This window comes from Chroococcidiopsis sp. CCALA 051 (assembly GCF_003015105.1).
GTDB classification, from domain to species: Bacteria; Cyanobacteriota; Cyanobacteriia; order Cyanobacteriales; family Chroococcidiopsidaceae; genus Chroococcidiopsis; species Chroococcidiopsis thermalis.
This window is the reverse complement of record NZ_PYCI01000025.1, coordinates 1-57,671: the sequence shown is the minus strand read 5'-3', so window position 1 is coordinate 57,671 and position 57,671 is coordinate 1. Positions and strand designations below refer to the sequence as shown.

The following is a 57,671-nucleotide window of genomic DNA, read 5'->3' as shown; positions in this document are numbered from 1 at the left end:
TCAAACAGTCAAGACAGTTAACCTAGAGCAATATTTAGGTTTACGATCGACTGTTGAAGCAGCTTTAGAAAATATTCAAGCATCTTGAGCGATCGCAGGCACTCTAACTTTAGCTATCCGGTTTTGCAATCTGGATAGCTTAATTTTTTGATATAAAAAACTTATCATAGGTTCAACCCCCTGAAATTGGGGATCGATCATAATAATGTTGTCACGGATCGCTGGTTGCTGAAATTGGTAATTGGTAGTTGGTAGTTGGAGAGTAGCTTGTGTATTGAGTAGATTCTTGTTTCGGTCTAGCCACCAGTCACTGATAACTGACAACTGACAACTGATTGTTCTGGGAGAATCCAAACGGAGTGGAACCGAAGGAGGACAATTTATTCGACGGCTCAGCTCGGGAAGCTCAGACAGATGTAGTCACTCAGTTGGAGTTGCTACCTAGTTGGTTGGCGATCGCTCCTGGGCAGCTACAACAACTCTCACCTATGGCTTTAGCATATTTGGGCGATGCGGTATACGAGCTGTATGTGAGGAGCCACTTTTTACTACCCCACAAGCGATCGCAGGCTTACCACAACCTTGTCGTTGCTCAGGTTAGAGCCGAGGCACAGGCTTCGCACTTACGATATCTCACTCCATATCTCAATCAAGCTGAATTAGAAATCGTGCGTCGGGGACGCAATGCTACTGTAGGACGACCGCGTCGCGCCGCACCAGAAGTTTATCAACAAGCAACGAGTTTAGAAGCTCTCGTAGGCTATCTTTATTTAAGCGATCGCCAGCGCTTGTATCAACTCTTGGAGCAGCTACCATTAGCTCCTACAGAAACATTAAACTCCCCTAGTGTAAATAAAAATGAATACTAAGGCTATTAACAATAAGAAAAATTTATGGCAGAACCACCCAAATTAAAAGCCAAATCTAACCCTTCTGGAAAACCGCAACGTGGCAAACCAGAGCGTTATACAGGCAAGCGTGCCGATCTCAAACATAATGCCACTAAACAAGATGGGGAAAAACGTCATGTGGCAGGAAAGAAAGATTTCTCTCGACCAGTCTTAGCTAGTCCTACCTACAATACAGAACGCGACAAGACAGATCGTTTCTCGTCCCAAATTCCACCTTCCACATCAGAAGAAGAGAGCGATCTGATTTACGGTCGCCATCCCGTGCTGACAGCTTTGGAAACCCAACGACAGCTCAATCGGCTTTGGGTTACTGCTCGTCTGCGTTACGATCATCGCTTTCATTCTCTGCTCCAACAGGCAAAGGAGAATGGTACGGTCATTGATGAGGTTGAACCCAAACGCCTAGACCAAATTACCCATCACGCCAATCATCAAGGGATCGCCGCTCAAGTAGCTCCCTACGATTATTTGGAATTAGGAGGGCTAATTGACAAAGCGAAATCGACTTCTCAGCAACCCGTAATTGTTGCTGCCGATGGTATTACCGATCCTCACAACTTAGGAGCAATTATCCGTACCGCTGAGGCAATCGGAGCGCAAGGCTTAGTCATCCCTCAACGCAGAGCTGTTGGGATCACGTCTACGGTGATGAAAGTCGCAGCGGGTGCTTTAGAAACATTCTCTGTCGCCAGAGTCATTAACTTTAGCCGCGCTTTAGAAGAATTAAAAGCAGCTGGTTTCTGGGTTTACGGTACGGCATTAGAAGCGGAACAATCGATACAGACAGTTAAATTTAGTGGTCCTATTGTGCTAGTAGTTGGCTCGGAAGGGGAAGGATTGAGTTTGAGCGCTCAGCGCTGCTGCGATCTGTTGGTATCGATTCCCTTGTCAGGCAATACACCGAGTTTGAACGCTTCTGTCGCAACTGGTATGGCACTTTACGAAATTTTTCGCCAACGCTGGCAAAATGTAAATTATGTCAACATGGGTACAAAAAAAGATAAATTAGAAAACTAGCGATGAAATCTTTTTTACGAAATGTGACAATAGTTTGCGATTTGTTTTGTTAGCCCGAATCCTTTACCACAAGCTGATAGGAAAAAAAGACATGAACCCAATTTGGAATCACACTAAAGAAAATCTGATTAGCTTCTTCCATAACTTCGGTTGGGCATGGTGGGTAGAAATTGATACCCAAAATCCCCGTTGTACTTACTACTTCGGTCCTTTTCTCAGCGCCAAAGAAGCGGCAGATGCCCAGCGTGGTTACATAGAAGATTTGGAGCATGAAGGAGCGCAAGGGATTGCAGTCGAGATCAAACGCTGTAAACCCTCTCGGTTAACGATCGCCGATGATATAGGAGAAAGATCGGAACCGCAAATCAAGCCAATTCTCAGCAGTCAAGTGTAATTCTGAGAAAAGGCAAAAGGTAAAATTCAAAAGGCAAAAGTCAAAAGTCAGGAATCAGGAGTTGTTTAGTCTCCCCTGCTCCTCTGCTCCTCTCCTGCTTCAAGGCTTGATTTCCAGCCTTGCTGTGGCGGTTTTGGGGTAATAGTGCGCCAGAATTTGCAGGTAGTTGTAGCCTTGTGCTGCCAGTCGATAGGCTCCTGTTTGGCTCATACCTTTGCCACCATGAGCTTTTTGAACGATCTCATCTGTCGCAGCGTAAAGCGATTCGACTACGCCGCCTTGATAGCTAATAATCTGCCCAGCAGTATCTTTGACAGCTTTTTGTGTAGTGTTGTACTCGCTGTTCATCCCTTTGTAAACTTGCCAGCGCTGGGTATTCCCGAGATTAAACCAGGAATTTGCCGGACGTACCATGTGAACCAAAGCATAGGAGCGAGCGGCGACGGCTTGAGCTTTAAGAGCTTCAGTAGGGGCGGAAGCGTGCATTTCGCTACCGACAACGCTGGCAAGATAATGCTCTAAATCGACATAGTTAACCGCGAGTAGCTTCTGTTGTCGAGCAACGAGCAGGAGTTTGCCTCTATACCAGCGATCGCCTACGTATACCACACCTCCTTTTTGGGGGTAAATCCAGACCGCATTGGGTAATTGGGCATTGCCAATTGTAATCCGATCTGAGTCGCTAGGCTGTACTGTAAAAGCCTGTCCGTTGGGCAGTTGCCGTAAGACTTTGCCGTTTGTTTCTACAACTTGGGCGGGAGTTGAGGAGCCAACAATTAGAGAATCTGCATCTTGAGCGATCGCCACGCGAATTTCTAAGCTTGGCGCAGCATATTGTGTTTTTTTGGCTACAGGCTGCCGTTTTCGTTTAATTTTTTGAGGTTGCTGTTTGTTCGTTTTATTGAGCGTTGGTGGCTGAGCTTTTGGTAGCTTGCTTTGCTCCTCCCGCCTAGCTTCTGCCTCCCATTGAGCGACACTAGAAACGTTATTCGCAACATTATTGTCAGATGGAGTCTCAGGAGATGGATCTGTTGCCATAGTAGAAGTCGGAGAGAAAGATTGACTGAACAAAGGTAAAAGCAGAGGTACAGACGCGATCGGGATCAGCAACATCCCTAAATTTCCAATAACTTTGAATCCTCTATTTTGTCGGTCGAATCTACTCATATAGCTTTGCGTTTAGCTTTACGTTCATCAGTCGCGATCGTCAACCCGCCGAACCATCTGACGGTAGCACAGCAGAACTAAGTCATTTTAGCCGAATCAGCGATCGGTGACCAGTTTTCAGGGAGCGATCGAGCAGCTATGAGTGACCAGTGACCAGTAATTACCAATTACCAATTACCAATTACCAACTACCAACTACCAACACCCCATTCCTCAGCGCACTACACATCACTCATGGTTTTCCTGTTACGCTAGAGCTATGCTAATGACTGCTGAGCTGCTGCTACAATACCAACGTTGTAATCGTCGCCCATTTCTCGATCGCCACGGAGATTTGGCACTTAAAGATGCTCCTAGCGAACTGTTGCTGAAGTTACAACAGGACAAGTTCGAGCATAGACAAAGCATGATGGCAGAACGGATTTATCAGCAACCTCAGTATTCTAAAGAGGATTGGCAAGCAGGAGCAACAGCAACTTGGCAGTTAATGCAACAGGGTGTAGAGCAGATTTATCGAGGAGTGATAATCGCCTGCACTTCAGAAGATGTAACGCTGCTCAGCCGTCCCGATTTGTTAATTAAACAACCAGGGCAATCGATTTTTGGAAATTGGATGTATATTCCAGCCCAAATTGAATTAGGTAAGCGCCCCAAACTAGAATATCAAGTTGTAGCTGCTTTTCACGGACAGGCGTTGGGCATGGTGCAGGAAACTACACCAGAGCGAGCTTGGTTGCTCTTGCGCCGCAAAGAGATGTATGAGGTTAGTTTAACCAGGGTACTGCCGCAGATGCAGCAGATTTTTGCCGAGTGCGTCCAAACACTAGCAGCACCTCAAGCGCCAGAAGTCTTTATTTCTCGCCAGCGATGCAGCTTATGCCGTTGGTATAGTTATTGCTCTGGCATTGCTAGATCTCAACAACATTTGTCTTTACTGCCTGGGGTAACACCCAACCGTTATAAAGAGTTACAGGCGATCGATCTCGTCACGCTCGAATCTTTGGCTAAGGCTAACTCATCTGACTTAGCAAGCTTACGAGGTTTTGACAAAAAAATAGCTCATCATTTAGTATTGCAAGCGCAGTCAGTCTTGGAAAATCGCCCGATTTCGCTTTTAAGGGAGCAAGGAGCAGGGAGCAGGGAGCAGGGGGACAAGGGAGACAGGGAGACAAGGGAGCAACTACCAATTACCAACTACCAATTACCCATTACCAATTACCCATTACCAAATCCCATTGAAATCTACTTTGATATTGAGGCACAGCCAGATCTAAATCTTGATTACATGTTAGGAGTGTTGGTGGTCGATCGCCTGAAGCAAACGGAAACTTTTCATTCTTTACTAGCAGAAACACAGTCAGATGAAAGCACGATTTGGCAACAATTTTTAGACATCGTTGGGCGCTATCCACAAGCGCCCATTTTTCATTTTTTCTCGTATGAAGTCGAGACAATTAGACGCTTGGCTCAACTTTATCGGACACCAGCAGAACAAGTTAGATCGATCGTCGATCGCTGTGTTGATATTTACGAGCAGATCGCCCAAACTGTGGTGCTACCAATTGAAAGTTATGCTCTCAAAGCGATCGCCCGTTGGATTGGGTTTGAATGGCGCGATCCTCAAGCGCACGGTTCGCAGTGTATTTATTGGTACGATCGCTGGTTAGCAACAGGCGATCGCTCTTTTCTCGAAGCAATTGAACGTTATAACGAAGATGATTGTCGCGCGACTCGTCTGGTAAAAGATTGGTTAGAAACTTTCATCAAGCGGGAATTAGAAACGGATTTAGATCGAGTTTCTTTAGTATCTTAGCTGGCGTTTCTATTCCCGATCTCAAGCTGCAAAACCGTTGTCCTGTAAGTCGTTAGTTTGTTGCGGTTGCAGTTGAAATTTTTGCTGTTGTCGAGCGTGGCTTGATGTCAAGTAACGATTTAAGATGCGATCGAGAGGAACGAGAATTTTTTCTAGCCAGTGGCTTTTGATCCCAAAGGTGAGGCGGTGGCTGAGGGGATGAACGATTGTCCATCGTCGCCGCCAACCTAATTGTTTGTATTTTTGGAGAAAGTAAGCATCTTCAGCCAAATTCCACTTGTCACGCAAGCGATGCAAACTCGCTAATGTCCATGCATCACTCCAACGCAGCATATAAAAGTGTAAGTCCGTCCATTCTAAGGGTGGTCCTGGTACGTATGTGACAAGGCTGCTGGGTTCAAAATAGACTTTACCTCCCGCCTCCCTGACACTCATGCAAAAGTCTAGATGTTCTTTCGTGTTCAGCATGGCTTCATCTAACAAACCAATGCGGGAAAAGATCTCTGTACGCACGAGAACGCAGTGAAATTCTGCTAATTCAGTTTCGTTACGGTGTAGGCGATCGCGGACTTCTACGACTCGTTTTCCCTGCTTGTACATCTTTTCTCGCAACCTACGTCTGGGAGTTGCTTTATTTTTGTCAACCCAAATATGAGATTCGCCACCTGCAAAGTGGACGATTTCATGTATTGGTAAATCCTGACACATCAATGGTCCAACGACTATCGCTTGTGTTTCTTCAGCACACCGCACTAAATTTTCTAGCCAACCAGGGGAAACAACCACATCATTGTCAGCGAATACAACATATGGAGTATCCACTTGACGCAAGCCTATATTTCTAGCTTGATTGGGAGAAAGATAGTAATCTGTTCTGATAATTTGAAAGTTTCTAACTCGCGCTTGTTCCTCTAAATATTGACGTACTTTTCTAGGGGAATTGCCATCAATATAAACTAATTTAAAAGGAATTTGCGTATGTTCGTATATACTTTCTAAAGACTCTTTAGTATAACTAAAACGTTCGCGAGGAGTTACTACAATTGTAACTTTGGGTAAATTCATATTTGTCATTTGTTGTTTGTCGTTTGTCATTTGTGAATAGCTAGCCGCTAGCCACTAGTCACTAGTCACTCTTCACTACTCACTTTCTGATAAATATCGACGAGTTCGTCGTTAAGGTTTTGCATATTAAAATATTTTTCTACTCGTTCGCGACCAGCTGCACCTATAATATTCCAGATTTCTGGATGTGCGATTAAATATTGTAACTTTGATGCGATCGCCTCTGCATCTCTTTCTGGAACTAGAAACCCAGAAACACAATCTTCTACAAGCTCTGGAATTCCTCCGTGATAGGTGCTAATGACTGGTAAGCCGATCGCCATTGCTTCTTTTAAGACATTAACAGGGGCATCTTGATTGCCATCGCGTGCCGTGATACTGGGAGCAATAAATATGTGAGATGCTTGCAAAACTTCAATAATTTCCTGTCGATTTTTTTTACCTAATAGATGTACGATATTATTTAACTCTAGTTCTTGGATTAGTTGTTCTAGTTCTGTTTGTAAAGAACCGCAACCAACGATTTTATACTCTAGATTAGGGCAAGATTTTACTATTTTCGCTACTGCGCGAATGCTGTATTCAATTCCTTTCTTTTCTACTAAACGCCCAATGGTAGCAATACATATTTTCTGATGAGAATGACGATAGCGGGGTGTATATTGGAAACGATCGCAATCAATTCCTGAGTAGTGAACGCAGATTTTTTTTTCGTCACAACCGAGTTTGAGGAGACGACGTTTAAAAAAGTCGCAATTTGGCAGAAAGAGATCGGCTTCTACAAAGGTACGATCGTAAATGCGATCGCCATGTTCTTGAATGAATTGGCTGATATCGTAACCGCGAAACGATACGACTAATTTGGCTTGAGGAGCATTAATTGTCCGAAATAGCATACCCCAAAAACTTAAAGTTCCAAACTGACAGTGAACGATATCATATGCTCCTTTATCTGCACCAGCGATCGCGGCATAAAATAATCGTAAAGAAGTTGCCGATTTGCCATACTTGAAACCATTAAGCGATCGCAGTAATTTTCTAGGTGCTTTCGTAAAATTTATACTCAGTAAACCAATTGCTTTGAGCGATCGCTTCAGAAAGTTTTGAGGAATCTCTGGCAGATAATAAGTACGTTTCAGTAAGCAATATTTTTCTACATCAGGATGTACCTTAGTCAAGTCGCCTGGAGTGCAAGTATATATGTCTACTTGATGTCCGCGTTCTAGGAGTCCGGTAATTTGGTTAAGAATAAAGGTTTCTGAAAGTAACGGAAAGTGATTGACAATAAATGCTACTTTTAGCATAGAGGTCGAGCGGGTATTTTAAGATAAAATTTTTGGTTCTGTCTATAGAAGATTGATGCTAATGAAGCAATCGGGAACTACGAGTTAGGGGGAGAATAAACGGATTTCTTATATCTTTTACCAAATTGCAGGAGCAATTGTATAATCTCACAAGTTACCTAAAATTCCTAGAGGAAAAAATCAAACCGAGTTCAATGCTAGTTGAATTTGGCAAACCTCGATCGGGTTATTTATACCCTTGAGAATCGGTAAGGCTTGCTACAAATTTTATCTTTTTTTCTGTTTTAAAGACAAAGTAAAGCAAGTTGATAGTTTTAAATAAGATATTGAATAAGATGTTAATGAGTTTTCTATGAAATTAATGTGAGAAAACTCTTAGATAATTTAGACGTAAAAAGTTATAGTTAAAAATTCATAATTATGTATACTAGGATGCTTGACAAAGCCTCCCTTGGAGCTAGCTGCCACTGAACGGATCTCTCGCGATCGCTGAGTGTTAAGAAATTATGTTTAAAAATAGAGTTAAAAAAGATAACAATTATTGATAAAATAATCGAGACAGGAAATACAGTCAACTCTTATTCGATCGCCACAATAATAGTGATAGATAAGATATGTTTACTGTTAGTAGATTCAATCAAATTTTAGGGAGATACTGAAACTTATGGCTTTAGCAGTTGGTACGCAAGCACCTACATTTACAGTCAAAGATACTAATGGTAATACAGTCTCCTTATCTGATTTTGCTGGTAAAACTGTAGTTTTGTACTTCTATCCCAAAGACGATACACCGGGCTGTACGAAACAAGCTTGTAGTTTCCGAGATGCCAAGCAAACTTACAATGACAAAGACGTTGTAATCTTAGGTGTAAGCGTTGATGACGAGCAGTCTCATCAACAATTCACTGAGAAATACGGGCTGAATTTTCCACTTTTAGCTGACACTCAGCAGACTCTAGTTAAAGCCTATGACGTTGACGGTGGCGGCTATGCCAAGCGCGTAACTTACGTAATTGATGGGAGCGGTAAAATCGTCCACGTCGATAGCAGCGTTAATACCACAAGCCACGCTAGTGACGTGCTAGCAGCATTAGGATTATAAACAAGTAAAAGGATGGCATTGCCATCCCTTTACTTACTTATTTTGTTTGAGGTGGATTAGCAGGATTGTTATTAGGTTGCGATGGATTTTGTTGCATCCTTTGTAGCTGCTGCTGGCGAAACTTAGCAGCGGCATCGTCCAAAGATTGATTTTGCTCGGTTGCAAAATCTCCCGCAGAACGAATATTACCCATTTGAGCGCGGTGCATAATATCCATTAAACCGCTCATAGCGTCGCCAGTATCACCACGGGAAAAGGGATCGCGATTTTGTTCCTGATTCAGATCCCGCAGAGGTTCGGCATCTGAGGTTGCTTGCGCCCAAGTGGGTTGTGGTAGTAATAAGGTAGCTAAGCTCATTCCTACTACTGCACCGAAAAAGATTTTTGTTAGAGATGAAGCTGAGATTTTCATGGAGTGATAGCTCGCATAAATAAAAATAGGAAGATAGGCTTTGTACTTATGCTAGAGTCCGCCGCAGTAAGGGTTGAATGCTCAGCACAGCTACGAAGCTAAAACCGACCAACATCAGTATAGCTCCGCCAAATGTCACTGCACCCCAAGGCGCTTGCATGACTACATTACCTAAGTTCCAGCTATTGTGTAGATAGAGATAGCGAATCGGTTCGATCGCATAGCTTAATGGGTTAATTGTTGCGACAATTTGCAACCACTTAGGCATAAAAGACAAAGGCGCGAGAGCCGTGCTAGCAAATAGCAAGGGCAGTTGAGTCACGAAAATGACGGCAATCAGTTCTATGTGTCCGGGTAAAGCAAAAGCTAAACCAAGACTTACAGCCGTCACGCCCAAAGCCAGCAGTAAGATAATGAGAGCGATCGCACCCAAACCAGCTAGATTGGGTAAACCAGCGCCCAAAAAGGCAGCCGCCGCTACAATAACTGCTGCTTGCAACAAACTCTGACTGACAATAAAAATAGTTGAAGCTAAAACAATCGAGAAGCGCGAAGCCAGAGGAGCGACTAACAAGCGGTTTAAAAAGCCAAATTCGCGATCGAACATCACTGGTAATCCTGCATTTAGCGCTCCACTAAAGGCAGTAAAAACTATCACGCCAGCACTTAAAAATTGACCGTAATTGGTGCTATCGCCAAACATTCCTTTGGGGGCATTTTGAAACAAAGCACCAAATAGAATCAACCACATCACAGGTTGAATAATGCCAGCAATTAAAGTTGAAGGGCGGCGCTGCAACTGGATGAAAAGGCGGCGAGTGAGTGCCAAAGTCTCTTGAACCAGTTCTCCTAGCCAGTTAGGAGTATCTTCTTTTTGAACTGCCGTCGATGCTAGTTGTTGCCAACTCGCATCGGATTTTGGAGGTATAAAAGTGCTGCTCATATTATTGTGTGTTGTTGGTAGTTGGTAGTTGGTAGTTGGTAGTTGGTAATTGGTAGGTGTTAATAATGAGTTGCAAATGACCAATAACTATTAACCATTACTACCTGTTACCCATTACCCATTACCTATCTCATATTTTGCTTTCTTTCTGCTTTGGGATCGCGGCTTCCGGCGGCGGCGAGTTCGGCATCCATGAGGGTACGACCTGTGGCGGCGAGGTAAACGTCGTCTAAACTAGGGCGAGATTGGGAAATGCCAAAAATGGGTAAGCCAGCAGATTTCATCGTTGCCTCAATTTGAGTTAAAGCTTCTGCTTGGGGTGTGACAACGAGATTAAGCGAGTTACCTTGAGCGCTATTAACGATCGCTTCTTGGACGAAGGGCAGCGCTGTCAGCATTTGTTTAGCTTTTTCTGCTTCTTCTGGGGGAGAAAACTCGCGGATGCGGAGGGTAATGCGATCGCCTCCTACCTTATCTTTTAATTGAGAAGGCGTACCGGAAGCAATAACTAAACCGCGATCGATAATTGCTACCCTGTCAGCCAATGCGTCAATTTCTTCTAGGTAGTGGCTGGTGATTAAGACGGTAGTTCCCAATTCGCGCAATTGACGTAAAAAATCCCACACGACAAAACGGCTTTCGATGTCGAGTCCAACGGTGGGTTCGTCCAATACCAAAACATCGGGAGCGTGTAGCAAGCCTGCTGCCAAGTCTAGACGCTTGCGTAAACCGCCGGAGTACGTACCTGTCTTTTTGTCTGCATACTCCTGCAAGCCCAGTAAATTTAATACCGTATCGATCCGCTGTTTGACTACGGCATTGGGTAAGTGATAGAGAGCTGCTTGTAGTTGCAACAACTCTCGTCCCGTCAACACTTTATCGGGAGCGACTTCCTGCGCGACATATCCCAATCTCCGTCTAGCGGCTCTAGGGTTATCTAATACCGAAATTCCAGAAACTTCTACTACTCCTGCATCTGGTGTAGAGAGGGTACACAAGATGCGCAAGGTTGTAGTTTTACCCGCACCGTTGGGACCGAGTAGACCAAAAATCTCCCCAGCTTCGATCGCAAAGGAGATATCTTTGACAGCCTCAACACTGCCATAGCGCTTTTGCAAATTTTGGATGAAAACAGCAGGAGCCATAGGAGCTTTTTCTCGCTAGCAGCGATACAAATCTAAATACTTCCTGTCTTCATCATAGAAGAGTGAGTAGTGAGTAGTGACTAGTGGCAAGAAAATAGATTGACTAGCCACTAGTCAAAGCACCACTATCTAGAAATGAGAATCGTGCTGATGATGGTGTTTAAGCTGGAAGCTAAAGCGTTTGCAACCTGGTGGGTGAAGGGTAGGCTATCGACCACCATGCCCGCACACAATAGCATCATGTAAAGGATGGAGTAGAGGAATAGCGATCGCGCTTGGGTTTTACAGGTAGGATTTTGCCATAACAGCCAAGCTTTACGCACGAAGATGCTACCAAGAATCAAGGCGATCGCGCCGTAGAGAAGACCGCACGATTGTAGGGGATAAATCAGTAAAAACGTGGCGGGGATCAGAATTAGGGTGTAGAACCAAATCTGCTGCGCCGTAGTCTCGTCGCCCGCTACGACAGGTAACATCGGTACGCCTACTTTGGCGTAGTCTTCGCGGATCATCAATGCTAGCGCCCAGAAATGAGGTGGTGTCCACAGAAAGACAATGGCGAAGATCGTCCAAGCCGTCCAGCTTAAACTTCCCGTCACCGCTGCCCAACCAACTAAAGCGGGAATTGCCCCTGCTGCACCACCAATGACGATATTTTGAGGGGTATGACGTTTGAGAAAATGGGTATATATGGCAACGTAGAAGACAATGCCAGACATTGCTAACAGAGCAGCTAGCAAGTTGGCAAAGACTGCTAAGAGAGAGAAAGAAATTGCTGCTAGGGCGATCGCAAAAATTAGGGCGTGGTGCGACTGTACTCGTCCTGAAGGAATTGGACGGTGGCGGGTTCGTTCCATCGCATAATCGATATCGCGATCGTAAATACAGTTGACGGTTTGGGCAGCAGCAGCAGCAAAAGTTCCCCCAACTAGGGTGACAACGAGCAATTTTGGATCGACTCGTCCTTCGGCTGCAATCCACATACTGCCAGCAGTTGTAATCAGAAGTAGAGGTATAATCCTCGGCTTAGTTAGCTGATAGTAGCTATGAACGACTTGAAGAAAGTTTTGATGGTGTCTAGAGACATCTGCCCCGATCATAAAATTCACACCAAATTCCGTTTATTTTGAAACCAACACATTATCAGAAGGCAGGAGGGTAGAAGCAAAAGCTATAAGTGCTTTCGCCCACCACGCACCACTTTTTACCGATCGCTAATCACCAGTCACGAGTCAAAATTCACTAGGCACTGATAACTATGTACAGACGTTACATGTAACGTCTCTACTGGTCTCTGATAACTGGTCGCTGTGACCGTGATGGTCGCTGCACCTTTGCGTTTACGCAGCGGGGCGATTTAGCCCAGCACGATCGCTGCGCGAACCGCCGTAAACATCGCGAATTGCCAGTACGGTGTAGCCAACCAAAACACCTAGTAAGGCTGCACCAACAAACTGGTGCGATACGGTCAGTGGTTCTACTTGTAAATGCAAGCGGAAGGTGGCAAGTCCTAAAAGAATTTGCAGTAGGATTAGTCCGCCAGCCATGTTTGCCAGTCGGCGTAATGCGGGATGCAAAGCCGGAGTTCGCCAAGATAGTAACACTAAAACCAAGGTGGCTAGCGTTGGGGGAACCACACCCCCGATGTGACTGTACATGACGCTACACAATTGCTGTCCGGTTAAGCATTGGTGTAGCGCCCAGCGCGAACCTACTAATGCGCCAAGCAAACTTTGCACGTAGACTAACACAGCAGCAGCCAATCCCAACCAAGCCAATTTACCTGCGTTACCAGTTCCTTGATAAGGCGTGAGTGCCGTGCCAATAACCAGTAATGCACTGAAGAATAAGAGCGCCGTTCCCAAGTGCGCGGTGACAATATCGAATCGCAGTAATTCCGTAACTGTCAGTCCGCCCAAGACCCCTTGAAAGACAATCAGGCTAAGGGCAAAGATCGCCGCCCAAGGTAGCCAGCGGGGGAGAAAGTTACGGTTCCACCAACTCACGACTGTTAGCGCGATCGCCCCTAGCCCGATTAAAGCTGCATCTAGGCGATGAAACCACTCTAAAAATACTTGAAAATTCATCTGTTGAGTCGGTACGAGCGTACCGTAACACAGGGGCCAGTCTGGGCAAGCTAACCCAGCATTCATTACCCGCGTAGCACTACCAATCGCCATCAAAATCAAAGTTGCTACGCATAATTTCCACACCAATCGCCGAATTCTTTCCCGTGGCTGGGACTGCTCGATTGTGTCTGTGTTTTGTCTTTGCAGGACGAACTCAGTCATGGACTGTACCTTAATTGCCTGTCTTCAAAGAGTTGCCAGTATCTAACCAAGTATTTACAAATATGTAAGTGCTAGCTCACCTTCCACCCTAGCGCATCGTCGCGAGGTGATTTGGTTAGCCATATACCTAATGTGCCGGATTGCCGTAGCTTAGCCCCTAAGCTTTAGAGATTTTTAAATTGTTCTACTCCGTTACATTTGTTCATGGTTTATAGATAACCAACTCAAACTTGAGCTAGATTCGCTTAGGTAGTCAGTTGTCAGTTATCAGTTATCAGTTGCCAGTTATCGGTAAGAGCGAGAAGAAAGGGTGTAGGGTGTGGGGTGAGTGTTGTTTTTCTCCCTCAGCTCCCCCAGCTACCTCAGCTCTCTTACTCTGCTCCCTGCTCCCTCCAAAACATCAGAAAAAATTAACTTGGGGATCGGCAGGTTTTGGGCTGGCTGCACTACCTTGGTAAGTGAGTGTGGCTAATTGTTAAGAAGCTAAAAATTATCAAATCCTTAACCGTGAACATTCCTAGTTCTATTTGGACGCTATTAATTGGCATCGTCTTGACTCTGACAAGTCTGTGGTACGGTCAGAATCACGGGTTACTACCCACGGCAGCCTCAGATGAAGCCACCTTGGTTGATGGGCTGTTCGACACAATGATGACGATTGGCACGGGTCTGTTTGTGCTGGTACAAGGCATATTGATCTATGCTGCCTTTAAGTTTCGCCGTCGCCAGGGCGATAACACTGACGCGCCTCCCGTGTTCGGTAATATTCCTCTAGAAATTCTGTGGACGGCGATCCCGGCAATTATTGTCATCGGCTTATCGATCTACAGCTTTGATGTCTACAACGAAATTGGTGGTTTCGATCCCCACAGCGCTCACGAAGCCCCTATTGCTGGGCAAGCAATGAAAATGCCAGGGGCAGCGATTGCGGCAACATTGAACGATACACCGCCTAGCACCGAACCCAACGCGAATCAAATCAAGTCGGATGAGGCAATGTCAGATCCAGCTACAGCCTCCGTTCGTAACTCCGACCAAATTCCTCAAAAACGCGATGCTCCTGGTATGGGTATAGTCTCTCCTGGCATCGGTGCCAGCCCAGGTAACGAAGGAAAAGTCCCAGGGCTAGCAGTCAACGTCACTGGCTTGCAATATGCTTGGATTTTCACCTATCCAGATACGGGCGTGGTGGCTAGTGAATTGCACGTTCCTGCGGGTAAAGAAGTGAAACTAGACATGACAGCAAACGATGTCATTCACGCTTTTTGGGTTCCAGAGTTGCGTTTAAAACAAGATGTGATTCCTGGTAGACAAAGTGAAATTCGCTTCACCCCAAAAATTGTAGGGGAATATAAAGTGATCTGTGCTGAACTTTGCGGTCCTTATCACGGGGCGATGAATACCAAGTTTATTGTGGAAACACCAGAAAACTTTGACAAGTGGATGCAGGAACAACAAGTCGCAACTAAGGGCAATCTAGAACAGGCGATCGCCCTAAATGCCGCAGATCGTTCCCCCGCTGAATTTCTCTCCCCCTACACCGCGCAAATGGGAATTCAGCCCGAAACCCTTCATCAACTTCACCATCACTAAAATTGGTAATGGGTAATGGGTAATGGGTAACGGGAAAGCAGTTAGCTTTTAGCAATCGAACATGAGCTAACAGTTAGTAATTACAAACAACTAATAACTAACAATCACCAATTACCAACTACCAATTACCAACTACCAATTACCCTTATTGCTATGACTCAAGCACAAATCCAACATTCGGCTAACTTATCTATCTTGGAAGCAGAACCAGGAGAAAGAAAGTGGCGCGATTACTTTACTTTTAATACTGACCATAAGGTAATCGCCATTCAATACCTGGTGACAACGTTTGTTTTCTACTGTATCGGCGGCGTAATGGCTGACATGGTGCGGACGGAACTGAGAACGCCCGAAGTCGATTTTGTCAGCCGTGAAGTGTATAACAGCTTGTTTACACTCCATGCCACGATCATGATTTTTCTGTGGATCGTGCCAGCAGGGGCGGGTTTTGCCAACTTCCTGATTCCCTTGATGATTGGGGCGAAGGATATGGCATTTCCGCGCTTAAACGCGGTTGCGTTTTGGATGATCCCACCTGGGGGGATCTTACTCATCAGCAGTTTGATCCTGGGCGACGCTGCTGACGCTGGCTGGACTTCTTATCCTCCCCTTAGTTTAGTCACGGGACAATTAGGCGAGGGAATTTGGATTATCAGCGTTTTGCTGTTGGGAACTTCTTCAATTTTGGGGGCAATTAATTTCCTCGTCACCTTGTTGAAGATGCGGACACCAGGTATGAGTACGACGCAAATGCCCCTATTCTGTTGGGCAATGCTGGCGACTTCTGCCTTGACGCTCGTTTCTACACCAGTGTTAGCAGGTGCTTTGATTCTGCTGTCTTTCGATCTGTTTGCTGGCACGGCATTTTTTAATCCCACAGGTGGTGGCGATCCGGTAGTTTACCAACATATGTTTTGGTTCTACTCGCACCCTGCGGTGTACATCATGATTCTGCCCTTTTTCGGGATCATTTCCGAGGTGATCCCCGTTCACTCCCGCAAGCCAATTTTCGGTTATAAAGCGATCGCCTATTCGAGTTTAGCAATCAGCTTTTTGGGATTGATCGTTTGGGCGCACCACATGTTTACCAGCGGTATTCCTGGTTGGTTGCGGATGTTCTTCATGATCACGACGATGATCATTGCCGTACCTACGGGGATCAAAGTTTTTAGTTGGTTGGGGACGATGTGGGGTGGTAAAATTCGGCTCAACAGTGCGATGCTGTTTGCGATCGGTTTTGTCAGCCTGTTCGTCATCGGCGGGATCAGTGGCGTAATGCTGGCTGCCGTACCATTCGACATCCACGTTCACGATACCTATTTTGTCGTCGCTCACCTGCACTACGTTCTATTTGGTGGCTCGGTCTTCGGGATCTATGCTGGAATTTACCACTGGTATCCCAAAATGACGGGACGGATGATGAATGAATTCTGGGGTAAGGTTCATTTCGCTTTGATGTATGTTGGGATGAACTTGTGTTTCTTACCGATGCACAAACTCGGACTGATGGGTATGAATCGCCGGATTGCCGAGTATGATGCCAAGTTCGCTACGCTGAACTTTGTCTGTACGATGGGGGCTTACTTACTAGCTATCTCCACCGTACCGTTCATCATCAATGCAATTTGGAGTTGGATGTACGGTCCCAAAGCTGGTAACAATCCTTGGGAAGCACTAACCTTAGAATGGATGACAAGCTCGCCACCGGCGATCGAAAATTTTCATGGATTTCCCGTACTAGCAACTGGTCCTTACGATTACGGTATGGACAGACCTAAATCTGAGGTCGATGTTCCCTTGGCTGATGAAAGAGAACCGGCTTTAGCTGCTGGACCCAAATCGGCTTTACGTGCCGATCCCGACCCAAATGTAGCTGCCAATCCTGAAGATCGTAAGTAGAACTCCCACTCCCTACTCCCTAAATTATGCAAAGTCCAACCATAGACCCAGCAAAAACGGAACTTAATTACCACCACAAAGCAGAAGCCGCTCATCATGAAGAACATCCTGATTTTCGGATGTTTGGATTAGTCATGTTCTTAATCGCAGAGGGCATGATTTTTATGGGTATGTTTGGCGCGTATTTGGCTTATCGCTCCACTTTACCCAGTTGGCCTCCCGAAGGAACGCCAGAATTAGAACTTCTACTACCAGGAGTCAACACGATTATCCTGATTTCTAGTAGTTTCGTGATGCATAATGCCGATACCGCAATTAAGAAGAATGATGTCACGGGTATGCGTACCTGGATGGCAATTACAGCAGCGATGGGGATTATTTTCCTATCAGGACAGATCTACGAATACAGCCATCTAGAGTTTGGTTTGAAAACGAACTTATTTGCCAGTGCATTTTATGTTCTGACTGGTTTCCACGGACTTCACGTGACTGTTGGCGTATTGGCAATCTTAGCGGTTTTGTGGCGATCGCGTCGCGCCAACCACTACAGTCAAGAGCATCACTTTGGTGTAGAAGCCGCCGAACTTTATTGGCACTTTGTCGATGTTGTTTGGATTGTTCTGTTTGGTTTGTTGTATTTGCTTTAATAGTTAACAGTTATTAGTGTCGTCTGCTGTTAACCGATCTAAACTGAAGATATCTTACATTTTGCACTTGGTTGAAATTAGCCCCTACATAGGGGTTTTTTCTTATTGCTACACCCTGCACCCTATCTTGGCAAGCAGATTTTGCAGCCAATTTTTTTGACCTAGTGGAGTAGAAAGATACTCGCTAGCAGTTTGAGCTAAAATTTCTCCCCAACTGGGATAAACGGAAACGAGAGCGGCAATTGAGTCAATTTTTAATTTTTGGGCGATCGCTAAAGCAATAACATTAATTAACTCTCCTGCTTGAGAGCCAATAATTGCCGCACCTAAAATCGTCCCATTCCGCCGCAGGACTAATTGACAAATACCTGTCATTTCATCTCGAATTTGGGCTAATGCTAAAGTTTTAAAATCATGCTGCAAAATCAAGACATCATTGCCATATTTCTGTTTGGCTTGAGCTGCGGTAAAACCCACTCTTGCTAAGGGTGGATCGGTACAGACTAACCAAGGAATATTACGATAATCAACTCGATATTGAGCAGAAAACAAAGCATTTTGTAAAGCATTTTGCAGGGCAATTTTAGCTTCATAATTGGCAATATGAGCGAATTGATAACCGCCGATCGCATCCCCACAAGCATAAATGCGTGAATTTGTCGTTTGCAATTTTTGATTCAAACGCAGGCGATCGCGTTGCGTTTTCACTCCCACTGCTGCTAGATTGAGCTGTTCGAGTTCTGGCTGTTGTCCGGCACAAAGTACAATTTCATCAAATTCCATAGCTTCGCGATCGGCTTGAACCCATTTTTTGCCCTCAATGCCTTTGACTTGAGTAACGGTAGTATGGGTGAGAACGCGCACCCCTTCAGCTTCGAGGATAGCTTGCAATAACTGAGCAATTTCTAAATCTTCTCTGGGTAAGATTTGGGGACGCTTGACAATTAAAGTGATATCAAAACCCAATCGTGTTAGTGTTTGTGCCAACTGACATCCATTTGGATCGCCACCGAGTATTGCCCAGCGTTTTGGTGGGTTCAAGGAAGTCAATGACAATAAAACTTCGGCAGCAGTTAAGTATCCTGTAACCGCTAGCCCTTCAATATCGGGAACTATCGGACGCGGGTTAGTTGCAATCAGATATTTCCGCCCTGTTAAGCAACGATTGTTAACTACAAAGCCTAGATTTGGCTGAGCGACAAACTTACCCTGCCCTAAAATAAAGTCAACTCCCAAAGCAGCTAAAATAGCAGGCGAGTTCTCCTCGGCTAAATTTGACTCGACGTTTTGCGCCCACTGCATTACCCGTTCCCACTGGACGGAAATTTGACAGTCATCGATCGCCTTTTCATGACTCGAACGCAAGCCAAAATTTCCCATCTTTTCCCATTGTCGAGCTAATTGCCCTATGTATGAAAGGGAGTCGGGAGTCGGTAGGGGCGGATTTAGAAACCCGCCCGTACGGGAGTCAGAAAATTTTGAATTTTGAATTTTGAATTTTGAATTTTGAATTGCTCCCTGCTCTCTTTCTACTAAAGCTACAGTAGCATTCTGTTTTGCGGCGATCGCGGCGGCGTAGCGTCCGGCTGGGCTACCGCCAATAATAACTATGTCGTAATCTGCCATAGTGCTTTGATGAGGCGCTCGTTTTCAGTTGTAGAGCGCACGGCAACCCGAAAATAGCGATCGCCCAGTTCGGGAAAACTAAGACAATCTCGGATTAAAATTCGCTCGTGTTTTAATAGCTGCTGTTGGAGTTTTGAACTCGGTCGCTCAGACTCTACCAATAAAAAGTTAGCAGCACCAGGCAGAGGTTGCAATCCTGGAATCTGAGATAATCCATGCTCTAATCGCGATCGCGTAGGTGGTAGCCATGCCCAAGTTTGCTGCTGAAACTGGCTATCTTGAAGTACCGCGATCGCCGCAGCAACGGCAAGAGTATTGACTGCCCAAGGATCGCGTCGCGCCAGCCAACAATTAAGACGTTCGGGATGGGCGATCGCGTATCCCAATCGCAGCCCTGGCAAGCTGTAAAATTTAGTCAGCGATCGCAAAATGACTAAATTAGGATATTTCTGCACCAATGGGATCAGACTTTCTTCCGCTGCTGGTGGTAGAAAATCCATAAAAGCTTCATCCACCACTACCAAAGCAAATTGTTCTAAATAGGGCAGAATTTCTTCTCTACGCCACAACCACCCCGTAGGATTGTGGGGATTATTCAGGAGTAAACCGCATTTTGCAGAGGCTAGGGGGAATTCGGAATTCGGAATTCGGAATTCGGAATTAATTGTGAATCGTGAATTGCGAATTGCAATTTGTGAATTGTCCCCCTTGTCTACCGACTCTAGTACGGGCGGGTTTAACCCTAAAATCATTTGTTCTAGTGCAGGTATTCTCAAAAAACCCGCCCCTACAACTCTCGCCTCTTGCCTCTCGCCTCTTGCCTCTAAATCCAGCGGACACTCAACCACCTTTGCACCAAAAGCTTTCAGCGCCCGCCAGTAGTCGCCAAAAGCTGGAGTCACGAGATAAGTTGCAGCTAATTCAGATAAATCCCAACCCGCCCATGTAAGTAAATCTGCCGAGCCATTCCCCGGCAGAATCCATTCTGGTGGTAACTGATGCACCTGCGCTAGAGCTGTTCTCAGTTCGCTGTAATTTGGATCGGGATAGGAACTGAGTTGGCTTATGGCAGATTGAATCGCCGCGATCGCGCTTTGGGGTGGTCCCAAAGGGTTGATACTAGCCGAAAAATCGAGAATCGCTTCGGAGTCACAACCCGCGATCGCTGCTGCCCAAGCTAAATTTCCTCCATGTACAGGTTGCATCCAGTTCGGGTTTCCTGCAAGAACTTTATTCTCAGTCTTCGGGAGGAGCGACTTTTTCTTTAAATAGCTTCCCTGCTGAGAACGCCGGAACCTTAGTTGCCGGAATTTCCATTTTATCGCCAGTTTTAGGGTTGCGACCTTCGCGAGCTTTGCGCTCCCGCGACTCAAAAGAGCCAAAGCCTACTAATGTCACTTTATCTCCTGTGGAGACTGCATCGATAATGGTTTCCAAAGCAGCAGTCAGAACGGCATCTGCTTGCTTTTTCGTCACGCTTGCCTTTTCAGCAATTGAATCGACTAATTCACCCTTGTTCATTTCATTCTCCTGTGAGTTAACAAACTACCTCAAAACAAGTGATTCTGAACTCTCGCAACCCGAGCTTCAGCTTTTGGCTGTGGCTATTTTGCCCACTAAAATCGCTGAAACTCTCATTGGTTGGATATTTCATTGACCTATTCTAAGGTCTGCTTGCCAAATATAGATCGTTAAAACCTTTAAGTTATATGGATTTCAGGATTTTTTAGACAATTGCTCGATTTTTTCTGCACAATTTTTGACGAAATTTCGCCAATTTATTTTTTGATGCAAACAAAAAATAAATATCCAATATAATTTCTAGGCTATTTTTGATTGTTTTGAGAATTAGTTTGCGGCTCTGGTGATTTTTTTGGCGGTGCTGAAGCCTGTTTCCACTCTGCGAGGGGTCGGTTGACAGCATTTTCAAAATTAGTAGAGACCAATAGTACGCTAGTTTGAGCGGGTTGTGGAGTCGGTGGATCGGCTTGAGCGTACAAAAAACTACGGTTAAAATCTGGCTGACCCAAGACCAATCGATGAGTTTTCCCATCCTGTAACTTAACTTCTACCGTCGCTTGAGGTTGCTGCAAGCCATAGTCAGAGAGCTGTGCGGCGGGTACGGTCAAAACGCGATCGCTCTTACTACTGACCAACAAATCTAACAAATAGGCGATCGCCCCCTCGCTGGCTGAAGCTTTATCGGGAACCTGCATTCGCCACCCCGTCTTACTATCCTTAGCGCGCTCGAACTGTAAAGTTTGGTTGCGAGTCTTAACATTTAGAGACTGAACTTGGTCTTCTTTAAACGTAAATATTTGTTGCTGCTTTTCTCGTACTTCCTGGCGTTGAGGCGTGCCTTGAATTTCATAAAAGTACACAAACCCCCCCATTCCCAGCGCGAGGAGGAGCAAAATTAAGGTTGTGCGTTGGAGTTTCATCAGAAGTGGGTAATGGGTAGTTGGTAGTTGGTAGTTGGTCGCGGTTCCCCGTTCTCTATTCCCTGCTCCCTGATAACTGATAACTGACAACTGATTTATCTCCGCAGCCACCACAGTAATACAGCGCAGGCAAAACCAATGACTGGCAAAATGACTAGAGAGATCCAACCTAGAAGGTTAATTTGTAGGGGCGTAAGATTCAAGCGGCGCTGTTTTGGTTCTTTGGGGCGCACGGATAAAGTTTGTTTGTTATCTTGACTGCTCAACCAGCTAATGGAATTTAAGAATACGTCTCCATTCAATTGCTGCTCGAATAATCCATCGATCGCAAATTGAGCGTTACCAATGACGACCATCCTAGCTTGAGTCGTCTTGGGTGCAGCATTAGCTTGTGGCTGAGCTGAGACGATGCGACTGAGGGCATAACCTATAGTTAAAGGTCCTTTGCGATCGCTTTGAGGATTAAATTGCAGTGGTTGGCTTTGGATGTTGCTTTCCGCCCAACTTTCAGCACTCGTTTGTAGAATTGGCGTTGCTTCTACCCCTGTGACTGGTTTGCTGTCAATTGCTCTCGCGCCACCGAAAATCGATAGATTATTCCCAAAATCTTGTGTAATTGGATGTTGTCCGTAGTTATCAACCACAGCAAAAGCAGGTCCAAAACCGATTGCTTGTCCAGCGGGATCGATAATCACTCGGTTATCTAGGGTAAGACCCCAGTTTTGTAGCAGACTATCTAAATTGGGATTTGTCTGAGGGTCGAGGAGTAGCATCAAACTTCCACCCCGCTCTAAATAGGCGCTTAAGGCTTTGACTTCTTGCGGAAATAATCCTCGTTTGGGACTGGCGACGATAACAACCGTAGCATCTTGAGGAATCTTCGCTTGCTGGACTAAATTCAGCGGTTCGGCAGCAAAGTTTCTATCTTTAAGTGTATTCAGGGCTGAGGATAGTTTACTCTGTTCTCCGATCCCAACTTCGCCGTGACCTTGAAGGAAATAGACTTTTCCAGCGCGATCGCTTGTCACTTGCTGAATTTTAGTTGTCAGTTGCACTTCTGACAATCGCCCTTGTCCAACCGATTGTACGAACTGTCGCCGATTGCCTGCTTCTACATAAACATCACCAAACGATCTCACTCCAAACTTTTGAGCTATCCCTGGTCGTGTTTGTGGATCGACATACTCAAAACTAAACTGCGACCCTTGACGGCGATAATTTTCTAATAATGCTCGATCTTGAGGGTTTTGGTTGCGATCGAACACCCATACTTTGACAGGTTGAGACAAATTTTGGACAATTTCCCGCGATTGGGGAGCCAAAGTATATAGTCCCGTTTCGGTGAAATCGATCCGCGTTTGATAGCGCGTGGCTAAGAAATTAATGAGTCCGAGAATGACCAAAACTGCTAACGTAGCTGCGATCGCATTTGTTCCCGCCTGAGTTGAACGTCGCTTCCACCACTTAGTTTTATAAGCTTGCCATAGCAAACCTAAAAGACTCAAAACAGCGCCAGCAGCAATTAATCCTAACGGGACAATTCCCCAGCTACCTGCAACAGTCCCCGCTGTTAAGCCCATGAGGATGAGAAAGGGACCGAGCAAAAATAGATATTGCCAGTAGTTTTTTTTCGTTTTAGTGGCAGTTTTCATAATAATTTTTTGTGTGACTACGGCAGAAGAGATCCCCCCAACCCCCCTTAAAAAGGGGGGCTATAGGCGATCGGGTGAGATCGTAGTAAAACTCATTTGTAGGATGGGCATTGCCCACCTGAGTAGCAAGCATCTGTTGTTTGTAAGTAGTTTAAGATTGCTATAAAATTGGAAATTTTGATTTCAAGACTTCTGTGCCAAAAGTTTCAATATGGAAACGAATAGCTGATTTCAGATCTGACATAGCTTCTTCGTAACTGTTACCTTCACCAATTACAACTCCTTCAATTCCGATTGGACAAGCAACGTAACCATCAGAGTGTTTTTCTACAATGAACTTAATATTTTGCATTTTAATCTTTCCTCCAATTATCAAATTTGATTAATCATTTCATGTCATACTTGAGTATCAGCAAAAGATCTTGAACGTAAAGGTATAACTTCTCAGATTTCAGTTATAAGAATTGGTTAGACTGACAATTTAAGCGCATTGACTTCTAACCTCACCATGCGAATGTGTGCTAATCCATTGCGATCGAGTGGAAATCTTTCTAAATATGTCTCTACAAAGTCACTAATAAAATTGTCTCTTTTACCCTCAGATACACAGTGGGTAAAAGGCATCCAAGTTGTACGTATCCAACTTGCTAATCCCTCTTTGCCTACATGCGCCATATCTTTTGGAACTAATTCAAGTCGCTCAACTTTGAAACCAGTTTCATTCAACCACGGTGCATACTCTCGATCGCTGTAGAAAAAGTAAGGATTGTGAAAACCATCAAAGTAATTGCTCCAATGCTTTCTAGCGATAACTTCAGAAAAAACTTGCAAAACATCCGCAGCACCTCCCTTACCTCCGCAAGAAATGACTAATCTACCACCACTGCGTAAAGCTCGATTTGCACCCCTTAAAAACGCTTGATGATTATCAACCCAGTGAAGCGCAGCATTGGAAAAGCATAAATCGAACTCGCGCTCAAAATTGAGAGAGCGGGCATCAACACAAGCAAAGGTAAGATTCGGATATTGTGCTGTCGTATAAGTGCGCGTAGCATAAGCAATCATTTCAGCCGAACTATCTACACCAATTGCTCTACTTTGAGGTAAAGTCTTGGCAAAATCAGCCGTGATTTTCCCGTCACCACAGCCGACATCCAAAATAGATTCATTGCCTTGCAAATCGAGAGTTTCTCTTAACTCTTGCGCCCATTTCAATTGAGCATCTGAATTTTTGGCGTAGTCTTCTGGATTCCACATCATACAGATTGCTTAGCATAGAATGGCTCATTTTTAAAGCACGATTGCGCAACTACGATCGCTGAAATCGTAAAGCGTCGATCGCCTGTGCGGTGAGAAAAATTCCTAACAGAATGTAACTGAGAAAAACGACTAAACTACTAGAATCAAAAATTCCTTGAATCCAATTGGTATAGTGTTTGAGTAAGGAAAGATGACTCAAAATTGCACCTGCTGGCGTACCGCTGAGATTTTGGGCGATCGCATCTACTACCCAGAGAAACAAAATTAAAGCAAATGTAAAAATTGCCGCTAGGATCGTACTGTCGGTGAGAGAAGAAATAAACATTCCTAAAGATAAGATTCCCGCTGCCAATAGGATGAGTCCTAAATGTCCCATCAATGGAACAACTGGGTATACGGCGGGGTTGGCAGTACTCAATGCAAATGCTTCGTAGGCAAAGATTGGTAATATTAATGTTATAAAAAATGTAACGACTCCCAACAATTTTCCTACAGCAACCGCCCAGTTTGTCACGGGAGAAGTCGCGAGTAATTCCAAAGTCCCGCGCTTGCGTTCTTCGGCATATAAACCCATTGACAATATAGGCAAGATAAATAAAGCCAAAGAACCCATAATTCCCAAGAAAGCCTGTTGAAACTCGTAAGCCACATCAATCGGTGAAGCGGGAACTCCAGGTTGCTGCCCTTGCAGTAAGTCTCTTTGGGCAACTTGCTGAATAATTCCTTGTGGACCCAATAGAATCAAAGCAAAGAAAAACCCAGATAATAACCAAAATATCCCCGCGATCGCATAAGCCAAAGGAGAGACAAAATAACTTTGTAACTCCCTTCTATAAATCGCGATGATGTTACCAAAGATTAAACGCATAATAATTTACTCACTACTCCCGACTCCCGACTCCTGTACGGGCGGGTTTAGAAACCCGCCCCTACCGACTCCCGACTCACTTTCTAACGGCTTTTCTTCCATAGTTAGTTCTAAAAACACATCTTCTAAAGAAGCTCGCGTTCTTCGCATTTCGTAAATTTTCAAGCCCATTCCGACCAAAACGGCAACAATATCTGGTCCTGGCTCCGTAGTTGGTTGGGAAACGACTCGCAGCACGTAGCGATTGGCTTCTGTGGTAGATATTGATTCTACCGATCGCACGCTGGGCAGCATTTTTATTAATTGTTGCGCCGCCGCGCTATCACCTTCAGTCTCAATTTCATAGCCTGCACCACCAGTTAGGTTCGCTTCTAAACTATCAGGAGTTCCGGTAGCAATGATTTGTCCGCGATTGATAATAGCAACGCGGTTACAGGTCATACTAACTTCCGGCAAAATGTGGGTAGAAAGCACGATTGTATGGCTATCAGCAAGACTTTTAATTAAATTACGGACATCAATAATTTGACGGGGATCGAGTCCTACCGTAGGTTCGTCGAGAATAATTACTGGAGGATCGTGAACGATCGCCTGAGCGATCCCCACCCGTTGGCGAAACCCTTTGGAGAGTTTGCGAATCAAAACCCGCCGTTTTTCTTGTAGGTTACACCTTTCAATAGCTGCTTTGACCCGCCGATGGCGATCGCCTGCGGCTACTCCCTTCAGTCTTGCTACAAAATACAGAAACCCTTCCACCGTCATATCGAGATATAGAGGTGGTGTTTCTGGTAAATAACCAATCCGCTGACGCACGGCTAAGGACTGTTCGTGGACATCATAACCTGCAATGCGTGCCGTACCGCTACTCGCAGGTAGATAGCCCGCTAAGATCCGCATAGTTGTCGTCTTTCCAGCGCCATTGGGTCCAAGGAAACCCAAAATTTCTCCCGCTTCCACGCTGAAAGTCACGTCCTGAATCCCAGACGTGGAACCGTAAATTTTACTCAAATGCTCAACTTCAATCATGGGTCAGTTATCAGTGAAGAGTGGTAATGGGTAATGGGTAATGGGTAATTGGTTGTTGGTTGTTGGTTGTTGGTTGTTGGTTGTTAGTTGTTGGTTGTTGGTTGCTAGTTGTCGCTCCTCTGCTCCTCTGCTCCTCTGCTCCCCTGCTCCCCTGCTTCCTTGTCCCCCTTGTCCCCCTTGTCTCTCTTGTCCCCCGACTCCCGACTCCCGACTCCCGACTCCCGACTTGGTAAATACCCTTCCATCAAACAATCAGAACCTACGGTGCGCCATTGGACTCGTTCGAGAGTTATGGCTTGTGTCATTTGGGTGAAGCCTAAGTCACCTACTGGGGTGGGGGCTGTGCTTCCGCCGATGATTTTGGGGGCAATAAAGGCGAAAATTTTCTGAACCGTACCTTGGGCGATCGCTTCTGCTGCTAAAGTTCCGCCGCATTCCCACAGGACGGAAAGACAGCCGCGCTGGTAGAGATGAGCCATTGCTGCGGTGGGGGTGAGGGAATCGAGTTCTAAAATTTCTACACCGCGATCGCGTAGTCGTGCCTGCATGTCAGGGTTCGTTCCTGTTTGCGTCATCACTAATGTCGGTACTGTTTCGGTTTGCCACAAATGAGCTGTAGTTGGTAAATCCAATGTTCGGCTCATCACCACCCGCAAAGGATTAGGCGCATCAATTTGGCGGATTGTCAAGCGAGGATTGTCAATTCTCACGGTGTTTCCACCAACAACGATGGCATCGCACGCAATTCGTAGCTGCTGTACTTCCTCTCGCGCTGCTGGATTGGTGATCCAGGCGCTATGACCGCTTGTGGTGGCGATTTTGCCATCGAGGGTCATAGCATATTTGAAAATGCCGAAAGGTCGCTGATAGACCATGCGATGAATAAACCCTTCATTGAGTTGCCGACAGTCAGCTTCTTCCACTCCAACGACAACTTCAATTCCCGCACTGCGTAGCCGCGCAACTCCCCCACCTGCAACTAGGGGGTTCGGATCGACCATTCCTACCACGACTTTTGCTACCCCAGCCGCGATTAAAGCTTCCGTACAAGGGGGAGTACGTCCGTAGTGGTTGCAGGGTTCGAGGCTGACATAAACGGTAGCTCCCAGGGCGCGATCGCCTGCTGCTTTTAAGGCAAAAACTTCTGCATGGGGTTGTCCTGCCCCAGGATGAAAGCCCTCGCCAACGATTTTTCCATCTTGCACCACAACTGCCCCAACCATAGGATTAGGGGCAGTGCGTCCCAAAGCACGACGGGCAAGGGTAAGACACCTTTGCATCATTTCTCGGTCGAAAGCAGTACCTACCCTTGGCTCTATTTTGGAATCCATTGCCAATGCCGCTTGTACTCCAAAGATTAGCTGAGATTCTGCGCTATATTATAGGCTTGGTGAGACTTTTGACCAAGCAAGAAGTCAGGAGCCAGGAGTCAGGAGTCAGAATGACTAAATAAAAACTGAAATCCCGCGCCTCTTGGAGTTACAGGGAAGAAGCCAAATCTACTGACTCCTTCAACCAATTTTGACTTTTAACTTTTGACTTTTGACTTTGCTATGACATATTTTCGCCACAATATCGAGCAAATGTCAGGCTACGTACCTGGAGAACAGCTCATTGGTACGAATATTATCAAAATTAACTCGAATGAGAATCCTTATCCACCCTCACCGTTGGTATTGGCAGCGCTACGTAACTTAGATGGAGAATTATTAAGACGCTATCCAGAACCGATGGCTGGACGTTTTCGCACTGCTGTTAGTGCTGCTTTAGATCTCCCTTCAGATTGGATTATTGTCGGTAACGGTAGTGACGAACTGCTTGGTGTGATTACCCGCGCTTTTACCTCACCGCAGCGGCAGATTGTTTGTCCCATGCCGACCTATGTTTTATACCGTACCTTGGCACAGATTCAGGATGCTGAATTTGTCGAAATTCCCTATGACGACAATTACAATCTGCCGCTAGAAAAAATCATTGCGGCAAATGGAACTGTGACATTTATTGCTTCACCCCACAGTCCATCTGGTACAGTCGTGCCACTAGATTTACTCGACAAGTTAGCGGCACAATTACAGGGTATTTTAGTCATTGACGAGGCTTATGTTGACTTTGCCACAGAAAATGCTTTGGAATTAGCTAAAAAACACGATAATGTGATCATTTTAAGAACGCTTTCTAAGGGCTATTCCTTAGCAGGAATCAGACTGGGTTTTGCTGTAGCCAATCCTGGTTTAATTGCCGGATTAATGAAGGTGAAAGATAGCTACAACGTTGATGCGATCGCCTGTATTGTAGGAGTAGCCGCACTTCAAGACCAAGCACACAAAAACGCTAATGCCGAGAAAATTAAAACGTCGCGGGCAACGTTAGCTAGTGAATTGCAAAAACTCAACTTTGATATTTGCCCATCCCAAGCCAACTTTCTTCTAGCGCGATCGCCTCATGGTAATGCCGAATATCTTTACCAAAGTTTGAAAACAAGAGGTATATTAGTCCGATATTTTTCCCAACCGCGCCTAGAAGAAAAACTTCGCATTACTGTTGGTACAGACGAACAAAACGCCCGACTTGTCAAGGCTCTGGTTGAGATGATGGGATGAATGTAAGGGCAGGTTTTGACCAAAAATTTTCGGTTAAAGCTGTTCTCAAATCATCATCGCGTGCCTGAAAATCTCGTTGTCGTCCACCAGTGATTTAAGGGATAGTAAATTACTGGTGCCCAGAGGCTACTAATTACAGCTGAGATTAGCGCAATTTGTTGGTGATGTTGCCATACCTCAGCTAACTTTTCTAATGGCAAACCAAATGTATATGTTGTTGCCTCACCCAGGAAACCAAATTGTAGAGTGGCGATCGTTTCTACCATAATCGTCATGGCAAAGACAATCAGAGCCACTGAAATAAAATCTTCCTGAAGATAGCGCTGCTTTTGCAACCGTGCCGTCAAAATTCCCACCATCATTAAACCGAAAACATGAGTGGGATTATGGGCAGTCATGCCATCTTGAATGAGTCCCAAAGTAATACCTGCGATCGCTCCTTGTAAAACCGAGCGTTTAATACTCCAAGTGACTACCCAGATCAGCAGCCAGTTAGGAGCAATACCAAGTAAAACTGTTCCTGGCAAGCGCATCGGTAGTAAGAGCAGACACAAACTCGCCGAGCCAACAATCGCTACCCCATTAACAAACTGTCGCCAACCAGGAGACTTCTGCCACAGGTGGCGCAAAGATTTAAGTCCCTGCATAAAAAAGAGGAGATTTTTTAAAATTTCAATTTTCAGAGCCTCGATCTTAAAGCAGCAAACGAAAATCGTAATTCAGACTTTGTAAATCGTAATTAAGTTAGGAGTCGGTGTAGAGACGTTGCGTGCAACGTCTCTACACCGACTCCTAACTCACTTGCTCTTAGCGTAGACAACTGCCCACTCTAGATGGGGAATGGGAGCGGAAAAGGAGACAATAGCTTCGGGAGCAGGGCTTTTATTCAAGTCGATGGATTCAATCTTACCTACAGGTAATCCGGCAGGATAAATTTGGCTGTAAGTAGAAGTGACGATCGCATCGCCGCGTTTCACGTCAGGCACTTTATCAAAAAACTGCATCACGGCTTGACTTTCTGATAAGCCGCGTAAAAATCCTGTATGACGGCTGCGACTGACTGTAACCCCTAGCTGACTGGTGCGATCGCTAATTAATAGCACGCGGCTGGTGTTGGGAGTAACGCTACTAATCTTACCCACTAACCCCCCAGGAGCAGTGACGATATCTCCGACTTTAATTCCCGTACTCGTACCGCGTCCCAAAGTTATTTGCTGCCACCATTGATCGGCACTACGTCCGATAACTGGAGCGACAATAGCTCGTTCTAAATTATTAGCAGACTCATAACTAAGTAGTTTTTTCAACTGTTGGTTTTGGCTTTTGAGTTCTGCTAACTGAGCTTGAAGCTCTTGATTTTGAGCATCACTCAGGCGCTCTGCTTGCACGGAAACCGAGCGATGAAATGGGAGAGTGATGAGTTGATAAATTTCAAAAATCAGTGCTGCTTGGGTCTGCCTGATAGTCCAAGCAGTGCCAAGAGCAACAATGCATAGTAAAATCGGTAGGGCGCGTTTCTCCCACCACTGACGACGTTCGATATACATAGGCTTTAGTAGTTAGCAGTCAACTCGATGGGTTGACTTAATAGGCTTTTAGGTTTAGATAACAGAGAGATATGCAAATTGGTAATTGGTCATTAGTCATTAGTCATTTGTGAGTAGTTAGTAACTTTTTACTTACGACTTACAACTTCTAACTCCTATTTTTGACTTTTGACTTTTAACTTTTGACTTTTGAATTATCCATTACCAAATGCCATTTTTATCCACGCCGAGAGCGATCGCTAAAGACTCGCTCCATTTGCTTAAATTTTTCTAGTGCCAATCCCGTTCCTAAGACGACACAGTGCATTGGCTCGGCTGCAACGTGGGTGACAATTCCAGTTTCATGACTAATTAGTGTATCTAGTCCTTTCAACTTCGCGCCTCCACCCGCAAGCATAATACCTCGATCTACAATGTCGGCTGCAAGTTCTGGTGGTGTCCGTTCCAGCGTCCGCTTGAGTGCTTCCACAATCACAGACAGCGGTTCTGACATACTTTCGCGAATCTCTGGTTCTTTGATCGTGACGCTACGCGGCAAACCAGAAAGCAGATGCAGCCCTCTAACTTCCATCATATTATCTTCGTCATCGCGGGAGGGATAGGCAGAGCCAATCCGCAGCTTAATTTCTTCCGCCGTGCGTTCGCCGATGACTAAGTTATAAATTTTTCGCATGTACTGCATAATGGCTTCATTCAGCTCATCCCCTGCAATTCGTACCGATTCGCTCAGTACCGTACCGTAAAGGCTGAGAACGGCGATTTCGGTTGTTCCACCCCCAACATCTACGATCATGCTACCGATGGGTTCGGCAACAGGCAGACCCGCGCCGATCGCGGCTGCTAGTGGTTCGTCAATCAAATAAACTTCTCTTGCGCCTGCTTGAGATGCTGCATCCATTAATGCTCTGCGTTCTACCCCCGTAACTCCACTAGGAATACCAATCACGACACGGGGAGAGACAACCCTGCCTTCATGAACTTTTTGCATGAAATGCTTCAGCATCATTTCAGCAGCATCGAAATCAGCAATAACTCCATCACGTAGCGGACGAATTACCGAGATGTTGACGGGCTTAGTAGGTGTTCTACCAAGCATTTTTCTGGCTTCTTCTCCCACAGCAATCGACGATTTATCACTTAAATCCAGTGCGATCGCCGAAGGTTCTTGCAGTACAATTCCTTTTCCAGAGACATAAATCAAGGTATTTGCAGTACCGAGATCGATACCCATATCTCTAGACAACGACAAACGGTTAAACAGACCAAACATACCCACGCTTCTCACTCCCCCGTAAAAGCAAGATATAGTTTTTACACATCAGTAGAGTATTAGTAACTAGATCGGAATTTTTTTATCCCTCTAATTCGAGTTTAGTCGAGCCAACTAATTCTCGGTCAGGCTTAGTTGCAATTCTTAGACTGGCTGACAAAAACACCCCTTCAGTTAAGAAAAGTTAACGCTTGTCCAACTAAATTCCCCAGAGTAATTTCACTGAATCTTTATACAAATTTAAGCCATTTTTTGCTTACTTTAAGTAATTTCACAGTTGTCAGTTGTAGCAATCATATTTGATTCATGAACGTGGAGCAGGCTTCTAGCCTTCGGCAGGCTAGAAGCTCACTTGACAAATCATTTAGAACTTCTATATCAGTTACCGAAAAGCCAATTTCCAATTATTGAAACTCTGGCGATCTCTTGATGAATAAGTATTAACACTTAATCGACTTGTGAAGAAAAAAGGAGATCGTTGACAAGAAGTAAATACCTAACGCGCCAATTTATAAAATCTTCATAAATTAGTAATTAGTAATTGATAATTGGATGGTAACTAGTAAAACCAGCTTTTTATCTCTAGTCACTAGCCACCAGCCACTGAGAACTGACAACTGAGATCTTGCCAGTATAGGTACGGAATAAGCTACGATTGTGATTATAGTAAATTAAGTACAATTGTACTAAATTTGAGTGATATGAGTCTTAACGTTGTTACTCTCGTCGGTCGTGTTGGTAGCGACCCTGATATTAAGTATTTTGAGTCTGGTAGCGTCAAGTGCCGCATGACACTAGCTGTAAGGAGACCAACCAAAAATAGCGAGGAACCAGACTGGTTCACGCTAGAAATTTGGGGTAAAACAGCGCAAACAGCCAAAGATTACGTTCGTAAGGGAAGTCTAATTGGAATCAAGGGTTCCTTAAAGTTCGACACCTGGGACGATCGCAATACGGGTACACCGCGTTCAACACCAATCATTCTTGTGGACAAAATGGATCTTTTAGGATCTAAACGCGATAACGAAGGTGGCGGCTATAGCGGTTACAGTAGCGATGACAATTTTTAACCAAATTTGCATATGTGTAGGGGCGCACAGCCGTGCGCCCCTAGATTCATCTGTGCGTCCCTAAATGATTTAGGTCTATCAATAACCAATTTGCAGCGTTACAGAAGCCTCTATTTGCTGTTCTCCACCGATTACAGGAGTCGTAGCGGCTTTATCGGCAAAAGCTGCTTCTCGCGCCATTAAAGGCATGGGAGGCTGTGGCGGGTTAGCGCTGTTGATTTGAATACTGACAATTTCCTTTTGGCTGAAATTGAGGCTGCTCAAAACAGCACTTGCCTGCTGCTGAGCATCTTTTGTCGCTGCTTGCAGGGCTTGTTGTCTCGCTTTGGCGATCGCCTCATCTGTAGCAATAAAACTCACCCCTTCGATCCGAGTTGCTCCAGTTTTGACGGCAGCATCAATGATATTACCAGCTTGTGAGGTTGGGACGCGGAAACTTACTGTATTTGTGGCAGAATAACCCGTAAGCCGTTGCTCGTTATTGGCGTAGTTATAAAGAGGATTTAAGTAAATTCCTGTAGTTTCTAGTTTTTCTACGTTACGCGATTTCAATAAGTCTACAACTGCTGACGATCGCCGCGCTGCTTCTTGCTGTACTTGCTGAGCTGTTTTGCCTTGTACTTCTACTCCCAAACGTACCTGCGCTAGCGTAGTAGGGATAGATTCTACCCCTCTACCCGTGACAGTCAGAGTTTTATAACTTCGATCCATTTTATCTGGGGCTGGTTGCGCCCATACGGGAGAAATATAACTGAGAGTTGACAAACTCAATGCGATCGCCGTAACTGTAATACTGTTTTGGATTTGAGACTTGAGATTGCGATCGCGCAAAGTCACTAAGCCGCTAAGCGAGAATTCAACTGGTTTGCGCTTGGAAGCAAATTTTTTTTGATGTATTGAGAAGTGTTGCATTGAACTGATTTACCTCACACGAATACCGTACTTTCTTAGACAAACTGGATGAAAATACGTTCCTAATCTGGCATTGAATGAGGATAAGTTGTAAATGGTTACAGTTTTAGTAACTAAGCTAATTTAAAGTCAAAAGTCAAAAGTTAAAAGTTAAAAGCTTGTCCTTGAGCAAAGCGAAGGGTCAAAACTGAGGAGATAGGAGTTATGATTAAACACTCACAAATGACGAATGGCAAATGACCTTTTCCAATACATCATCCTTGGGTTAACTTATTTAGGTTTGGGGCTAGGCTACTTCCCTGGCTTGCGAATGAATCGCGCGACGATCGCTTTTGTGGGGGCGGCTTGTCTAGTTGGTTTTGGTAGTTTTAGTCTCAAAGAAGCTTGGGAGGCGATCGACGCTGGAACGATCGTTTTTCTCCTTAGTATTATGATTGTCAATGCTTACCTTACCAGCGCCGGTTTTTTTCAACTAGCTTTAAATATTTTATTACGTTACACTCGCAGTCCTTTTGGATTACTAACTGCTTTAACATTTGTCAGTGGTTTTTTATCTGCCTTATTTCTCAACGATACGATCGCGCTAATTTTTACGCCTTTAACACTCGCTCTAGCGCTAGTTTTAGAATTCAACCCAATTCCCTATCTTTTAGCATTAGCAGGGGCAACAGATATTGGTTCTGTTGCTACTTTAAATGGCAATCCTCAAAATATTTTAATTGCTTCTTTTTCAGAAATTAGTTATTTAGAATTTACTCAGGCTTTAGCTCCTGTTGCTGTAGTGGGATTGCTCGTACAATTAGGCTGGCTATGGTATTTGTATCCCGAAATTCGTTCTTTGAAACCTATCCTCGACCGTCCCCACATTAGACGCAGACGTATTCTTAAACCCGTACTGTATAAAAGTTTAATTATTACTGGAGGGATGTTAATAGCATTTCTACTCGGCGCACCGCTAGCAGAGTCAGCGTTGGTAGCATCTGGATTGCTTTTAATTACCCGTAGGCTAAAGCCACAGAAAATTCTACCAGCAGTAGAATGGGATTTATTGCTGATGTTTTCTGGCTTGTTTGTACTCACAAACGGTGTTAAAAATCTAAAGTTTCTTCAAAGTTTTACAGTATTAACAGATAGCAACGCCGGATTGTTAAGTGTAACAGTAGTGCTTTCTAATTTAATATCCAACGTTCCAGCAGTATTGTTGTTACAACCATTAATTCCTCAAAATAGCGATCGCGAGTGGTTGTTACTGGCAGCTGGTTCAACTTTAGCTGGAAATATGACGCTTTTAGGTTCGGTGGCAAATATGATTGTGGCTGAAGCTGCGGCAAAACAAGGTTATCGCCTCAGTTTTTGGGAACATTTGCGCTTTGGCTTGCCTTTGAGTCTAGTCACTTTAGGAATTGCTTATTTCTGGCTACAGCAATGATGGCGGTTTTCAATTAGATGCAATACACGTCTTGTAGGGGCGCACAGAGAAAGCGCCCCTACAAATGTCATCCACACAATCGAGAATTGCTATGAGGTGTGAATTACAACTTCTTCCCTTGCTTCCCACCATTCCTTAGAACAGATAGCCTAAATATAGTGCTTAATTTATGATTTAATTCAGCAAGCATTTCTTAGCAAACTATCCATGTCTGCAACCCCTCATCCTAACCCATCCCACGTTTGGCACGCCTTAGAAGTTGATAAAACTATACAAGTCTTAGAGAGCAATGCAGAAGCGGGTTTAAGCTCGTCTCAAGTCAAGCAACGCTTAGAGGAGTATGGAGCCAACGAATTGCAAGAGTCAGGAGGTCGCAGTCCGCTAGCGATCCTGATCGATCAGTTCAAAAATATTATGTTGCTGATGCTAATTGCTGTAGCAATTGTATCGGCAGTGTTAGATATACGCAATAACGATTTTCCCAAAGACGCGATCGCGATTAGTTTAATCGTCGTTCTCAACGGTATTCTTGGCTACGTACAAGAAAGCCGTGCTGAAAAAGCTCTAGCAGCGCTGAAAAAACTGTCTGCTCCCTTAGTCCGAGTTATGCGCGACGGCAAACTCACAGAAGTTGCGGCAAAAGAACTCGTACCAGGGGACATCATGCTGATTGAAGCTGGAGTCCAACTCGCCGCCGATGGCAGGATTATTGAAGAATCAAACCTGCAAATTCGCGAGTCAGCTTTGACGGGAGAATCTCATGCAGTAGAAAAACAGGCAGATATTCAAGTAGCCGAAGAGACAAGCTTGGGCGATCGCGTTAACTTAGTCTATCAAGGTACGGAGGTCACTCAAGGACGTGCCAAGGTTATTGTCACCGGCACGGGAATGCAAACGGAACTCGGTAAAATCGCTGCCCTGCTGCAAGGAGTGGAAAGCGAGCCGACTCCCCTACAACAACGGATGTCACAGTTGGGCAACGTCCTAGTGGCAGGGGCGATGATTTTAGTCGCCTTGGTGGTTGTGGGTGGCGTGCTGCGCTTGGGTTGGGATGCATTTGAAGAACTGCTGCAAGTATCTTTGAGTATGGCAGTTGCCGTAGTCCCAGAAGGCTTACCAGCGGTGATTACCGTGACTCTAGCGCTAGGAACGCAGCGGATGGTGAAGCGCAATGCCTTGATCCGCAAACTGCCTGCGGTGGAGACTTTAGGCAGCGTTACCACAATTTGCTCTGATAAAACAGGGACGCTGACGCAAAACAAAATGGTGGTGCAGGCAGTCGAGTTAAACCAAAAATCTCTGCGAGTAACTGGCGAAGGTTATGCACCCCAAGGAGAATTTTTGAGCGATGGTCGAGCGATTGACGCAGACCGAGATCCAGATTTACAAGCATTGCTAGTTGCCTGTGCCTTGTGTAACGATTCTTTCTTGCAAGAGGAACAAGGACAATGGAAGATTGTCGGCGATCCCACCGAAGGGGCATTGGTAACTTTAGCAGCTAAAGCCGGAATTCAAAAAGACCAGTGGTCGAGCCGCTTGCCCCGCGTTGCTGAATTTCCCTTCTCCTCCGAACGCAAGCGAATGAGCGTGATTTGTAGAACGAGGCAAGAGGCAGGAGGTAGAAGTCAGGAGGTACAAGATTACGCTCTCTCGTCTTTAGCCTCTCATAATTCGGCTTATTTAATGTTTACGAAAGGGTCGCCAGAGTTGACTTTGGAACGGTGCGATCGCATTCATACAGGCGATCGCGCTGTGGCGATTAATGATGCTCAACGGCAGCAAATTCTGGAAAAAAACAACCAAATGGCAAGTCAAGGGCTGCGGGTGTTGGGTTTTGCCTACAAGCCTTTAGCAGAAATACCTCCAGAGAGTTCGGAAGATACTTCAGAACGAGAATTAGTTTGGCTGGGATTAGTAGGAATGCTTGATGCACCCAGACCGGAAGTGAGGGATGCAGTAGCCAGATCTCGCGAAGCTGGGATTCGCCCGATCATGATCACGGGCGACCACCAGTTAACAGCAAGGGCAATCGGAATCGATTTAGGCATTGCTCAAGCAGGCGATCGCGCTGTAACCGGGCAAGAATTAGAACGGATGAGTCAAGCTGACTTAGAACGGGAAGTAGACCAAACAAGTATCTACGCTAGAGTATCTCCCGAACACAAACTTCGGATCGTCCAGGCATTGCAACGCAAGGGTAAATTTGTGGCAATGACGGGAGACGGGGTAAACGATGCCCCCGCCTTAAAGCAAGCAGATATCGGAATTGCAATGGGTATTACTGGTACGGACGTGAGCAAGGAAGCTAGCGATATGGTTTTGCTAGATGACAACTTCGCCACGATCGTCGCTGCCACTGAAGAAGGTAGGGTTGTTTATACCAACATCCGCCGCTTTATTAAATACATTCTCGGTAGTAACATCGGTGAAGTGTTAACCATTGCTGCGGCTCCAATTCTTGGACTTGGCGGCGTACCGCTGTCACCATTGCAAATTCTCTGGATGAACCTGGTAACGGATGGTCTACCAGCGTTAGCTTTGGCAGTAGAACCAGCAGAACCCAACGTCATGAAACGCCCGCCATTTAGTCCCCGCGAAAGCATTTTTGCCCGGGGCTTGGGTTGGTATATGGTGCGGATTGGAATTATCTTTGCCATTTTGTCAATTATTTTAATGGAGTGGGCGTACTTCCACACGCAAGCGAATGTCATTCCGAACGAACTGAGTCGCGATCGCTGGAAAACGATGGTATTTACCACGCTCTGCCTAGCACAGATGGGTCATGCTTTGGCGATTCGCTCCAACACCCGTCTGACAATTCAAATGAATCCGTTGTCTAATCCATACGTTTTAGGAGCTGTAGCGTTAACCACAGTCTTGCAAATGCTACTCATTTACGTCCCACCCTTACGAGCTTTCTTTGGCACTCACTTCATAACTCCGATAGAATTATTAATCTGCTTTGGCTTTAGCAGTTTAATGTTCGTCTGGATTGAGTTAGAAAAGTTGTTTATTAACTGGCAACAGCGCCGGAAAGCGCATAGGTAATAGGTAATGGGTAATGGGTAATGGGTAATGAGTTAAGTCAAAAGTCAAAAGTCAAAAGTCAAAACCGATCGCCACTAACCATCAATTTCATCAATTACCACAAATGACAAATGACGCATGACCAACTACCAACTACCAACTACCAATTACCAACTACCAACTACCAATCAAAATGTTCCTCAAAACCCTCCACTTGAAGCAATTTCGGAATTATCAGGAGCAGCGAGTTGATTTCGTTGCTCCTAAAACAATATTGGTGGGTAATAACGCTCAGGGTAAATCCAATTTATTAGAAGCAGTGGAATTGCTGGCAACATTGCGATCGCACCGTTTGGCACGCGATCGCGATTTAGTTAGGGATGGAGAGGCATTCGGACAAATTCACGCCAAGCTAGAACGACAAGCAGGCATCATCGATCTATCTGTAACTCTGCGCCGTCAGGGGCGGCGGACAGTAGCTCTCAATAGCGAACAATTGCGCCGCCAACTGGATTTTTTAGGTGTCTTGAACGCTGTAGAATTTTCCAGTTTAGATTTAGAACTAGTGCGGGGTGCGCCAGAACAGCGCCGTCACTGGGTGGATACCCTGTTAATCCAGTTAGAACCCGTATACGCCCATATCTTACAGCAATACAATCAGATATTGCGGCAGAGAAATGCATTTTTGAAAAGTAAGGGCGGGTTTCCAATGCCCGTACAGGAGAAGGAAGAATTAGCGGCTTGGGATGCGCAACTAGTAACTATTGGTTCGCGGGTAGTGAGGAGAAGGGCGCGGGCGATCGAGCGTTTAGCACCTTTGGCTGCTGAGTGGCACGCTAGCATTAGCGATCGCGCCGAGGTTTTGCAAGTTCGGTATGCCCCAAATGTACCGTTCACCGCAACCGATCCTGAAGGAGTGCAGCAAGCTTTCTTAGAGAAGATAGAACAAAGAGCGATCGCCGAACAACATCAAAACACAACTTTAGTCGGTCCCCACCGAGATGAAATTGAATTGACAATTAATCAAACTCCTGCTAAGCAATATGGTTCCCAAGGTCAACAGCGCACTTTAGTTTTAGCCCTCAAGCTAGCAGAATTGAAACTGATCGAAGCCGTTGTCGGAGAACCACCGCTATTATTACTAGATGATGTCTTGGCAGAACTCGATCTCAACCGTCAAAATCAACTTCTAGAGGCAATTCAAGACCGTTTTCAAACGTTGATTGCTACAACTCATTTAACTGCCTTCGATTCCCAGTGGCTCCAAGCATCGCAAATTCTCTCAGTTAATGCAGGGCAAATATTCACTGACCAGTGAAGACAGGAGACAGGAGACAGAAGGGGACAAGGGGGACAAGGAAGCAGGGGAGCAGAGGAGAATTTACTAACTCCCGACTCCCAACTCCCGACTCCCGACTTCCCAATTACCCCTTTCTCGGTTGTTCCAGTCTTTTAAATACAGTCAAAACGATCAAAGCCAACACAGAACTAACTAAACCCGTTTGCCATAAGCCGCAACCAGCAGCAATTCCCAAGCCAGCCGAAACCCAAGTTGCTGCCGCTGATGTGAGTCCCCGTACCCGCTCCATACGAGATTGTGATTGAGTTTCGCGCAAAATTTCTCCAGCACCAATAAACCCTACCCCCGCAGCAATTCCTTGAATGACGCGACTAATCGCATCACGTCCTTCTTCTGCTGTCGCGACAATTTGCAATGGAAGCATAATTAGTAATGCCGAACCCAGACTGACTAGCATATGCGTGCGTAAACCCGCTGGTTTGCGACCGATCTGGCGTTCTACACCGAGGATTGCCCCAAATACCAAAGCCATAGCTAGCCTGAAGCAAATACTTAACCAATCGTCAGGGGCAAAAGATATATTAGTCATTCGTTCTTTGTTGCGGTGTAGAGACGTTACATGTAACGTCTCTACATAGATCTGTTAACTATTAACTGTTAAAAATTGGCGCAAGCGCAGCAAGCCTAACGTTTGAGCCAAATTGAGTGGAAGTAAGGATACGCCTTCGATGCGCGATTGTACCCAACCTTCGCCCCAATACCATTCGTGAAATCCATCAATTCCCCCGTGGAGTAACAGGCGCAGACAATTTGGCTTTGCCACTTCTACTTGATGCTCGATCGCTACAGGTCCAATCCAACTAGTAAAAGTCAGACCTGGATGGAGTTGTTCTGGCATTCCTGAAGCTAACCGTTGTGGCGATAGCCATTTTTGCATTTGTTCGGGACGCAACAAACTATCTTTGATTGCTGCTGCTGATGCCTCTACTTCAATCCGTAACTGACTGTTTTGAAAACTACCCCACATAATTTATGACTCCAGTACTAATGCGATCGTAGCTTGTTTAAATGAGTGATGCGTGGTGAGTGGTGAGTGATGCGTGGTGCGTGAAATACTTCCAACTTCCGCGCCGAACGACTCCCGTACGGGCGCACAGCCTTGCGCCCCCAACGACTCCCGACTCTCGACTCCCATTTGTTTTAGAGTAAAGTGTAAAGCTGCATTTCCTAATTGAAGGAGAAATTGGTGAAAAAGCTGGTCTGGGTGACAGGGGGCATTTGTTTGGCGGCTGTAGGGTTGGCGCGTCCGGTGTGGACGCAGGAATCGCTGTCTATCGGAGTCGCGGGAATTGATGCTCAACGGCTGCATGAATTACCTTACAACTTAATTGGGCGGAAAATTGCGATCGGTCAGGTGGAAATTGGACGACCTGGAAAGTTTGGCTTGGATAAGGCGGTTTCCAAACAACCTGCGATCGCCCCAGCTGGCGTGTTTTTGCGTAATGGTGCGGCTAAGGCAAATACGAATATCGACCCCCACGCCCAAAATGTTGCCAGCATTATGATTAGCGATCGCAAAACTCTGGCAGGGATCGCTCCAGGAGCTAGATTATACTCGACTGCGGTAGGTTCGGTGAAGTATGCCGGACAGCCGGAAGAATGTTTATCCGCACAATCGACAGCAAACCGCAATAGCGGTGACGTGCGGGCGATTAATTTTAGTTTTGGTGAAACTTTGGAACGCGACCCGCGACCGGAGGCGAGATTAGATGGTAATTCTCTACTAACTCGCTGTTTGGATTGGTCTAGCCGCGTCCACGATGTGTTGTATGTTATTGCCGGAAATCAGGGGAAGGGCGGAATTCCCATCCCTACCGATAATTACAACGGCATGAATATTGCTTTTTCCTCGCGTCAAGACGGAATTTTCCGCAAAGTTGATGTGACTAATTTAAGTGCCGCTGGTGGCGGTGTTAAGGGTGGATTGCGGGGACGGGAAATGAATCTCGGTACACGGCAGTCTATTAGTTTGGTTGCTCCTGGCAATCGGGTTTTTGCCCTTAACCCCGATGCTAAAGTCAAGGAGGTTACGGGTACGAGTTTTGCCGCACCTCACGTTACAGCTACAGTGGCGCTGTTACAGGAATATGGAGATAAACAGATTAAGATGGCGATCGCCTCTCGCTCCCCTTTCCAAGGGGGGTTGGGGGGATCTACACGGAATTGGAGTTTGGATGCTCGTCGGCATCAGGTGATGAAAGCGGTGTTGCTTAACTCTGCTGATAAAGTACAAGATGCGGGTGATGGCTTGCGATTAGGGATGAGTAAGACGATTATTGACAAACAAAATCGCAATTGGGTAGATTCCGATGCTTACCGTCAGCCCAAAGTTTCTTTAAATTCCGAAATCGGTGCAGGTCAATTGAATGCTTTTCGTGCCTACGAACAGTTTAAAGCAGGTCAGTGGCAATCTTGGCAACCAGTTCCAGCGATGGGGTGGAACTATCGTCAACTCAAAGCTAACTCTGCTGAAGATTACATCCTAGCTGCACCTTTAAAACAAGGTAGTTACGTTGCAATTACCTTGGTGTGGGAGCGCTTAGTAGAATTGAGAGATAAAAATCAAAATGGCAGCTTTGATGTTGGAGAAGATTTTCGCGATCGCGGTTTAAATAATCTCGACCTTTACTTATTAAATGCAGACTCCAACGCTGCTGCTAGTAATATTTGTACCTCAACTAGCGAGGTTGATAGTATCGAGCATATTTTTTGTCCAGTTCCCACTACAGGCAGTTACAAAATTCGCGTCCAATTTCGCCAACAAGTAAATCAACCCTCTCAACCTTACGCGATCGCCTGGTGGACTGTACCTACTAAGTAAGTCAAATGTGAAAAGTTAAAAGTCAAAAAAGTGAAACTTCTCAACTTTCTAACTTTCTATTTGGAGAAGACGAGGAGCTTCAGACTCAATTATTGGTACGCTTAAAGCTGGCTTAATACTTTCGAGTTTCCGAGTCTTTGGAGCTGTCAACAAAGACAGTAGCTTAGGCAAGCTGAGACACAGAGCCATGTTAGCAAAAGTTAGAACTAGACAATCGATAAAATTCATAGCTGCAATTGCCTCCCTAAAAATTCCCACTAAACGCTATGCGTTTCTTGGATATCTCTTTAGTTTGCAGCATGTTTAACCCAAAAGATCGAATCAATACTTTTGAGTTTCTTTTCACTGCGATAAGCTAACTTTATTAATCTATTTGTTGCTATTGCCTGTATATTTAAAATATAACCTTCTTTGTAACAGAATAGAAATATAAAAGAAGATTTATAGTAATTCAAGCAAAAAGAGAATAAATTAGAACCAGTCAATTGTCTACAAGCAAGATTAGCCAAAACTTTTTCATTTGCTCCCTACTCCCTGCTCGTGCGCTCCCCAGTATATTAGTGAAATTTGAGTGTAGGGTGGGCAATGCCAACCTTACTATGACAATGGGATTTAAAACTGCACTTCATACTCAACCACAGCTTGCGTATCGTCGGCAAAATCTGTCGCGGCGCGGACGCGGGTGTTGTCGTTCAAGCGATAGCTCAAACCGAATTGAGCTGGTTGTTGTGCAGTTAAGAATGTCAAAACCGAGACATAAGCATTGCGCGTGATATCAACGCCAGCCTCAGCCGCTAGACCAAGAGTAGAAGAGCGCGATCGCTCCTCATTAGAAATAGAAGTGGGGAATAAACGCAGCTCTGATAAACCCAAGGCATTGCCAATGTCGGTAAACGTATTTTGAAAGTTACCTAATATAGCTGTTCCTGCCAGATTAACTAGTCCCGTCGCCGTATCACCACCACCCTGTCCTGCCAAGGTTTGCGCGAAACCACCACCAATTAGAGCGATAATCTCTGATTGACTGCGGGAAGGGCTACTTGTCAGTTCCAAATTTTCAAATAATTGGCTAGCTGGTCCTTTAGCTACTGCCCGCACGCGAACGGTATTTACGGAACCGATATCTGTAGATAAGGTGTTGTCAGAAATCTCGCTGCTGATAACAGAAGAAGGGACTTGCGATCGCGTCACTTCTGGTACTGATGCGATCAATCGCACGTCAAGGGTTGGATCGAGAGCTTGTTTTGGTGTAAAAGTTGCTTTTTGTTCGTAGCCCCGCTCCAACTCAAATTGAGTCGTAAATAAATTGACGCTACCACGTTCTAAATTGATAGTTCCTTGAGGACGCAAATCGCCCAGCATACCGTTTACCACTAAAGTTCCAGCCGCTTGAAAGTCAAGAATCGGTGGTAACGTTACCGACACATTATTTCCTAAAGTCAGCCGCAGATCGTTCAACTCTATAGGTGCTTCAGCAGCTGGAGCCGGGGCTGTTCCCCCTTGTCCCCCTTGTCCTCCTTGTCCCCCTTGTCCCCCTTGCGCCCCAGGCGTAGCCGGGGCATTGCTAGTTGGCAGAAAAACTTGACCGTCCGCCAGTAGAACTTGACCCCCGATTGTGGGATTAAGTGCGGAGCCAGTCACAGTGACTTTACCGTCAACGCCTCCTTGATATAAATTGGGTAAATTCAACCTCAGCCGATCTAAAGAAACGGTAAGGGGATTAGCGGCATCTGGGTCATTTGCTGCTAGATTCTCAAAAATCGGAATTACGCCTTGGGCAACCACCTGACCCCTGGAAAAATCACCCTGAATCCCTTCAACGGCAATTCTGTCTTGATTAAATAGCGCTCTACCATTGACATTTCTTAATGGATCTGTTAGAGCCGCAGCAGTGATGGTGGCATTCTTGACTTGGGCAATTCCCTTTGCTTCCGGCTGCTTGAGAGTACCGCGTACTTGCAGTTGAACTTGTCCTTCACCGCCTTTCCACGCTACTTGGTCGGTTAAAACATTGAGTAAGGCTAGTCCTTGATTTTGAACATTGACATCTAACCGAATCTGCTCGTCATCTGGCTTCACGGAGGCGAAAGGTAATTGTAAGGGAATACTACCAGTCGCCATTAATGGGTCGGGTCCAGCAATCAGAATGTTGCTACCGAAACCGAGACGGGCATTAGCATAACTGAAACTTGCTGCTGCCGATTCTACAGGATTTTGATTGATCGTGCCTTCGCTGAGTTGAAATTCTCCGACTGCTAAGGGGTTCTCGGTACTACCAGCGATGGTTGCTGTACCGTCCACATTACCTGTCACGGCGATCGGTAATTCGACAAAATCATTGAGTAGGCTTAATGGAAAGCCCCTGACTCGTAACTGACCTGATTGCTGTTCGCTGCTAAAACGACCAGTCAAAGCTACAGCGGTGTTTTCGTCCAATCGTACCCGCACGGGAAGTAGGGTTAGCACTCCTTCATTAAAGTTACCAGCAGCAACGAGGCGATCGGCGGTATATTTGCCCCACTGCCATTTATCCCCTCTCAAATTGAAATCAGCAGCAATGCCTTGTTGGGGAGAACTACTAGCAGTAATTTCGCCGCCAAAAGTTCCCTGAAGTTCAGCTAAAGCTGGAACTGGAAAAGCATCCTCACGTTGCTGGCGCTGCTGTTGGAGTAAAACTAAAACTTCCGAATAACGACGTAATTGAGTTAATAGCGATCTATTTGGTGCGCCGACTTGTAAAATTCCTAAATCTTTTGCTGTAGCATAATCAGGAGGCTGAAAACCGCGTTGCAGATCTTCAAAGTCATAGATTTGCAGGGCGCTGAGGATATCTTGAATGTTGCCTTGGGCGATATTCGCTTTAGCTTGAAATTGAGGACCTTGAGGAGTTTGGTTGAAGCTACCTGCTAAAGCATAGCGGCTTTGACCTTTGACAAATTCACCATTAGTCAGCGTTCCGCCACCGTTCCCATAACGAAATTGTGCCGCTAAGCGATCGCCCTGCAATCTACCTATACCAGGTTGTGCTACAGCTACATCTCCTTGGGCGGCTAGACGGTCGGGATTTACCGTCAAATCGGCTGATAAAATTCCGCTGACTGGACCCGTGAGGTAGGGGTTAGCTGGTGCAGACAGATTCAGCACCCGTAACGGAAAGTTCTCGACATTGACCAATAAATTCTCGCCTTGACTTCTCCCAGTGGCGATCGCCTCATCCAATCTCACCGTAAAATTATTCGGGCGATAGTCGGGTTTGAGATTGACAGCAACGCGATCGTTTTGATTCCCAACTAAATCTAAATTTAATCCCCTGCCCGGTTGCAGCCGCAAATCTCCCGCTAATAGCGGGTCGAAAGCTACGTTGTTGACGGCAAAGTTTTGCAGCCGCACGTTACCTACAACATTCGGTACTGGTAAATTGCCCGTAACCTGTCCGACAAAACTGACTCTACCCGCCACGCTACTATTAGGTGGCAACTGTACGGGAGCGTTTTTGAGGTCGTAGTCCCGCACTTTGACGTTAAAATTTAACCCTGTTATCGAGGCAACATTTTGCGGGTCAACACTAACTCTGCCGTTCGCTTGAATATTTCTAGATGTGAGTTGGGGAATATTTAAAGTGTTGCCATTCCAATTTAAGGAAGCAGTTAGGGGTTGTCCGATTAACTCCTCCGACAAGCGGACTTGTCCCGCTGCTGTAATTCCTGCCGGACTGAATTCGCTGACGGTTCCGGCTAAGTTGGCATCTCCTGTCAGTAAACCTCGTAATTGTGGATTAAATCGATTGAGCTGGATTCCATTCGTATTAACTGCTACTTGCCAGCGACCGTTATTCAGTTGAATATCCCTAGCGTTAACTGTACCTCCGGCAACATTTAACCTCCCCGTGCCGCTACCCCGTAAAGTTTCTGGAGTAAAAGCAGTGGTACTCCCCGATAGATTTAGCCTTCCGTTCAGAGTTCCTTCATACTGAGGAGGTACGGGGGCGAGACGTTGCAATTGTAAGTCAGTTGCTTGCAGTTGAGTTTGCCAGCGTCCGGCGGCTACTTGGATACTAGGGACTTTAATCGTACCCCCACCAATCCCCGTTAATTGACCCGCACCTGTAGCAGTGAGTTGTTGCGGTTTAGCTGGGTCGAGCGTACCAGCTAGATTAAACGTACCATTTACCGGATTTTGCAAGCTGGGCGGGACTTGGGTTAACTGTCCCAATCTCACCCCAGTGGCTTTAATTGCTGCTTTCCAACGTTGGTTGACCAACTCCCCAGCCGCCGAAACATCACCTCCAGCCACGCGGAAAATTGTATCGCGTAGGAAGAGGTTGTTGGCGTTGTAAATCACCAGTTGTCCTTTACCTGGATATGTTGCTTGGGGTGCTTGCCAATTGACAACTGTACGGGGTTTATCTGGCGTACCTGTAACTTGGGCTTGGGCGGTGACAATTCCCACTTTCGCAGCTTGGTTAGTTACGCCGTAGGCTTTGGCGATCGCATCCCCTGGAATATTATTAGCAATAAATTTAAAATCTAAACCTGCTGTCTGTTCTGGTTTCAGGGCTAATTTCAGCGTTCCGCCACCCGTCACCTTGCCCCCAGCGGCAGGCGTAGCTGATATATTGGGAAAATTTAACGTTCCTGCTGCCGTATTGAGGGTAAAATTCGTACTAACTCGACTGACATCTAATCGATCTAACCGAACTGGTTTGATGTTTACTACATCTCCGGTCAAAACAGCCGCTTCTACGGGTCCTGTCAGTTTGACTTGCGATCGAAAAACACCATCAATGGGTACGGGTACTTGTAGATTTAAACTAGAAATTGCGGCGGCGGCGCTGACAGCATCGACGTAAGCCGAGAGATTAAAACCTTTTTCTATATCAAGGGAACCCTTAGCTACAGCTGGAATTTTGCCATAGCTACTAGCAACGTTATCTAGGTAAATTTCCGTTCCCTTAAACTGCAACCTTCCCTGAGAATTATTAAAGGCTTGCGGTAGTTGATTAACTTGAGCTGTAACCTTGTTTAGGTCGGCAGTACCATATAAACCCAACAGTTTTACAGGAGTGAGTTCGGCTTTAAAATCGCTGTTGACTCGACCACCTTGAATAACTAACGGCAATTCAATCAGCCGCGTTAGATCGGAAGCTAGAAATTCTTGCGTATTAATATTGATACTAGCTCGTCCCGACTCGGCGCGAAAATCTCCATCAAGCTTTAGCTCTCCTCCTGTCTGCGGTTTCCCAGCTAAATTGAAATTAATCAGATTATAGTTTTCGCGAAAAGTTGCTTCTCCGTTAACTTGATTTAATGTGACAGTGTTACGTGGCGTAGAACGAGTTAGTTGTTGAACGTTAGACACTAAAATTGCTTGAGCATTCCGCCAGCCAAGCCGATTGAGGGCAATTTGAATTGGACCTCCCGCCTCACCACCCGTAGCAATATCAGTATTGACCCAGCGCCCTTGGGTATCTTGCTGCACGTAGGCTTTTGGGTTAACAAGCGTGACATCTAAGGGTAAAGTGCGAGTCAAAAGCACTGATAAGGGGTTGTAGCTTACCTCCACTGCTTCGATTGATGCCGTATCCGGGTCGGTAGCAGTAGCCGGAACAGAAGTAGCACCCAAGCGTAACCCCGTCAAACCAAACCGTTCGACGCGCCCGACTTTAATCGGTCGTTTCAGGGTTTGGGAAAGATTTTTTTCGACAAGTGGCGATAGCTGTTCGTAAATGAATCGATTTATCCACCACGCACCCGCTGCTACCCCCACCAATATTGGTACGCCAATAGCAACAGTAGTCCGACTAAATAAGATATTCTTGAGACGGTTGGGTCGAGGAGACTGTTGAGAATCTTCAGTTTCCGGCTCAGTGAAATTAGACATAACCCCTCACGGCTGATCTGGACGGCTGGAGCTAGTGGCAAAAACCCACACCTGGGAGCAGCGCCAACTTTAAGGATAATTCAAGAATTTAAATGTGAAATTATCGTTACGGGATTGTTAACATCTATTTGCACAAAATAACCAAAGATGTTATCCGTTCATCAAAAAAACTGCGTCTACACAAAGGTATACAAGAGGGAGTCGGGAGCAGGGAGAAGAGAGCGGAGAGAGCAGAGGAGCAGGGGAGCAGAGGAGCGACAACAAACAACCAACAACCAATTACCAATGACCAATTACCAACTACCAATTTCCCACACCCTACACCCCTTCTTCACTGACAACTGATAACTGATTAAGATTATGGTTAACAAGAAACAAAGGGATGACTGAAGGTAAATTGGAACGGAGAGAGTTATGATTGCACCCATGCGTGTATTTGTGTTACTGTTTAATGCCCGCACGGAAAATGAGGGCATTCATACTATTCAAACAGGCGATCGCAATAAGGTATTGATGTTTGAATCAGAAGATGATGCAGCACGTTTTGCCTTAATGCTAGAAGCACAAGATTTTCCCGCTCCTACGGTGGAAGCGATGGATACAGAGGAAATCAAGGATTTTTGCGACAGTGCTGGCTATGACTGGGAAGTTGTTCCAGAAGGTGCGCTTGCACTTCCACCAGAAATCAACATAGAGCAAACCGACTGGCAACTAGATGATGAAGATAAACCCTTAGTCGAAGAAAAGTCTGACTCAGATATGTCCGATACTGAGTTGGATAGCATTAAGCGGCGGTTGGAAGGCTTATTGTGAAAGGTGAAAGTGGGACAAGAGAGACAAGGGAGACAAGGGAGACAAGGGAGACAAGGGAGACAAGGGAGACAAGGGAGACAAGGGAGAGAAATTTGATAATTTAACGATCGATGACCGATGACCAATTACCAATTACCAATTACCAATTACCAATTACCAATTATGGATCGCGGTCATCTACTAACAGAACAGGTGAATCCTAACAGTCAAAACTTAGACCGACTAAGTTGTTTGGAGTTGGTAGAGTTATTTAACTGCGAGGATGCGAAAGCAGTAGCGGCGGTGGCAGAGGCAAAGCAAGAATTAGCTGAGGCGATCGCCCGCACGTCAAGAGCGTTGCGTCACGGAGGACGGCTGTTTTATATTGGGGCGGGAACGAGTGGACGTTTGGGTGTATTGGATGCATCAGAATGTCCGCCAACGTTTTGCACGCCGCCAGAAATGGTACAGGGAATTATTGCTGGGGGTGCGGCGGCTTTAGTTCGCAGTTCGGAAGATTTGGAGGATCGGGCGGAGGATGGCGCAGGTGCGATCGCCCAACATAAAATTACTCAGTTAGATGTCGTTATCGGTATTACAGCGGGAGGAACCACGCCTTACGTCCAGGGTGCTTTACAAGCAGCCAGAGCTAGAGGAGCTACAACCATTTTTATTGCCTGCGTACCCCAAGAGCAAGTTCAAATTGATGTGGATGTGGATATTCGCCTATTGGTAGGAGCGGAGATTTTAGCAGGTTCGACGCGACTCAAAGCCGGAACTGCTACCAAATTGGCATTAAATATCATTTCTACGGGGACGATGGTGCAGTTGGGCAAAGTTTACGGCAATCGCATGGTAGATGTTGCCGTCACAAATAATAAGTTACGCGATCGCGCTTTACGCATTTTACGCGACCTCACCGATTTAGAAGCCGATGCAGCTGAAACATTACTCGATCGCAGTGGCAAATCGGTAAAATTAGCCTTATTAATGCATTGGACGGGGTTAGAAAAAGAAGCAGGCGATCGGTTGTTGGTAGAACACAAGGGTAATCTGAGGGCTGCGGTTGCAAGTTGTAAAAATTCCATAATTAGCACATAGACTCCCGACTCCCTCATTTTCCAAGGGTGACGCACTCCGCTACAGTAGACTTATTGCTCCCTAGCTGCGATCGCAATCCACAATGTTTACTCCGGCATCAGAAACCCCCATCATCCTCACCGTTGTCTTGGTTGCACTCGGTATCTTGGGTTGGGGCTTTATCAGGGCGAGGAAATTTGGCAAACTCGGTATCCTCGCCTGGTTACAGTCAGTAGTGCTGATTTCTCCCTGGCTGCTATTCTTTGGCTTATTCGCCACCGGAATTTATCTCAATTTGGCGGGAGTGTTGCTGTTAATCGTCGCTTCGACAGCTATATATGTCTTTCTCGGCAATCGCCTCCGCGCCGCTGGACAAGATGCCATTCTCCGCGCCAAAGCTACAGAAAAGCTGGCAGGTAACTCGACAACCCCAGAACCAAATGCAGCAGATGATGGTTCGGTTAAGGCAGTAGAAATACTGAATAAGCCGGAGGTAATGCCCATCCCAGATGAAGACCTGACCGCGATTCGCGGTATTTTTGGCATCGACACGTTTTTTGCTACAGAGTCAATTCCCTATCAAGATGGCGTAATTTTCAAAGGCAACCTACGCGGAGAACCAGAAGCAGTTTACAATCGCCTCAATACAACTTTGCAAGAACGCATGGGAGCGAGTGAAACGGCTCCAGAGAAACCTCGCTATCGCTTATTTTTAGTGGAAAATGTCGATGGTAGACCAGTCGTCATCGTCCTTCCTAGCCGCAACGACCCTCGTTCCTCAACCGTAGGACAAAAAATTTTCGCGCTAGTCCTGTTTCTTGCTACCATTGCCACAAGTTTAGAAACTGCTGGTATTCTGCAAGGATTCGACTTCTTTACAATTCCAGGTCGTTTCCCCGAAGCTTTGCCAATTGCATTGGGAATTCTGGCTGTTTTAGCCGCCCACGAAATCGGACATCGAGTATTAGCCCAGCGCTACCAAGTTCGCCTCAGTCCTCCCTTCTTCCTGCCAACGCTGCAAATTGGAGCATTTGGAGCAATTACGCGGATTGAATCGCTGCTAGCTAACCGCACAGCCTTATTTGATATTGCTATAGCTGGTCCCGTAGCTGGGGGTGTTGTTTCCTTACTCATGCTGTTTGCGGGTTTAATCCTCTCGCATCCTGGCAGTATGTATCAAGTCCCGTCACAATTTTTTCAAGGCTCAATTTTAGTCGGAGCCTTATCTAAAGTTGTGTTAGGTTCTGCCGTCAACCAAGCTTTGGTAGACGTTCACCCGCTGACAATTATCGGCTGGTTAGGGTTGGTAATTACAGCGCTGAATCTGATGCCAGCCGGACAGTTAGATGGCGGGCGAGTCGTACAAGCAATTTACGGACGCAAAACCGCCGGACGCACGACTTTTGCAACGGTTATCGTTTTGGCGATCGCATCTTTAGCTAATCCGTTAGCTTTATACTGGGCAGTTGTTATCCTTTTCTTGCAACGAGATTTAGAGCGCCCTAGCCTGAATGAGTTAACAGAACCAAATGATGCTAGAGCCGCTTTAGGTTTGTTAGCGCTGTTTTTGATGATAGCTACCCTCTTACCTCTTACACCCGCATTAGCAGGACGCTTAGGAATCGGTGGTTAAAAGAATTCTCAAAGTCCCCCTTTTGAAGGGGGATTTAGGGGGATCTCCAAGTCCCCCTTTTGAAGGGGGATTTAGGGGGATCTCATAACCGTTTTCAAATCGCATGAAATACATAATTTGCAGGGGCGCACAGCTGTGCGCCCCTACCAGTTTCATACACGCAATTTCATCCCACCATATATTACCAATACCCTCAAAATTTGGACGAACTAAAAACTTGACTTCACACTTTCCACATCATACTTTTTAAATTTTTTATATATCTAATCTTACTTTTATAAAGTTATTAATAGCAGATATACATTTTTTCCAAATCCGATATTTCAGCAAAATTCCATCATAAAAATAACAATAATTCCTCGTAAAAATTCAATAAGAAATCTGTAGAAGCGCTGAAAATAAGAAACCCTAAATTTCACTGAAGCGCTTGAATTTTGCCTGAGCCAGACTTGAACTCAACGAGTTCTATTAAAGTCTTTGGCTTTGTGTCAAAAGTTCTAATTAGTCAATATCAAGCAGAAAGAGCAAGAATTATCCGCTCTGAAGAAACGTTTCAGCCAGATTCTCTCAGAATTGCTTTTCAAAAACTATTACATGAATACTGTGAGAGTCAAGATTTTCAACTAATTCTAGAATTAGATTATCAAACTAGAGTTGGTAGAGTTATTTATCCTAACGGTACAGTTAAAGATGCTCTGCGCCTAAATTGGGGTTATTGGAATAGAGAGGCTAATAATTTAGATCGAGCAATTGAAAATAAACTATCCCAAGGTTACCCAGATAGCAATATTTTATTTGAAGACTCGCAAACAGCAGTTTTAATTCAAGCTGGAACTGAAGTTATGCGCGTTTCCATGCAAGATGGAGACGCACTAGAGCAAATTCTCAATCGTTTTCTCAACTATGTTCCTCCAGAGGTTAGAGATTTTTGCGCTGCTATTGAGACGTTCAAGCAAGACTTACCAACAATTCTCAATACACTAAGAGATATGTTGGAACAACAAAGCGCTAGCAATCCAGAATTTCAAAGGGCAAAACATCAAATTTGGGAAATTTGCAAAGAATCAATTAATCCTGACATTACTTTATTAGATATTCGGGAAATGATGATTCAGCATATTTTAACAGAAGATATTTTTAGCAGTATGTTTAATGAATCTCAATATTATCGGGAAAATAGTATTGCTCGCGAATTACAACGAGCTTTAAATACTTTTTTTACTAGTAGTACAAAAAACAATTTACTGAGTACTATCGAACGTTACTATGGTGTGATTAGAAAAACTGCTACTAATATCTACAACCATTCTGAAAAACAAAAGTTTTTAAAAGCTATTTATGAAAACTTTTATCAAGCATATAATCCTCAAGCAGCAGATCGCTTGGGGATTGTTTATACACCGAATGAGGTGGTTCGCTTTATCATCGAAAGCGTAGATTATTTACTAGAACGGCATTTCCACAAGAAATTAGCTTCAAAAAATATTGAAATTCTCGATCCTGCAACTGGTACGGGAACGTTTATCACTGAACTAATTGAATATTTACCAAAAAACAAACTGACATATAAGTATAAAAACGAAATTTTTTGTAACGAGATTGCAATTTTACCTTATCACATAGCTAATCTGAATATTGAATTTACTTACAAGCAAAAAATGAGTAGGTATGAAGAATTTAAAAACATTTGTTTTGTCGATACTCTAGAACATGCCTTTTTTCAAGAAGGTAAACAAGAAGATTTATTTAGCTTAAGTATAGAAAACAACGAACGCATTCAACGCCAAAATAATCGTACCATTTCTGTAATTATTGGCAATCCTCCATATCATAGCGATCGCAACATTAGTTATCCCACGATCGATCGCCGCGTGAAAGAGACTTATATTAGAAATAGCCAAGCGCGGAAAACAAAAGCATACGATCTATACGCTAGATTTCTGCGTTGGGCATCCGATCGCTTGGGTAAAAATGGTATTATCGCTTTTGTTTCTAATAATTCTTTTATTGATGCTCGGACTTACGATGGTTTAAGAAAAGTTATTACTGAAGAATTCAACGAAATTTATATTATTAATCTTAAAGGAAACGCTCGAACGAGTGGCGATCGCAGGCATCGAGAAGGAGGTAATATATTTAATGATAAAATTCGTGTGGGAATTGCCGTCTATTTTCTAGTTAGAAAAGAAGGCGATCGCAATTGTCAAATTTATTACCACGCTCTCCCTGACTATGCTACTACAAAAGAGAAAAATATTTATCTAGCCGAACGCAAGTTTTTAGAAATTCAATTCGAGCAGATCGTACCAGATGCAAATAATAATTGGCTCGATCGAGTAGACAATGATTTTTATGCTCTCATACCTGTTGCAGATCGCGACACTAAGTTTAGTAAAGATCGACGAGAAGCAAGAGCAATCTTTAAATTGTTTACCCTTGGGGTTATTACTGCTAGAGATGAATGGGTTTATGCCGAATCAGAAACGGCGCTAGAATCAAAAGTTAGGTACTTCATTGGTATTTATAATCAAGCAGTTGATAACCGAAACACACGGGAAAATCTCGATCGCACTATCAAATGGACGAGGAGATTAAAACGGTATCTAAATCGAGGAATAAGCTATCAATTTAAAACTAACAATATTCGAGACTGTTTGTATAGACCATTTGTGACTAAAAAATTGTATTTTAGTCCAGAGGTGAATGAGATGCAATATCAACTAGGGCAAGTATTTGATCGGAACTGTCAAAATTTGCTGATTGGTTTTACTGCACCTGGTTCGACTAAATCATTCATGACTTTAGCTAGCGATCGCATTCCAGATTATCATCTGATCGGTGATTCGCAATGCCTTCCTTTATATTGCTACGATGAAAATGGCGATCGCGTTGATAATATTACAGATTGGGGACTAGAGCAATTTCAAAATTATTATTGTAGAGACGTTAGATGTAACGTCTCTACAATTACCAAATTGGATATTTTTCACTATACCTATGCCGTTCTACACTATCCGGCTTATCGCGCAAAATATCAGCAGAATTTAAACAGAGACTTTCCTCGCCTACCTTTCTACAATAACTTTTGGCAGTGGGTGAATTGGGGTCAACAGTTGTTGAAATTACATATTCATTATGAAACTGTAGCACTCCACCCTCTCCAGCGCATCGATCTCCCAACATGCAGCGCTATGAAGGTGAAACTGAAAGCAGATCGAGATCGAGGCAGAATTATTATAGATACGGTGACAACCTTAGAAGGCATTCCTACATCTGCTTGGGAATATATGTTAGGAAACCACTCAGCTTTAGAGTGGGTGTTAGAGCAATATAAAGAGAAGAAACCTAAAGATGCAACTGTAGCTGCCAAATTCCATACTTATCGCTTTGCCAATTATAAAGAGCAAGCGATCGCGTTACTGCAAAGAGTTTGTACTGTCAGTGTCGAGACAATGCGGATCGTGCGGGAAATGAGCAGTTAGTAAAACTATCATTTAGAACATAGATAAGAAGGGGCGCACAGCTGTGCGTCCCTTCTTACATTTTGCGTATCAAAAAAGGCGCGATCGCGCAATTCGTATATTTACTGAAGTGATTAGAAAATTGTTAAGCCAAAATCAACGCAAGTGGACTTACCATTTTGCGAGATAACAGGCAATGATTGTTCCAGCGCCTCAGCCTAACGTACAAAATTTGCAACAAGAAGCGATCGCTTTATTCAAGGAAATTAGTTTCTTGATGGATAACGCCGCCAGCGCTCTCAGCACTGATAGTTCTAGTGATAAGTACAAAGACTTTCAGCAAGAGGTCTTGAGTGTATCTCACAATGTGGAAAAATTAGAGCTAATGATGGCGATCGTTGCGCCGATGAAGGCTGGTAAGTCCACAATTATCAACGCCATTGCCGGACAGGAAATTCTTCCTAGTCGCAATGCAGCAATGACAACCCTACCAACACAAATTATTTTTAACCCGGATTTGACTCAGCCAACCTTAACCCTGAGTCCCGAAATTATTTCTGTTTATCAACAGACGCTTCAGGCTTTACAAACAAAGATTCAAACTTTGGGAATGCAGCGCATCCAAGACAAGATCGCGCAATATCCTCATTTACAAGATTTGCTGCCCAAAATTCAAGACCCCACAAGTCTACAGTTGCAAGAAATAACCTCTGGACGAGAGGAAATTATTCAGGTATTGATGAGTTTGAACGATATCGTTCGCCTTTGCAATACCATTGACCCATCTACAGACCCCTTGGGAAAGCTTACAGAAGTTCCCTGCATTCAGGTTCCAATGGGGCGATCGCGCAGCCTATCTCCAGCGGATACAGCTAATAATAAGCCAGATCTACTAGGCAATTTGGTTATTGTCGATACCCCTGGACCCAACGAAGCGGGAGAAAATCTCAAACTTGCTACAGTAGTCGCCGAACAACTCAAGCAAAGTTCGATGGTATTGATCGTACTAGACTTCACCCAGTTGAAAACAGAAGCAGCCGAACAGGTAAAACGGGACGTACAAAGAGTTATCGATCTACGGGGTAAAGATAACCTGTATATCTTGGTCAACAAAGTCGATCAACGGCGCGAAGGCGACATGACTTCAGAACAGTTGCGCCAATTTATCGCAGCGGAATTTGGCATTGGCGATGACGACACGAACCAAGTCTTTGAAGTCTCAGCTAGAAGGGCATTTTCTGCCGCTCACTTTACCCACGAACTAGAGCAGCACCCCGAGCTTACTCTGAGTGAGATCCCCGCAGCACGGGTATTAGCTCAAGAAGTCTTCGGGATTGATTGGGAAGAAGAACTAGCAGAAGTTACCTCGGAAGAAATTCGGAAAAAAGCTCAAAAATTATGGAACAAATCTGGATTTGAGCCATTCTTAGAAAAAGCTGTAAAAGCATTGATGGAGCGCGCTGCACCTAAGTGTTTGAAATCTGCCCTTAATCTCGGTCGCAGTCGTTTGGTACAACTAAGGGATGAAGTCAAGCTCCGCAGTAGTGCCATTTGTCAAGACGCAGAGAAATTGCAGTTAGAGTTATATGCGCTAGAAGCCGATTTGCATCGCCTTGAATTGTGTCGCAGCCGCCTCAAGGATGTCGATTCGATCAAATCTCAACTGCATCAAAATCTCCACGAACTTTTGCAAGTGCTGAAAAAAGAAGCAACTGTGAATTTAGAAATTTTCTTTGCCAAAGAAGAGTACCAACGGGCTGACTTAATTAAAAAGATGGATATGAGAGCGCGGGAACTTTTCTTAACTAATATTGGTGACTTTGAACTTTTTCCTAAGTGGGTATCGTCACGCCTTAAATCGCAAGTTGAGTTTAAAACTTCTGGTTTATTTGAATTTGAGAGTCCCGAAGTAGCAGAAGAGTTTGTCGATCAGGCAGTCACTTATGTTAAACAGAGGGCAGATAGTTTATTAAGCAGCGTTCGCGATCGCACGAGTCAAGAAATCGAACAGGCGCGTCAAAGCCTATTAGATCTTCTAGAACAAGAAACAAAGCCAATTATTGAAGGAGCTTGTCAGCGATTAAATGAAGCTTTCAACTTAGATTTATCTCTGCCGACAATGCAGTGGGAGTCTTTTGAGACAATGGGTTTTGTCAGACCTCCAGTTAAAAGGCAAAGTCGATTTGTCGATCGCGGTAATGTGGAAGTATTAA

48 protein-coding genes (1 of these 48 running past the window's edge) are annotated in these 57,671 nt (G+C 45.0%); 21 read left to right on the top strand and 27 right to left on the bottom strand.

What is annotated here, in order from left to right; all coding sequences use genetic code 11:
• Window positions 1-88 carry the final stretch of an STAS domain-containing protein gene (locus tag C7Y66_RS08560; protein WP_106545242.1) on the top strand. It extends 281 nt beyond the left edge of the window, so only the last 88 of its 369 coding nucleotides appear in the window; the start codon falls outside the window, past its left edge; its stop codon occupies window positions 86-88.
• On the opposite strand, the gene C7Y66_RS08555 is transcribed toward C7Y66_RS08560, so the two are convergent.
• Complete coding sequence (locus tag C7Y66_RS08555; protein ID WP_106545241.1) at window positions 76-354, bottom strand: hypothetical protein; 279 nt, start codon at window positions 352-354, stop codon at window positions 76-78. The two genes, C7Y66_RS08560 and C7Y66_RS08555, sit on opposite strands and share 13 nt — an antisense overlap.
• Before the next feature lie 5 nt (window positions 355-359).
• Here C7Y66_RS08555 and C7Y66_RS08550 point away from each other — a divergent pair, with 5 nt between their 5' ends.
• The 3 genes from C7Y66_RS08550 to C7Y66_RS08540 all read left to right on the top strand — a co-directional run bounded on the left by C7Y66_RS08550 (window position 360) and on the right by C7Y66_RS08540 (window position 2,322).
• The gene (locus tag C7Y66_RS08550) at window positions 360-869 is read left to right on the top strand and encodes a Mini-ribonuclease 3 (RefSeq protein ID WP_015155982.1); all 510 of its coding nucleotides are present in this window, start codon (window positions 360-362) and stop codon (window positions 867-869) included.
• A gap of 24 nt (window positions 870-893) precedes the next feature.
• Window positions 894-1,928 carry a 23S rRNA (guanosine(2251)-2'-O)-methyltransferase RlmB gene (rlmB, locus tag C7Y66_RS08545; RefSeq protein WP_106218208.1) on the top strand — a complete coding sequence of 345 codons (1,035 nt, stop codon included), beginning with the start codon at window positions 894-896 and terminating at the stop codon, window positions 1,926-1,928.
• Between the two features lie 91 nt (window positions 1,929-2,019).
• A complete protein-coding gene (locus C7Y66_RS08540) occupies window positions 2,020-2,322 on the top strand; it encodes a DUF1816 domain-containing protein (RefSeq protein WP_106545240.1) in 303 nt (100 codons plus the stop codon).
• 99 nt (window positions 2,323-2,421) lie between these two features.
• On the opposite strand, the gene C7Y66_RS08535 is transcribed toward C7Y66_RS08540, so the two are convergent.
• Window positions 2,422-3,489: a SpoIID/LytB domain-containing protein gene (locus C7Y66_RS08535; RefSeq protein ID WP_106545239.1), complete on the bottom strand. Its 1,068-nt coding sequence runs from the start codon at window positions 3,487-3,489 to the stop codon at window positions 2,422-2,424.
• A gap of 259 nt (window positions 3,490-3,748) precedes the next feature.
• On the opposite strand from C7Y66_RS08535, the gene C7Y66_RS08530 reads away from it, so the two are divergent.
• Window positions 3,749-5,302, top strand: a complete 1,554-nt coding sequence (locus tag C7Y66_RS08530) for a TM0106 family RecB-like putative nuclease (protein ID WP_106545238.1) — start codon at window positions 3,749-3,751, stop codon at window positions 5,300-5,302.
• Between the two features lie 21 nt (window positions 5,303-5,323).
• Here the strand turns inward: C7Y66_RS08530 and C7Y66_RS08525 are convergent, their stop codons facing one another.
• A complete protein-coding gene (locus C7Y66_RS08525) occupies window positions 5,324-6,367 on the bottom strand; it encodes a glycosyltransferase family 2 protein (protein ID WP_106545237.1) in 1,044 nt (347 codons plus the stop codon).
• Window positions 6,368-6,432: 65 nt separating this feature from the next.
• A complete protein-coding gene (locus C7Y66_RS08520) occupies window positions 6,433-7,671 on the bottom strand; it encodes a glycosyltransferase (RefSeq protein WP_106545236.1) in 1,239 nt (412 codons plus the stop codon).
• A 664-nt stretch (window positions 7,672-8,335) separates the two neighbouring features.
• On the opposite strand from C7Y66_RS08520, the gene C7Y66_RS08515 reads away from it, so the two are divergent.
• Entirely contained in the window at window positions 8,336-8,773 is a 438-nt protein-coding gene (locus C7Y66_RS08515) for a peroxiredoxin (RefSeq protein ID WP_106545235.1), read from the top strand.
• Window positions 8,774-8,810: 37 nt separating this feature from the next.
• Here C7Y66_RS08515 and C7Y66_RS08510 read toward each other — a convergent pair whose 3' ends face one another.
• The 5 genes from C7Y66_RS08510 to C7Y66_RS08490 form a co-directional block, all read right to left on the bottom strand.
• The gene (locus C7Y66_RS08510; protein ID WP_106545234.1) at window positions 8,811-9,185 is read right to left on the bottom strand and encodes a hypothetical protein; all 375 of its coding nucleotides are present in this window, start codon (window positions 9,183-9,185) and stop codon (window positions 8,811-8,813) included.
• A gap of 46 nt (window positions 9,186-9,231) precedes the next feature.
• Window positions 9,232-10,128, bottom strand: coding sequence for an ABC transporter permease (locus C7Y66_RS08505; RefSeq protein WP_106545233.1), 897 nt, complete (start codon window positions 10,126-10,128; stop codon window positions 9,232-9,234).
• A gap of 125 nt (window positions 10,129-10,253) precedes the next feature.
• Window positions 10,254-11,273, bottom strand: coding sequence for an ABC transporter ATP-binding protein (locus tag C7Y66_RS08500; protein WP_106168044.1), 1,020 nt, complete (start codon window positions 11,271-11,273; stop codon window positions 10,254-10,256).
• A 125-nt stretch (window positions 11,274-11,398) separates the two neighbouring features.
• Complete coding sequence (locus tag C7Y66_RS08495; protein ID WP_106545232.1) at window positions 11,399-12,373, bottom strand: heme o synthase; 975 nt, start codon at window positions 12,371-12,373, stop codon at window positions 11,399-11,401.
• Window positions 12,374-12,613: 240 nt separating this feature from the next.
• Window positions 12,614-13,564: a heme A synthase gene (locus tag C7Y66_RS08490; RefSeq protein ID WP_015155994.1), complete on the bottom strand. Its 951-nt coding sequence runs from the start codon at window positions 13,562-13,564 to the stop codon at window positions 12,614-12,616.
• 507 nt (window positions 13,565-14,071) lie between these two features.
• On the opposite strand from C7Y66_RS08490, the gene C7Y66_RS08485 reads away from it, so the two are divergent.
• The 3 genes from C7Y66_RS08485 (at window position 14,072) to C7Y66_RS08475 (ending at window position 17,703) form a co-directional block, all read left to right on the top strand.
• Window positions 14,072-15,157 (top strand): cytochrome c oxidase subunit II, encoded by a 1,086-nt coding sequence (locus tag C7Y66_RS08485; RefSeq protein WP_106545231.1) that lies wholly within the window; start codon window positions 14,072-14,074, stop codon window positions 15,155-15,157.
• 153 nt (window positions 15,158-15,310) lie between these two features.
• Window positions 15,311-17,056 carry a cytochrome c oxidase subunit I gene (gene ctaD, locus C7Y66_RS08480; RefSeq protein WP_106545230.1) on the top strand — a complete coding sequence of 582 codons (1,746 nt, stop codon included), beginning with the start codon at window positions 15,311-15,313 and terminating at the stop codon, window positions 17,054-17,056.
• Between the two features lie 26 nt (window positions 17,057-17,082).
• Window positions 17,083-17,703, top strand: a complete 621-nt coding sequence (locus C7Y66_RS08475; RefSeq protein WP_106545229.1) for a heme-copper oxidase subunit III — start codon at window positions 17,083-17,085, stop codon at window positions 17,701-17,703.
• Between the two features lie 108 nt (window positions 17,704-17,811).
• Here C7Y66_RS08475 and C7Y66_RS08470 read toward each other — a convergent pair whose 3' ends face one another.
• From C7Y66_RS08470 to ribD, 10 genes are all read right to left on the bottom strand, one after another.
• A complete protein-coding gene (locus tag C7Y66_RS08470) occupies window positions 17,812-19,329 on the bottom strand; it encodes an NAD(P)/FAD-dependent oxidoreductase (RefSeq protein ID WP_106545228.1) in 1,518 nt (505 codons plus the stop codon).
• Window positions 19,311-20,534 (bottom strand): histidinol-phosphate transaminase, encoded by a 1,224-nt coding sequence (locus tag C7Y66_RS08465; protein ID WP_106545227.1) that lies wholly within the window; start codon window positions 20,532-20,534, stop codon window positions 19,311-19,313. Before C7Y66_RS08465 ends, C7Y66_RS08470 begins: the two co-directional genes overlap by 19 nt.
• A 31-nt stretch (window positions 20,535-20,565) precedes the next feature.
• On the bottom strand, window positions 20,566-20,850 hold the full coding sequence (locus C7Y66_RS08460; protein WP_015156000.1) for an HU family DNA-binding protein: 285 nt from the start codon (window positions 20,848-20,850) through the stop codon (window positions 20,566-20,568).
• 305 nt (window positions 20,851-21,155) lie between these two features.
• Window positions 21,156-21,770 carry a DUF4340 domain-containing protein gene (locus C7Y66_RS08455; RefSeq protein ID WP_106545226.1) on the bottom strand — a complete coding sequence of 205 codons (615 nt, stop codon included), beginning with the start codon at window positions 21,768-21,770 and terminating at the stop codon, window positions 21,156-21,158.
• Window positions 21,771-21,865: 95 nt separating this feature from the next.
• A complete protein-coding gene (locus C7Y66_RS08450; protein WP_106545225.1) occupies window positions 21,866-23,422 on the bottom strand; it encodes a Gldg family protein in 1,557 nt (518 codons plus the stop codon).
• 160 nt (window positions 23,423-23,582) lie between these two features.
• The gene (locus C7Y66_RS08445) at window positions 23,583-23,774 is read right to left on the bottom strand and encodes a type II toxin-antitoxin system HicB family antitoxin (RefSeq protein ID WP_106545224.1); all 192 of its coding nucleotides are present in this window, start codon (window positions 23,772-23,774) and stop codon (window positions 23,583-23,585) included.
• A gap of 116 nt (window positions 23,775-23,890) precedes the next feature.
• The gene (locus C7Y66_RS08440; protein WP_106545223.1) at window positions 23,891-24,682 is read right to left on the bottom strand and encodes a trans-aconitate 2-methyltransferase; all 792 of its coding nucleotides are present in this window, start codon (window positions 24,680-24,682) and stop codon (window positions 23,891-23,893) included.
• Between the two features lie 49 nt (window positions 24,683-24,731).
• Window positions 24,732-25,550, bottom strand: coding sequence for an ABC transporter permease (locus C7Y66_RS08435; protein ID WP_106545222.1), 819 nt, complete (start codon window positions 25,548-25,550; stop codon window positions 24,732-24,734).
• Between the two features lie 6 nt (window positions 25,551-25,556).
• Window positions 25,557-26,576 (bottom strand): ABC transporter ATP-binding protein, encoded by a 1,020-nt coding sequence (locus tag C7Y66_RS08430; RefSeq protein WP_106545221.1) that lies wholly within the window; start codon window positions 26,574-26,576, stop codon window positions 25,557-25,559.
• A 104-nt stretch (window positions 26,577-26,680) separates the two neighbouring features.
• Window positions 26,681-27,907: a bifunctional diaminohydroxyphosphoribosylaminopyrimidine deaminase/5-amino-6-(5-phosphoribosylamino)uracil reductase RibD gene (gene ribD, locus C7Y66_RS08420; RefSeq protein ID WP_233222581.1), complete on the bottom strand. Its 1,227-nt coding sequence runs from the start codon at window positions 27,905-27,907 to the stop codon at window positions 26,681-26,683.
• 222 nt (window positions 27,908-28,129) lie between these two features.
• Here ribD and hisC point away from each other — a divergent pair, with 222 nt between their 5' ends.
• A complete protein-coding gene (gene hisC, locus C7Y66_RS08415) occupies window positions 28,130-29,176 on the top strand; it encodes a histidinol-phosphate transaminase (protein ID WP_106545220.1) in 1,047 nt (348 codons plus the stop codon).
• Window positions 29,177-29,229: 53 nt separating this feature from the next.
• On the opposite strand, the gene mreD is transcribed toward hisC, so the two are convergent.
• From mreD to C7Y66_RS08400, 3 genes are all read right to left on the bottom strand, one after another.
• Entirely contained in the window at window positions 29,230-29,823 is a 594-nt protein-coding gene (gene mreD, locus C7Y66_RS08410; RefSeq protein WP_106545219.1) for a rod shape-determining protein MreD, read from the bottom strand.
• A 150-nt stretch (window positions 29,824-29,973) separates the two neighbouring features.
• Window positions 29,974-30,723 carry a rod shape-determining protein MreC gene (mreC, locus tag C7Y66_RS08405; protein ID WP_106166999.1) on the bottom strand — a complete coding sequence of 250 codons (750 nt, stop codon included), beginning with the start codon at window positions 30,721-30,723 and terminating at the stop codon, window positions 29,974-29,976.
• Between the two features lie 217 nt (window positions 30,724-30,940).
• Complete coding sequence (locus C7Y66_RS08400; RefSeq protein WP_041462553.1) at window positions 30,941-31,954, bottom strand: rod shape-determining protein; 1,014 nt, start codon at window positions 31,952-31,954, stop codon at window positions 30,941-30,943.
• Between the two features lie 740 nt (window positions 31,955-32,694).
• On the opposite strand from C7Y66_RS08400, the gene C7Y66_RS08395 reads away from it, so the two are divergent.
• Window positions 32,695-33,063 carry a single-stranded DNA-binding protein gene (locus tag C7Y66_RS08395; protein ID WP_106545218.1) on the top strand — a complete coding sequence of 123 codons (369 nt, stop codon included), beginning with the start codon at window positions 32,695-32,697 and terminating at the stop codon, window positions 33,061-33,063.
• Window positions 33,064-33,141: 78 nt separating this feature from the next.
• On the opposite strand, the gene C7Y66_RS08390 is transcribed toward C7Y66_RS08395, so the two are convergent.
• A complete protein-coding gene (locus C7Y66_RS08390; RefSeq protein ID WP_106545217.1) occupies window positions 33,142-33,975 on the bottom strand; it encodes an SIMPL domain-containing protein in 834 nt (277 codons plus the stop codon).
• A gap of 229 nt (window positions 33,976-34,204) precedes the next feature.
• Here C7Y66_RS08390 and C7Y66_RS08385 point away from each other — a divergent pair, with 229 nt between their 5' ends.
• The 3 genes from C7Y66_RS08385 (at window position 34,205) to recF (ending at window position 39,749) form a co-directional block, all read left to right on the top strand.
• Window positions 34,205-35,404 carry an anion transporter gene (locus C7Y66_RS08385; protein ID WP_106545216.1) on the top strand — a complete coding sequence of 400 codons (1,200 nt, stop codon included), beginning with the start codon at window positions 34,205-34,207 and terminating at the stop codon, window positions 35,402-35,404.
• Between the two features lie 207 nt (window positions 35,405-35,611).
• A complete protein-coding gene (locus C7Y66_RS08380; RefSeq protein WP_106545215.1) occupies window positions 35,612-38,452 on the top strand; it encodes a cation-transporting P-type ATPase in 2,841 nt (946 codons plus the stop codon).
• 193 nt (window positions 38,453-38,645) lie between these two features.
• Window positions 38,646-39,749 carry a DNA replication/repair protein RecF gene (recF, locus tag C7Y66_RS08375; protein WP_233222586.1) on the top strand — a complete coding sequence of 368 codons (1,104 nt, stop codon included), beginning with the start codon at window positions 38,646-38,648 and terminating at the stop codon, window positions 39,747-39,749.
• Window positions 39,750-39,855: 106 nt separating this feature from the next.
• On the opposite strand, the gene C7Y66_RS08370 is transcribed toward recF, so the two are convergent.
• Genes C7Y66_RS08370 through C7Y66_RS30965 form a run of 3 tightly spaced genes read right to left on the bottom strand, consistent with a single transcriptional unit; the run spans window position 39,856 to window position 40,926 of the window.
• Window positions 39,856-40,320 (bottom strand): MgtC/SapB family protein, encoded by a 465-nt coding sequence (locus tag C7Y66_RS08370; protein WP_015156017.1) that lies wholly within the window; start codon window positions 40,318-40,320, stop codon window positions 39,856-39,858.
• A 54-nt stretch (window positions 40,321-40,374) separates the two neighbouring features.
• Complete coding sequence (locus C7Y66_RS08365; RefSeq protein WP_015156018.1) at window positions 40,375-40,758, bottom strand: hypothetical protein; 384 nt, start codon at window positions 40,756-40,758, stop codon at window positions 40,375-40,377.
• A gap of 3 nt (window positions 40,759-40,761) precedes the next feature.
• On the bottom strand, window positions 40,762-40,926 hold the full coding sequence (locus C7Y66_RS30965) for a hypothetical protein (protein WP_158265888.1): 165 nt from the start codon (window positions 40,924-40,926) through the stop codon (window positions 40,762-40,764).
• 48 nt (window positions 40,927-40,974) lie between these two features.
• Here C7Y66_RS30965 and C7Y66_RS08360 point away from each other — a divergent pair, with 48 nt between their 5' ends.
• Complete coding sequence (locus C7Y66_RS08360; RefSeq protein ID WP_370143930.1) at window positions 40,975-42,612, top strand: S8 family serine peptidase; 1,638 nt, start codon at window positions 40,975-40,977, stop codon at window positions 42,610-42,612.
• Window positions 42,613-43,224: 612 nt separating this feature from the next.
• Here the strand turns inward: C7Y66_RS08360 and C7Y66_RS08350 are convergent.
• The gene (locus C7Y66_RS08350) at window positions 43,225-48,492 is read right to left on the bottom strand and encodes a translocation/assembly module TamB (protein WP_106545213.1); all 5,268 of its coding nucleotides are present in this window, start codon (window positions 48,490-48,492) and stop codon (window positions 43,225-43,227) included.
• A gap of 147 nt (window positions 48,493-48,639) precedes the next feature.
• Here C7Y66_RS08350 and C7Y66_RS30960 point away from each other — a divergent pair, with 147 nt between their 5' ends.
• The 6 genes from C7Y66_RS30960 to C7Y66_RS08320 all read left to right on the top strand — a co-directional run.
• Window positions 48,640-48,837, top strand: a complete 198-nt coding sequence (locus tag C7Y66_RS30960) for a hypothetical protein (RefSeq protein WP_158265887.1) — start codon at window positions 48,640-48,642, stop codon at window positions 48,835-48,837.
• A gap of 69 nt (window positions 48,838-48,906) precedes the next feature.
• Window positions 48,907-49,305, top strand: a complete 399-nt coding sequence (locus tag C7Y66_RS08340; protein ID WP_015156022.1) for a DUF3110 domain-containing protein — start codon at window positions 48,907-48,909, stop codon at window positions 49,303-49,305.
• A 117-nt stretch (window positions 49,306-49,422) separates the two neighbouring features.
• Entirely contained in the window at window positions 49,423-50,385 is a 963-nt protein-coding gene (murQ, locus tag C7Y66_RS08335) for an N-acetylmuramic acid 6-phosphate etherase (protein ID WP_199197312.1), read from the top strand.
• A gap of 82 nt (window positions 50,386-50,467) precedes the next feature.
• Entirely contained in the window at window positions 50,468-51,997 is a 1,530-nt protein-coding gene (locus C7Y66_RS08330) for a site-2 protease family protein (protein ID WP_106545211.1), read from the top strand.
• Between the two features lie 485 nt (window positions 51,998-52,482).
• Complete coding sequence (locus C7Y66_RS08325; RefSeq protein ID WP_106545243.1) at window positions 52,483-55,479, top strand: type ISP restriction/modification enzyme; 2,997 nt, start codon at window positions 52,483-52,485, stop codon at window positions 55,477-55,479.
• Window positions 55,480-55,654: 175 nt separating this feature from the next.
• Window positions 55,655-57,671 (top strand): dynamin family protein (locus C7Y66_RS08320; protein WP_106545210.1); only part of this gene is annotated, 2,017 nt, incomplete at its 3' end.

What these genes read in the sequence shown, in the direction of transcription:
- rlmB (WP_106218208.1), top strand. Translation starts at nt 894, where the DNA reads ATGGCAGAACCACCCAAATTAAAAGCCAAATCTAACCCTTCTGGAAAA.
- C7Y66_RS08540 (WP_106545240.1), top strand. Translation starts at nt 2,020, where the DNA reads ATGAACCCAATTTGGAATCACACTAAAGAAAATCTGATTAGCTTCTTC.
- C7Y66_RS08535 (WP_106545239.1), bottom strand. Translation starts at nt 3,489, where the DNA reads ATGAGTAGATTCGACCGACAAAATAGAGGATTCAAAGTTATTGGAAAT.
- C7Y66_RS08530 (WP_106545238.1), top strand. Translation starts at nt 3,749, where the DNA reads ATGCTAATGACTGCTGAGCTGCTGCTACAATACCAACGTTGTAATCGT.
- C7Y66_RS08525 (WP_106545237.1), bottom strand. Translation starts at nt 6,367, where the DNA reads ATGAATTTACCCAAAGTTACAATTGTAGTAACTCCTCGCGAACGTTTT.
- C7Y66_RS08520 (WP_106545236.1), bottom strand. Translation starts at nt 7,671, where the DNA reads ATGCTAAAAGTAGCATTTATTGTCAATCACTTTCCGTTACTTTCAGAA.
- C7Y66_RS08515 (WP_106545235.1), top strand. Translation starts at nt 8,336, where the DNA reads ATGGCTTTAGCAGTTGGTACGCAAGCACCTACATTTACAGTCAAAGAT.
- C7Y66_RS08510 (WP_106545234.1), bottom strand. Translation starts at nt 9,185, where the DNA reads ATGAAAATCTCAGCTTCATCTCTAACAAAAATCTTTTTCGGTGCAGTA.
- C7Y66_RS08505 (WP_106545233.1), bottom strand. Translation starts at nt 10,128, where the DNA reads ATGAGCAGCACTTTTATACCTCCAAAATCCGATGCGAGTTGGCAACAA.
- C7Y66_RS08500 (WP_106168044.1), bottom strand. Translation starts at nt 11,273, where the DNA reads ATGGCTCCTGCTGTTTTCATCCAAAATTTGCAAAAGCGCTATGGCAGT.
- C7Y66_RS08495 (WP_106545232.1), bottom strand. Translation starts at nt 12,373, where the DNA reads ATGATCGGGGCAGATGTCTCTAGACACCATCAAAACTTTCTTCAAGTC.
- C7Y66_RS08490 (WP_015155994.1), bottom strand. Translation starts at nt 13,564, where the DNA reads ATGACTGAGTTCGTCCTGCAAAGACAAAACACAGACACAATCGAGCAG.
- ctaD (WP_106545230.1), top strand. Translation starts at nt 15,311, where the DNA reads ATGACTCAAGCACAAATCCAACATTCGGCTAACTTATCTATCTTGGAA.
- C7Y66_RS08475 (WP_106545229.1), top strand. Translation starts at nt 17,083, where the DNA reads ATGCAAAGTCCAACCATAGACCCAGCAAAAACGGAACTTAATTACCAC.
- C7Y66_RS08470 (WP_106545228.1), bottom strand. Translation starts at nt 19,329, where the DNA reads ATGGCAGATTACGACATAGTTATTATTGGCGGTAGCCCAGCCGGACGC.
- C7Y66_RS08465 (WP_106545227.1), bottom strand. Translation starts at nt 20,534, where the DNA reads ATGCAACCTGTACATGGAGGAAATTTAGCTTGGGCAGCAGCGATCGCG.
- C7Y66_RS08460 (WP_015156000.1), bottom strand. Translation starts at nt 20,850, where the DNA reads ATGAACAAGGGTGAATTAGTCGATTCAATTGCTGAAAAGGCAAGCGTG.
- C7Y66_RS08455 (WP_106545226.1), bottom strand. Translation starts at nt 21,770, where the DNA reads ATGAAACTCCAACGCACAACCTTAATTTTGCTCCTCCTCGCGCTGGGA.
- C7Y66_RS08450 (WP_106545225.1), bottom strand. Translation starts at nt 23,422, where the DNA reads ATGAAAACTGCCACTAAAACGAAAAAAAACTACTGGCAATATCTATTT.
- C7Y66_RS08445 (WP_106545224.1), bottom strand. Translation starts at nt 23,774, where the DNA reads ATGCAAAATATTAAGTTCATTGTAGAAAAACACTCTGATGGTTACGTT.
- C7Y66_RS08440 (WP_106545223.1), bottom strand. Translation starts at nt 24,682, where the DNA reads ATGATGTGGAATCCAGAAGACTACGCCAAAAATTCAGATGCTCAATTG.
- C7Y66_RS08435 (WP_106545222.1), bottom strand. Translation starts at nt 25,550, where the DNA reads ATGCGTTTAATCTTTGGTAACATCATCGCGATTTATAGAAGGGAGTTA.
- C7Y66_RS08430 (WP_106545221.1), bottom strand. Translation starts at nt 26,576, where the DNA reads ATGATTGAAGTTGAGCATTTGAGTAAAATTTACGGTTCCACGTCTGGG.
- ribD (WP_233222581.1), bottom strand. Translation starts at nt 27,907, where the DNA reads ATGGATTCCAAAATAGAGCCAAGGGTAGGTACTGCTTTCGACCGAGAA.
- hisC (WP_106545220.1), top strand. Translation starts at nt 28,130, where the DNA reads ATGACATATTTTCGCCACAATATCGAGCAAATGTCAGGCTACGTACCT.
- mreD (WP_106545219.1), bottom strand. Translation starts at nt 29,823, where the DNA reads ATGCAGGGACTTAAATCTTTGCGCCACCTGTGGCAGAAGTCTCCTGGT.
- mreC (WP_106166999.1), bottom strand. Translation starts at nt 30,723, where the DNA reads ATGTATATCGAACGTCGTCAGTGGTGGGAGAAACGCGCCCTACCGATT.
- C7Y66_RS08400 (WP_041462553.1), bottom strand. Translation starts at nt 31,954, where the DNA reads ATGGGTATCGATCTCGGTACTGCAAATACCTTGATTTATGTCTCTGGA.
- C7Y66_RS08395 (WP_106545218.1), top strand. Translation starts at nt 32,695, where the DNA reads ATGAGTCTTAACGTTGTTACTCTCGTCGGTCGTGTTGGTAGCGACCCT.
- C7Y66_RS08390 (WP_106545217.1), bottom strand. Translation starts at nt 33,975, where the DNA reads ATGCAACACTTCTCAATACATCAAAAAAAATTTGCTTCCAAGCGCAAA.
- C7Y66_RS08385 (WP_106545216.1), top strand. Translation starts at nt 34,205, where the DNA reads ATGGCAAATGACCTTTTCCAATACATCATCCTTGGGTTAACTTATTTA.
- C7Y66_RS08380 (WP_106545215.1), top strand. Translation starts at nt 35,612, where the DNA reads ATGTCTGCAACCCCTCATCCTAACCCATCCCACGTTTGGCACGCCTTA.
- C7Y66_RS08370 (WP_015156017.1), bottom strand. Translation starts at nt 40,320, where the DNA reads ATGACTAATATATCTTTTGCCCCTGACGATTGGTTAAGTATTTGCTTC.
- C7Y66_RS08365 (WP_015156018.1), bottom strand. Translation starts at nt 40,758, where the DNA reads ATGTGGGGTAGTTTTCAAAACAGTCAGTTACGGATTGAAGTAGAGGCA.
- C7Y66_RS30965 (WP_158265888.1), bottom strand. Translation starts at nt 40,926, where the DNA reads ATGGGAGTCGAGAGTCGGGAGTCGTTGGGGGCGCAAGGCTGTGCGCCC.
- C7Y66_RS08350 (WP_106545213.1), bottom strand. Translation starts at nt 48,492, where the DNA reads ATGTCTAATTTCACTGAGCCGGAAACTGAAGATTCTCAACAGTCTCCT.
- C7Y66_RS30960 (WP_158265887.1), top strand. Translation starts at nt 48,640, where the DNA reads ATGTTATCCGTTCATCAAAAAAACTGCGTCTACACAAAGGTATACAAG.
- C7Y66_RS08340 (WP_015156022.1), top strand. Translation starts at nt 48,907, where the DNA reads ATGATTGCACCCATGCGTGTATTTGTGTTACTGTTTAATGCCCGCACG.
- murQ (WP_199197312.1), top strand. Translation starts at nt 49,423, where the DNA reads ATGACCAATTACCAATTACCAATTACCAATTACCAATTACCAATTATG.
- C7Y66_RS08330 (WP_106545211.1), top strand. Translation starts at nt 50,468, where the DNA reads ATGTTTACTCCGGCATCAGAAACCCCCATCATCCTCACCGTTGTCTTG.